The following is a 56101-nucleotide window of genomic DNA, read 5'->3' as shown; positions in this document are numbered from 1 at the left end:
CGTCCCGACGCCGGGGAAGCCGCCCTGGCGCAGCACGAGATCGAGCGCTGCGGCGAAGCCGAGGGTCACGATGGCGAACTCGACGCCGCGGATGCGGGCGGTCGCGAGGCCGATCGCGAGGCCGGCGGGCGCCGCCGCGGCCCCGCCCGCGAGCACGAGGAGCGGAAAGGGCGCCGCGGGCCAGGCGAGGGCCAGGGCGGAGACGGTCCAGCCGCCGATCGCCGCGAAAGACATCTGGCACAGGGTGATGAGACCGAGCCGCCCGGTGACGAGCCCGATGCTCCGGGCGATGATCCCCGTGACGGCGACGCTCGCGAGCAGGTACACCCAGTAGACGGGCAGCAGCCATCCGAGCACCGGCAGGGCGACCGCGAGGAGCGCCCAGCCGCCGAGTTCAACGGACCGCATCCCACACCTCCCGCCGCCGCATCCAGACGAGCGCGACGATGACGACGACGAAGGGCAGGGCGCCGCGGTAGTCGGCGAGCCACGGGACGCGCGCACCCGCGCCCTCGATCGCGCCGATGCCGAGACCGGCGGCGGCGGCGAGCCACACGTTCGAGAGCGCGCCGACGAGCGCCGCGGCGAGCGCGGGCACCACGAGGAGCGCCATCGATTCGAAGGTGGGGTTGCGCGTCGGCGCCACGAAGAGGAGCGCGAGGGCGGACAGGGCGCCCGCCGCGGCCCAGACGCCGACCGACAGGGCGCGCGCGTTCACGCCGAGCAGCTGGGCGCTCGTGGGGCGCTCCGCGACGGCCTGCAGACGGATGCCAACGCGCGTGCGCCGGAGCAGGAGGGTGAGCCCGGCGGCGAGCGCGAGGGTCGCCGCGAGCGCGAGCAGCGTCGTGAGCGACACCCGCACGCCCGCGAGGGGGAAGGAGACGTCGGGGACGAGGCTCGGCATCACCCGCGGCGCGTCGCCGAAAAGGCGGTAGCCGGCGGTGAGGATCACGACGAGCAGCACGACCGTGACGACCGCGCCGACGACGGGGCCGGCCTCGCCGAACCAGCGGGCCATCACCCAGCCGGCGACGGCGGCGATGGCGGCGGAGACGGCGATCCCCGCGAGCGCGGCGAGCGGGAGCGAGAGCCCCGTCCCCGCGAGCGCGTAGACCGTGTACGCCCCGAAGCCGCCGATCGCCGCCTGCCCGAGGTTGAGCACCCCGACGAGCCGGAAGAGCACGACGAGGCACACCGCGAGGATCGCGTACGCGGAGCCGGTCACGAGGCCGGAGACGATCAGCCCGTCGAGCATGGCTGCCTCCTCCGCACGGTCCGGTCCGCGAGCGGGGGCGCTACGGCACCTCCACCCAGTCGCCGACCGGGACCCAGCCGTCCGCGGTCGCCTGCACCATCATGCTCGCACGGTTGGGGTTGTGCGCGTCGCCGTCGTCGAAGACGTAGGGCATGCCCATGAGCGGGTGCTCGATCTCCCCGGCGGCGTGCAGCGCCGCCGCCACCGACTCGCGCGTGATCTCGCCGTCGATGCCCTCGAGCACCTCGACGATGATGCGCGCGCTCACGTAGCCGCCCTCGGAGAGCGAGGTGATCGGCACATCGGCGGCGTCCAGGGTGCCGCGCCAGGCCGCGACCTCGGGGTCGTCGCTCGTGAACGGCAGGAACTCGGAGTTCGCGTAGACGTTGCCGATGGTGCCCTGGGCCCCGAGCGCCTCGATGGCGGCTTCCGTGTAGACGTTGGTGAGCATGAGCCAGTCGGCCTGCTCCAGGATGCCCTGCTGCTGGACAGCCTTCATGAAGGCGACGCCCTCCGGCTCGGTGGGGTTGAGCACGACCGCGTCGCAGGCGGCGTCCTTCACGGCGAGGATGGCCGGGGTCGGGTCGTCGCCGAGGTTCACCGAGGTGTCGATGTGCGCGAACTCCATGCCCGTCGTCTGCTGCCACTCGTCCAGCAGCGCGAGGTAGGGCTCGGTGAGGCCCTCGCTCTTGAGGATCACGGGGCAGATCCGCTCGGCCTCCAGCTGGTCCTTCGCGAAGTAGAGGAGGCTCTCGTAGCCGTTGAAGGTGCCCGCGTTCACGGGAGCGATGCTCGGCGAGGTGAAGCACGAGGCCTCGATCCCGGTGCCCATGACCGAGAGCACGCCGCGCTGGGCGTAGAGCGCCGCGTTCGCGCTGCACTCGACGAGGCTCGCGGAGCCGACCATGGCGACGACGCCCTCCTCGTCGACGAGGCGGCGGCCGGCCTGGGCGGCCTGCGCGGGATCGGCGCCGTCGTCCTCGGAGATGAACTCGATCGGCCGCCCGCCGATGCCGCCCGCGGCGTTCACCTCGTCGAACACGGCCTGGGCGGCGCCGGGCACCTCGGGGAAGGGCGCGGGTCCGGTGAGGGAGCTCACGGCGCCGATCCGGATAGGCTCGCCCGGGGCGCCGCTCCCCTCCGATGCGGCGCCCCCCGGGGCGCACCCGGTGAGGACGAGCCCGACGAGGGCGGTGAGCGCGACGGTGCGCGCGAGGGCGGGGCGGGGGTGGGCGATCATGCTGCGGGGGTCGCTTTCTCTGCGGGCTCGGGGGCGTCCACCGGCTGGAGCCGGCGGACGGGCGGGGCGTCGGCGGCCTGCGGTCCGGCCTGCATGGTCGCGCCGCCTGCGGGGGCGGAGCGCGCGGGCCAGCTCGGGATCCGCACGCGCGGGGTCACGACGTTCGGGACGCGCTTGCGGATCGCATTGCGGATCACGCCGGAGCCGTAGGAGGCGTCGTCGACGAGCCGCAGAGCGAGGCTCTTGAACGGGCCGAGCCGGGTGGGCCGCAGCAGATGATCCCGCACCGGTTCCCAGATCATCGCGGCGGCGACGCCCCGCGCGAGGCGGGAGAACGGCGTGAGCACGAGCACGCCCCAGCCCACCGGCCACCAGTCGCGGCGCAGCAGGTGCCCCATCCAGAACGCGTCCGACCACAGCGAGCGCCCCGTCATCTCGACCGCGATCGAGAGCGGCATGCGCGGGCCGAGCAGGCGGCGCTGGCGGGCGAACTCGTAGCCGGCGATCGGCAGCGCGAGCAGCCGCACCCACGAGCGCCGGTTCGCGAGCACGGCGACCATCGCGAGGCCGGAGAGCGAGGGCCGGGCAGGGATGAGCCGCCCCGGATGCCGCAGTTCGAGCTCCGCGGCGGACGAGCCGTACATGGCCCGCCGCTGGCTGAAGTCCGTCAGCGCGGTGCGCACCTCGTGGTGGTGCACGACGTCGGGGACGTAGCGCACGGTCCAGCCGGCCTCGTGCATGCGCCAGAAGAGGTCGACGTCCTCGCCGACCCGCATCCCCGGTTCGAACGGCGGATCGGTGACGGCGCTGCGCCGCACGATCACGGAGGCGCTCGGCAGCCAGCCGACCGGCACGCCGTAGACGACGCGACTGGGGTCGGGGCCCATGTCGAGCTCGGAGCGCGTCTCCTCGTAGAGCTCGATCGCGGATCCCCCCTCGATGCGCGGCCGCACGCGGGGGCCGAGCGCGCCGACGAGCGGATCGTCGAACAGCGGCCGGAGCCGCGCCGCGAAGCCGGGGGACGCGGTCACATCGGCGTCGAGGAACGCCACGAACGGCGCGGTGCTCGCGCGGAATCCGTCGTTGCGCGCTTCCCCGGGGCCGCCGTTCGTCTTCCGCACGATGAGGCGGGCGCCGTGCGCGCGAGCGGCCTTCCGGATCCGCGCGGCGTCGGGTCGCGGCGAGGCGTCGTCCACCACGATCACCGGGAGCCCCTCCTCGCGCAGCGAGGCGAGGCAGCGCTCGAGCTCCTCGACGTGGCGGTAGACGGGGACGACCACCTCGACGTCGTCGGGACGGCTCGCCGCCGCGGCCGTCGGGGGCAGCGGATCGGCGATGCCCAGGTCGAGGAGGAACAGCGCCGCGTCCGTCTCCTCCGGGGTCGCTGGCAGGACCCCGCGCCGGTTCGCCGCGAAGAGCCGTCGCGCGAAGACGCGGAAGCGCTCCGGGATGAGGGTCACGGTCCACGGCGAACCGCCGATCGTCACCCGGCCCGCGCGGAGCGCGACCCCGGAGGTCCAGGCGAGGGGGGTGCGCGCGACGGCCTCAGCGCGCGCGGCGCGGTCCGTCGGCGGCTGCGGGTACGGCGGCGGCCCCCAGGGCGCGACGGCATCGCGGGCGGTCATGCGGATCGGTGCTCCTTCGAACGTCACGGGTCGACGGGGATGCCGCCGGCCGGCGGCGCGGCCGACGCGCGTCGGCCGGCGGCGTCAGCCTACTGAATGGTCTTCTCGACGGGCCGCTCTGCGGCGGGCTTGCGCGGCGTCCGGCGCTTCTCGGCCGCGGAGTCCGGTGCCGGCTCCCCGGTGTCGCCGAGCACGCGCTCGAAGCCCTCGGGGATGTGGAAGTCGTCTCGGCTGAGCTCGGAGATCGACTTGTGCCCCAGGCCGATGAGGGCGGAGTCGAGCCCCATGCGCAGCAGGTCGAGCACGTTCTCGACCCCGGTCTGGCCGTTCGCGCCGAGGCCCCAGAGGTAGGCGCGACCGATCATGACGGCGCGGGCGCCGAGGGCGAGCGCCTTCGCGACATCGCCGCCCCGGCGCACACCGCCGTCGAGGAGCACCTCGAGCTGATCGCCGACCGCATCGGCGATCGGTCCGAGGCAGCGGATGGCGGCCGGCGTCGTGTCGAGGTTGTTGCCGCCGTGGTTGGAGACGGAGATCGCGTCGGCTCCGATGTCGACGGCGCGCTTGGCGTCGTCGATGCGCGTGATGCCCTTGACCATGAAGGGCCCGCCCCACGCCTCGCGCAGCCACTCCAGGTCCTCCCAGCTCGGCGGCGGGGTCTGCGACCACTCGCCGTAGGCTCCGAAGAACGTCGGGGCGGGGCCGCTCGGGGGCTTCAGGTTCGGCGCCGTGAGGTCGGGCAGTCCGGCCTTCAGCCAGGTGAGGGTCCAGCTCGGGCGGAGCACCCCCTCGGGGGCCATCTTGTAGAGGGCCGCGAAATCCATGCGCTCCGGAATGGCGGGGCTGCCCCAGTCGCGGCCGATCGAGAAGGACCAGTCGGTCGTGGTGATGAGCGCCTTGGCGCCCGCGGCCCGGGCGCGCTCCATGCGCTGCAGCATGGCGTCGCGGGTGCCGGTCCAGTACATCTGGAAGAAGGTGTTCTCATTGGCGGCGGCCACCTCCTCGACGGGCTTGGAGGCGAAGGAGCTGAGCCCCATGATCGTGCCGCGATTGGCCGCGGCACGGGCGACGGCCACCTCGCCTTCGGGGCGGATCGCCTGCACGCCGGTCGGGGAGATCATGACCGGCATCGACACGGGGATCCCGAGGATGGTGGTCGAGAGCTCGCGCTCGGGCTGGTGGCCGGCGACGTGCGGGGCGAACTCGAGCTCGGCAAAGGCGTCGAGATTGTCCTGCGGGGTGCGGCCGCGCTCGGATCCCGCGACGAGGGCGGCGTACACGGAGGGCGGCAGGAACGCCTTCGACCGCCGCTGCGCCTCGAGGACGGTCTCGAACCAGGGGTTCTTCACCCAGGGCCAGATCTTGCTCATCAGGGTCTCGCTTTCGTCGTTGAAAAGCCGCTCGTCGATCGTACCGGCACGATGCTCCGATTATATTGACACCCGGTGTCAAAAGGAACCCCTTGCGTCGGAGCCCGCCCTGTGGGCGCGCCGTGCGTCGGGGATGCGCGTTCCGTGAGCCGCAAATCCGCCATCTCGTCTCACCGAAGCCGCATCTCCGACCGAAGTGACGGAGCGGTCGCCGAGCAACATGGCGGAGCTGTCGCCGAACAACGTCGCGCAGCGGTCGCCGAGCAACGTCGCGAAGCGGTCGCCGAACAACATGGCGGAGCGAACGCCGAGCGATGCCGCGCAGCGGCCGCGAGCGGGAGCGGACGGATCCCTCACCGGCCGAAGATCGCGCTGAGCGCCGGGGCGACGTCGCGGTGCGAGCGCAGCACGTGGCAGGTGCCGCGGCCGCGGGAGGCGATCTCGCGGCCCAGCTCGATGTCCTTCTCGCCGCTCGCGTCGAGCAGCACGTCGACGCGCGGCAGCCTCGCGGCGAAGACGCGCGGATCGGGCCCCGCGTTGTGCACGCAGTCGGAGAGCAGGATCACCCGCGCCTCGCGCGCCGGCACGCGGGCGAGCTGCTGCGCCGCGACCTCGAGGGGGAAGGCGACGTTGGTGAGCCCGCGCGCCGGGATCCGGAGGATCCGCTCGAGCAGCTCCATCGGCCGCACGGGACCGCCGAGTTCGAGGAGCACGGCCGCGTCGGACCAGAAGGCGACGACCGCGAGCGCGTCGTGGGAGAGCTCCGCCGTGAGGGCGCCGACCGTCGCGGCCGCGGTCCGGATCCGCTCCCCCTTCATCGAGCCCGAGACGTCGACGAGCAGCACCACCGAGCGCGTCGTGCGCAGGCGCTCCCGCACGAGGATGTCCTCGTCGTCTGGCACCGGCCGCTCGGCGAGCACCTCGAGCGTCGCATCGAGGTCGATCTCGTCGGAGGCCCCCCGATAGGGCACCGTCTCGAGCGCGCCGATGCCGCGCACGGCCGAGGCGTCCCGCCGGGGTCGGCGCACCGCGAGGCGCGCGGCGATCTGACGCGCGAGCGCGCGCACGGCGGGATCGACCGGCGCCTCCTCCTCGGGGCTCGCGATGAGCTCGGCCGGCTCATCCGTCTCCCCCGGCGCGACCACCCCGGGCAGCGCCCGCGCGCCCGGCTCGCGCGAGCCCCCGCCCTGCAGCACGGGGCCGTGCCTGCCCGGTCGCGCTCGGGCGTCGTGCAGCGTCGGCGCCTCGTCGAGCTGCTTCGGCCGTCGCTTCAGCGGCTTGCCGCGAGCGCCGTCCCGCTCACGCGCCTCGCGGGTGAGCGGCGAGTCCGCCGCGACGGCTCTTCAGCCCGGTGCCGCGGCGTGCGGCTCGAGGATGAAGCGGTCCTCCCAGATCTCGCGCAGCACCCGCTCCGGCGTCGTCTCCGCCGCCTCGTCGACGTGGATGCGGCCGGAGAGCGCCACCGTCATCGCGTCGAAGCAGAGCTCCGGGTAGCGCTCGTCTTCCGCCTCCGAGACGCCGCGGAGCCCGGCGAGCTGCGCGGCGATCATCGCGGCGTCGATCGCGCCGCGCACGCTCGACCCCTGCCGCACGTCGGGGTGGACCCGGGTGGCGCGGGTCACGGCGACCGCGTCCTGCACGATCCGTTCGGGGAGCGAGGCGCCCGGGTCGGCGCCCGCCTCCCCGAGCCCGGCCCGCAGCCGCACGATGCGCGTCTCGGCCTCCGCGTCCTGGTAGCCGATGACGATGCGGTTCAGCCGGTCGTGGATGCTCTGCGAGAGACGCGCCGTGCCGATGTTGTCGTAGGGGTTCATGGAGGCGACGACCCGGAAGGTCGGCAGCGCCGCGACCCGGCCGACGCGCGGCACGCTGATCGCGCGGTCCCCCATCGCCATGAGCAGCGTGTTCATCGTGTCCTCGGGGGCGCGGTTGAGCTCCTCGATGTAGAGGAACCCGCCCTGCTGCATGGCCTCCACGAGCGGGCCGGGGACGAAGTTGTCGGCGGAGTAGTCCTCGCGGAGCACGCGCGCGGGGTTGTGGTGGCCCACGAGCTTCGCGGGAGTGAGGTCGGCGTTCCCCTCGATGAAGAACAGGGGGATCCCCCACTCCTCGGTGATCGCGGAGAGGATGGTCGTCTTGCTCGTGCCCGGGGGCCCCTCCAGCAGGAGGTCCCGGCCCGCGGAGACGGCCGCGAGCGCGAGTTCGAGCTCGCGCTCGCGGCCGACGACGCGGGCGCCGATGCGCCCGCTCGCCTCCGCGGTCGCCCCGGCGGGGCGCTGCTGATCCAGCATGCGCGCCTACTTCACCGGGGCGGGGTTGTAGCCGGGCTGCAGCAGGTGCCCGGCGTCGACCGGCACCGAGATCCCGGTGACGCGGGCCGCGAGCTCCGAGTTCAGCCACAGCGCGGCGTCCGCGATCCGCTGCGGTTCGAGGAACCCGGCGCCCTTGAGCGCGTGGAAGGAGTACCCGGCCTCGAGCATGTCAGCCTCGGTCCCCTCGCCGGCGGGCTTGCCCGACATCATGTCCCACGCGCCCTGCCAGCTCGTCATCGGGGTGAGGATCGCCCCCGGATGCACGGCGTTCACGCGGATGCCGTGCTTCGCGTACTCGAGGGCGAGCGTCTTCATGAGGCCGACCACGCCGAACTTCGCCGAGCAGTAGTGCGCGTAGTTCTCGCCGGGCTCGAGGCCGTTGATCGAGGAGGTCATGACGATCGAACCGCCGCCCGCCTCCATCATGTGCGGCAGCACCGCCTTCGCCGACTTCCAGACCCCCGTGAGATTCACGGCGATCATGTCGTCCCACGCCTCCTCCGACAGCTCGTGCGAGGGGGCCAGCGAGAAGATGCCGGCGTTCGCGATGAGGATGTCGATGCGCCCGAACTCCGCGAGCCCCTGCGCCACCGCCCCGTCGAGGTCCGCCTGCTTCCGCACGTCGCCGTTCACCGCGACGATGCGCCGGTCGAGGGCCTCGACCTGGCGCACCGTCTCGTCGAAGTCGGCCTGCTGCGCCATCGGGTACGCGACCGACCCGATCTGCTCCAGCGTGTCGATGATGACGACGTCCGCGCCCTCCCTCGCGCAGGTGATCGCGTGCGCCCGTCCCTGTCCGCGCGAGCCGCCCGTGATGAGGGCGACCTTGCCTTCGAGCATTCCCATGATCCTCGTCCCTTCCCGCTACTTGATCGTGTACCCGGCGTCGACCTTGAGCTCGGTGCCGGTGACGTACCGCGCCTCGTCGGAGGCGAGGAAGAGCACGGCGTTCGAGATGTCGATCGGCTCCACCCAGGGCACCGGCAGCGCGTTCGTCGACTGGAAGATCGGCGCCGCCTGCTCGCGGGTCGGGTGCTCGACATCGGGCATGAACAGGCGGAAGGTCGCCTCGTTCTGGATCATGTCGGTGTCGACGCCCGTCGGGTGCACGGTGTTCACGCGCACGCGGTGCGGCGCGAGCTCCAGCGCGAGGGTGCGCATGATGCCGACGACCGCGTGCTTGGAGGCCGTGTACGCGGCGACGTTCGGCGTGCCCTTGATCCCCGCGGTGGAGCTGGTGATGATGATCGAGCCGCCCGTGCCCTGCTCGATGAGGTGCGGGATGACCGCCTTGGCCGTGTGCCAGACGCCCGTCTGGTTGATGTCGATCACGTCCTGCCAGTCGGCGTCGGTGACGTCCTGCGTCTTGTCGCCGAAGGAGAACACGCCCGCGTTCGCCGCGACGATGTCGACGTGGCCGAGTTCGGCGACGCCCGCGTCGAGCGCGCCCTTGAGCGCGTCGTAGTCGCGCACATCGGCCTTCGAGGCGATGATCCGGCGGTCGAGCGCCTCGACCTGCCGCACGGTCTCGGCGAGATCCTCCTCGGTGGCGCCCGGATAGAACCGGCTGATGCTCGGCACCGCCTCGCAGAGGTCGATCGCGATGATGTCGGCACCCTCCTGCGCCATCCGGAGCGCGTGCGAGCGCCCCTGCCCGCGGGCGGCCCCGGTGATGAACGCCACTTTGCCTTCGAGTCTTCCGGTCATGGTGTCTTCCCTTTCTCTCGTGGTGCGGTTCGTCGTCGGTCGTCAGAGCTGTCCGCCCGCGTCCACGACATGGGTCGTGCCGGTGACGTAGCGGCCGTCGTCGGAGACGAGGTAGAGGATGGCGTTCGAGATGTCCACCGGCTCCATGGCCGCGATGGGCAGCCGGTTGAGCGTGCGCGCGGCGACCTCGAAATCCTCGCGCGTCGGGTGCTCGAGGTCGGGACGGAACAGCCGGTAGGTCGGCTCGTTGAGGATCATGTCGGTCGCGACCGTCGTGGGGTGCACCGTGTTGACCCGGATCGACTCCGGCGCCAGCTCCTTCGCCAGCACCTTCGCGAGCATGACGAGGCCGGCTTTCGCCGCCGAGTAGTGCGCCGTCCCCGGGTTCGCGTAGATGGCCGCGAGCGAACTCGTGATGACGACGGAACCGCCGCGGCCGCCCGCCTGGATGTGGGGCACCGCGGCCTTGATCGTCTTCCAGACCCCGGTGAGATTGATGTCGATCATCGTCTGCCACGTCTCCTCGTCCATGTCGAGGGACGAGGCGGGGGTCGAGATCCCGGCGTTCGCGAGCACGATGTCGAGCCGGCCGAGCTCGGCGACCGCGTCATCGACGACGGCGGTGAGCGCGGCGAGGTCGCGGACGTCGGCCTCGCGGGCGACGATGCGGCGGTCGAGCGCCTCGACCTGCCGCACGGTCTCGGCGAGATCCTCGGCGCGGGCGGTCGGGTAGGGGACGGTCTCGATCTGCTGCGAGACGTCCACGGCGATGATGTCGGCGCCCTCCTGCGCGAGCCGGATCGCGTGGGAGCGCCCCTGTCCTCGCGCCGCCCCCGTGATGAACGCCACCTTGCCTGCGAGTCTTCCGGTCATGATTCCTGCCACTCCTTCGTGTTCGGGTTCGCGCCGCATCTGGGGTGGTACGGGCGGCTCGCCTGCGGCGCGAGACCGGGCGAGCCGCCCTCGGGGCGCCCGCGGGCGCCCCGATCGCGCTCAGTACTGGGTCATGCCGCCGTCGACCGCGAGCGCGTGGCCGGTGACCCACGCGGCGTCGTCCGAGGCCAGGAAGAGCACCGCGTTGGAGATCTCCCGCGGCGGCATCATGCCGGGGATCCACTGGGTGAGCATGCCCATGAGCAGCGGGTTCTCCTCGTTGCCCCGGGTGAAGCCGGAATCCTCGACGCCCATGATGCCCTGCGCCATGGGAGTGTCCACCCCGCCGGGGTGCACGCTGTTGACGCGGATGCCGTCCTTCGCGAGCTCCTGCGCGAAGGACTTCGCCATGCCCGTCACGCCGTACTTCGACATGTTGTAGGCCATGTTCCACGGCCCGGCCTTCAGGCCGTTCGCGGAGCTCGTGAGGATGATGGATCCGCCGTTGCCCGCCTCGATGATGGCGGGGACGGCGGCCATGACGGTGTTCCAGACGCCGATGAGGTTGATGTCGATCGTGGTGCGCACGATCTCGGGGGTCATCGAGTGCCACGGGCCGACGATGTCGACGCCGGCGTTGCCCGCGACGATGTCGAGCCGGCCGAGCTCGGCGACGCCCTGCGCGACGACCTGCCGCAGCCGATCCGGATCCCGCACATCGCAGGTCTCCGCGACGATCCGCCGGTCGAGCGCCTCCACCTGCCGCACCGTCTCCTGCAGGTCCTCCGCGCGAGCGGTGGCGTAGGGCACGCCCTCCACCTGGGTGTCGATGTCGATCGCGATGATGTCGGCGCCCTCCTCGGCGAGGCGCAGCGCGTGCGCGCGGCCCTGCCCGCGCGCGGCCCCCGTGATGAACGCGACCTTGCCCTCGACTCTTCCAGCCATGACCATTCCTCTTCTCGTCGTTGAGATGTGCAGCGGTGTGTTGCGCAGCGGATGACCCGTGTCGTGTCGCGCCGGTCCGGTGGGCCCGGGCGACGGCATCGGCGGGTCCTGCCCGCAGTCCTCACCCTAGTGGCACTGAGTGCCGGTGGGAAGGGATGGCCGGCACTTCGCCGTCGGCGGGCTCCCGCACGCGGCCATCCGGCCGCCCGCCCGGCCTCCGCCGTGCACCGGGACGCGCCGGGGTAAGCTGCACGGCAGAGGAAACGGAGCAGCACATGGATCCCGAACCGGCCGGAACCGCGGCGACGGCGCCGCGCATCGGCCGCGCCCCGGCGACGACGCACGGGGAGCTCAGCCACATCGCGCTGAACCTGTTCATCGAGCGGGGCTTCGACGCGACCACGATGGACGACATCGCGCAGCGCGCGGGCATCGGCAGACGCACGCTCTTCCGCTACTTCGCCTCGAAGAACGAGCTGCCGTGGGGGGACTTCGCGCCCCTGCTGCAGGCGATGCGCGCGCGGCTCGCGGGCACCGATCCCGAGCTGCCGCTCATGCGCGCGCTCAAGGACGCCATCCTCGATTTCAACACCTTCCCCGCGGAGGAGCATGCCTACCACCGCGGCCGGATGTCGCTGCTGCTCACCGTGCCCTCGCTCACCGCCTACTCCACCTTGAAGTACGCGGACTGGCGCGCGGTCATCGCCGAGTTCGTCGCCGCGCGCACGGGCGCGGCGCCCGACGACCTCGCTCCGCAGACCATCGCGTACGCGTGCCTCGGCATGTGCATCGGATCGTACGAGCGCTGGCTCGCCGACGACGACGCCGACCTGCTCGCGCTGATCGACGAGGCCTTCGTCACGGCGGAGTCGGTGTTCGGCCTGCACGCATCGTGAGCGCCACACCGGGGCGCCCGCGGCGCACCGTGATCGTGGGCGCGGGCGGCGCGGGAGCGCCGCTCGCCGCCCGGCTCGCCGCGGATCCGGGCCGGGCGGTCGTCCTCCTGGAGGCCGGGGACTCCGCCCCTCCCCCGCCCGAACTCCTCGACGGCGGAGCGCTCCGCGGCGCGCTGCCCGGCCGGCCGGACGGCTGGCGCTACGAGGTGGAGCTCGGGCGCGGGCGGCCCGACGTCATCGCGCGGGGGAAGCGGCTCGGCGGCTCGACCGCAGTGAACGGCGGCTACTTCGTCCGCGCGACGCGGGACGATTTCGCCCGCTGGGCCGCCGCGGGCGGCCCCGAGTGGTCGTACGCGCGCGCCCTGCCGATCCTCCGCGCACTGGAGCACGAGCTCGATCCGGTCCGCGATACCGCCCTGCACGGCGCCGACGGCCCGGTCCGCGTCGCGCGGCCCCCGCAGGACGGACCCGTCGCCGCGGCGTTCACCGCGGCGGCGCGCGAGCTCGGCTTCCCCGTCGAGGCCGACAAGAACGCGGGCGGCGCCCCCGGCGTCGGCCCGGTCCCGTCGAACATCATCGACGGCGTGCGGCGGAGCACCGCGACGGCCTACCTGGAGGGGGCGGCGCTCGAGGCGGCCGCGCGCGGGCGACTCGAGATCCGCGGCGGCACGCGCGTGCTGCGGGTGATCATCGAGGGCGCCGCGGAGGGCCCGCGCGCCGTCGGCGTCGAGACCGAGCGCGGCCCCGTCGCCGCGGACGAGGTCGTGCTCTCGGCCGGCGCGATCGCGACGCCGCAGCTGCTCCTGCTGAGCGGCATCGGACCGCGCGCGCACCTCGCCGAGCACGGGATCGGGGTCGTCGCGGCGCTCCCCGTCGGCACCGCCCTCGCGGATCACCCGAATCTCGCGCTCGCCTGGGAGCCGCGCCGCCCCGTGGTCGATTGGGAGGCGGGGTACGGCTTCCCGACCGCGCTGAACCTCGACGCCGCCGCGGTCGATCCCGCGCTCGTTCCCTGCCCCGAGGGCGACCTCGAGATCCTGCTCGGCGCGAAACCGCTCGAGTTCCTGCTCGCGGGCGGGCGGCGGGAGGCCGAGACGCTGCAGTTCCTCGTGGCGCTGCAGGAGCACCGCGGCCGCGGACGGCTCTCGCTCACGAGCGCCGACCCGCTGGATCCGCCGCGGATCAAGTACGACTACTTCGCGGGAGCGGAGGACCGCAGGCGGATGCGCGCCGGCGTTCGGGCCGCCGTCGCCCTGCTGCGCGCGCCGGCCTTCTCCGAGGTGTTCGGCCGGCTGATCGACCTCGACGGCGCCGTGCTCGACGACGACGCGGCGCTCGACGACTGGATCCTCGCCCGCCACGGCACCGCGCTCCACACGTGCGCGACGGCGCCGATGGGCGCGGTCGTCGACGGTGCGGGGCGGGTGCGCGGCGTCGCCGGGCTGCGCGTCGCCGACACCTCGATCCTCCCCTCCGCCCCGCATCGGGGCCCGGCGAACACCGCCGTCTTCATCGGGGAGTTCCTGGCGCGCGCGATGCTCGTCGGGCGGTAGCGCGCAGGGGTTTCAGGGCCGATGCGCGCCGGCATCCGGCGTGCTCCGACGCGCGTCCGGCGGCTCAGCCGTGGGCGCGCGCCGGGATCTCGCGGGCGAGGAGGAGCGCCCCGGCGCCGAGCAGGCTGCCGGTGATCCGGCGCTGCCACGTCTCCCACGCCGGGCGGGCCGCGAGCCTCGGCGCCAGTGAGCCCGCGGCGAGGACGATGAGCGCGTTGACCGCGACGCTCACGAGGATCTGCAGCGCGCCGAGCGTCACGCCCTGGAGCAGCGCGTGACCGCGCGCGGGATCCACGTACTGCGGGATGAGCGTGAGGTACATGATCGCCGACTTGGGGTTGAGCAGGTTGGTCGTCAGGCCCATGCGGAACAGGCGGACCGCGCTGTGGCGCGGGGCGCCGCGCAGCTCGAACGGATCCCGGCGCCCCGGCCGGAGCGCCCGCCAGGCGAGGTGCGCGAGATAGAGGGCCCCCGCGGCCTTAAGGCCGATGAACAGCCACGGCACGGCGACGAGCACGACGGCGAGGCCGAGGTTGGCAAGGAGCATGTAGCAGACGAAGCCGAGCGCGGTACCGCCCAAGGACACGAGCCCCGCACGACGCCCCTGAGCGATGCTGCGGGAGAGCAGGTAGATCATGTTCGGGCCGGGGACGAGCACCATCGCCAGGGCGGTCGCGATCATCGCCGCGGCCGCGGCGGCGGAGACGGGGAGCAGAGCGGCGTTCGACAGCATGTGGTCCATGCTGATGTAATGCCTTTATGCATCTCAACCCTTACGGCGAGTACGCGGTGCTGCTGGCCCGCTCGCTCGCCGACGACTGGCCCGACGATCGGGCCGGCGTCGTGGCGCGCACGCGCGAGTACGGCATGACCATGCGGTTCCGCGAGCAGGCGGACGATCACGACCGCTGCCGCGCCGTGGTCGACGCGTGGCTCCGCGTCGTGGACGCGCCGAGCGCCGATGCGCGCGCGGTGCTCCTCAACGACGCGATGGCGGCGGCCGCGGCCTACCCGCGGCTCACGGACCACGACGGGGAGGGCTGGCACCTGCACTACCGGGGCACCGAGGACGAGCTGCCGCGCGTGCTCCACGCCGTGTTCGGCGTCGGAACGGCGCTCCATCTCACCACCCGGGGCATGTCGCGGCTCGGACGCTGCGCGGCCGACGGCTGCGACCGCGTCGTCGTCGACGTCTCCCGCAACGGCCGGCAGCGGTTCTGCTCCCCGAGGTGCGGCAGCCGGGAGGCCGTCCGGCGCCACCGCGCCCGCCGGAGGGACGGCGGGGCGGGGGTGCTTGACGGGGGCCGCGACCTCCGGTAGACCTGAGAGCGCAGGATAACGGCACTGAGTGCCTATACTCGGTGCACTGCTCGATCAAAGGAGATCATCCATGCGCACGCGCGTCGCCGTCCTCAGGGAAGCACCAGGGAAATGGAACGTCGAGGAGGTCGAGCTCGACGAGCCGGGCTACGGGGAGGTGCTGGTCGAGATGGTCGCGACGGGCCTCTGCCACAGCGACGACCACATCTCGGCCGGGGACGCGCAGGTGGCGCACCTCCCGGTCATCGGCGGGCACGAGGGCTCCGGCATCGTGCGCAAGCTCGGACCGGGAGTCACCGACTTCGCCGAGGGAGACCACGTGCTCACCTCCTTCATCCCCGCCTGCGGCAAGTGCCGCTGGTGCGCCAACGGGAAGCAGAACCTCTGCGACAACGGCGCGAAGATCATGGTCGGCGACCAGCTCGACGGCACGTTCCGCATCCACACCGACGACGGCCTCGACGTCGCGACCGCCGCGCTCCTCGGCACCTTCGCCGAATGGCAGGTGTACGACCAGCTCTCGCTCATCAAGATCGATCCGAGCATCCCGCTCGAAGTCGCCTGCCTCGTCGCCTGCGGCGTGCAGACCGGCTTCGGCTCCGCGGCCTACGCCGGGGACATCCAGCCCGGCGACGTCGTGCTGGTCGCCGGCGTCGGCGGCGTCGGCATGAACGCCGTGCAGGGCGCGCGGGAATCCGGGGCGTCGCACATCATCGTCGCCGATCCGGTGCCCGACAAGCAGCGGTGGTCGCTCGACTTCGGCGCCACGGAGGCCTTCGCCTCGATCGAGGAGGCGATGCCGCGCATCCGCGAGCTGACGAACGGCCAGGGCGCCGACGTCGCCGTGCTCACCCCGAGCCTCATGACGAATCAGATCATCGGCGAGGGCCTGCTCGCGATCCGCAAGGCCGGCACCGTCGTGGTGACGGCGGTGAGCAACGACCGAGAGGAGGGCACCGTCCCCGGCCTCAACGGCTTCCACCTCGCCATGATGCAGAAGCGGATCCAGGGCGCCCTCTACGGCATGAAGTCGCCGCGCGAGGCCATGCCGCAGCTGCTCGCGATGTACCGGGCCGGCAACCTCAAGCTCGACGAACTGGTCACGAAGACCTATTCGCTCGACGAGATCAACGACGCCTACGACGACATGCGCGCGGGGAAGAACATCCGCGGCGTGATCCGCTTCGGCTAGACGCCTGAAGGAGCGTCGCCGGGAGCGGGCTGGGTACTTCGGGCACCCGCTCCCGGCGACGCGGTCGTTCAAGCTGAGGCCGGACTCGTCATGCGCAGCGCGACGGTCAACGGCTCCGCACTGCCGAACCGCTCCGCCGTCACCGCGACGCGCTGCTTCAGCGCGTTCTTCACGGCGTTGAAGTCCGCCGGCGCCCCGAGGCAATCCGCGGCCAGGAGCGCGTCGTCTTTGAAGTAGCCGACCGTGATCGCTCCGTCCGCCCCTTCGCGCACGACCTCCCGGTCAAAGCCCGTCAGAATGCCGGCCGTCTGCAGCCTGAGCTCGTACTGGTGGGACCAGAACCATGGCACGGCGCGCTCGACCGGCGCCGCGCCGACGATCGAGGCGGCGACGACCTTCGCCTGGTCGGCCGCGTTCGGCACGGATTCGAGCCGCGCGACCGCGCCGCCGGCGAACGCGTTCTGCTGCGCGGCGATATCGCCCACCGCGTACACGTGCGGCAGCGTCGTCCGCCCCTCAGCATCGACGATGACGCCGTTGCCGATCTCCGCTCCGGCCTCCGCGAGCAGTGCGATCTCCGGGATCACGCCCACCCCGACGACGATCACATCGGCGGGGAGCCGCTCGCCATCGGCGAGGTGGACGGCCACCGCGCGATCCCCGTCGGTCTCGATGCGCTCCACGCCGACGCCGAGCAGGACCCGCACGCCGTGTTCCTCATGCACCCGCTGCAACCGAGCCGCGATCGTCGGTCCGGCGACGCGGGCGAGCAGGCGCTCCTGAGCTTCGAGCACCGTCACCCGATGGCCGAGCTTCACGAGCGTCGACGCGGTCTCCAGCCCGATGTAGCCGCCGCCGATGATCACCGAGTGCGCGGTTCCCCGGGCGAGCGTCGAGAGCCGCCTGGCATCGTCCAGGGTCCGCACCGAGACGACGTTGGCCGAGTCGGCGCCGTCGAGCGGGAGCTCGCGGGCCGAGGCGCCGGTCGCCCAGACGAGCGTTCCGTAGCCGATCGTCTCACCGGCGGCCGTCGTCACCGTCTGCGAGGCGGCGTCCAACGACACGACCTCCGTGGAGGTGCGCAACTCGACCGCGGCGTCGTCCCAGTACTGCGGCTGTCGAAGCAGCAGCTCGGTCTCTGAGACGTCGCCGGTCATGTATCCCTTGGACAGCGGCGGGCGCTCGTAGGGCAGGTGGTCCTGCTTCTCGAACACGCCGATACGGCCGGCGTAACCCGATTTCCGCAGCTGTGCGTAGAGCGAGACGGCGGCATGCCCGGCGCCGACGATGACCGTATCGAAGGTGTCCATCTCGATCAGTCCTCCCCGGTGGCCACGGTGACCACCAGTCCGGCGTGCGCCCGCTGGAGCTTGAGCTGGCACCCCAGACGACTGCCGGGCTCGCGTTCCACGATGTCGAGCATCACGTCCTCGTCCCAGCTCGGCGCCTCGAAACGCTCCCGCCACGACGCGTCGACCAGCACATGACAGGTGCCGCAGTTCATCTCGCCGCCGCACTCGCCTTCGATGCCGGGGACATCGCTGTTCACCGCCGCCTGCATCACGCTCTCGCCCTCCGCGAAGGATACGGGGCGCTCCGCTCCGTCGCTCGGCGTGATGAATGTGATCTCCGTCATGATTCTCTCCTCAGATTCTTGTGAGCCGACGATTCAGACGCCGACCGCGACGCGCGGCTCGAATGCGAGCGGCAGCGACGTCAAACCGGACGTGTTGGTGGAGTGCACCCATTCGGGTGCGCTCGACAGGTGCAGGTCGGGGAAGCGCTCGAACAGCTTCTGAATGAGCATCCGCAGCTCGAGCCGGGCGACGTTGCGTCCGAGACAGATGTGCTCGCCGTCGCCGAACCCCAGATGCGGGTTCGGCGATCGCGTGATGTCGAACTCCGTCGCGGTCGGGCCGAACACCGACTCGTCCCGGTTCGCGGAAACGATCCAGCCGACGACCCAGTCGCCCTTCTTGATCTGTTTGCCGCCGATCTCGAGATCCTTCGTCGCGACCCGGAGGCGGTTCTTCGACGGGGTCACCCAGCGGATGATCTCCTCCACAGCGGACTTCGCGATCTTCGGATCCTGCAGCAGAGCAGCTTGCTCGGGGCGACGGGCGAGTTCCATGATCGCGATCGCGGCGGCGTTGCGGGTGGTCTCGAGGCCGCCGGCGACGACGGTGAAGCCCATGACGCCCGCATCGCGCTCCGGAAGGAGCGTGCCGCGGTAGTCCTTGTTCGCGATCAGGGTCGCGAAGTCGGAGCCTTCCTTCCCGCGGCGGGAGAGCACATGGGAGGCCATGTACTCGTTCAGGTCGCCCATCGCGTCGGCGATCAGGGCGTTGTGGTCCGACGCGTGCGGATCCCCCCAGTGGGGATCGTCCGGGTGGAGCATGCGCAGGGTGATGTTGCGCACCATCTCCCAATCCTCCTCCGGTACGGCCATCAGGTTCAGGAAGAGGCGCACCGGGAGGAGCGCCGAGATCTCCGTCACGCCCTCCGCCGTCCCCTTCTCGGCGATGTCGTCGAGGATCCCGTCGATGATCGCGTCGCAGTCTTCGTGGAACTTGTTGACGGCAGGAACGCTGAAGTGCGGGTTGAACGGGGCGCGGCGCTCCTGGTGCTCCGGCGGGTCGGAAGTGACGAGGTTCACGTCGAAGCCCATCTTGTAGCGCTCCTCCTCGGTGAGCTCGCGCCCGTTCGGCGGAATGTGCGTGCCGGCGGCGCTGGAGAAGTTCTCCGGCTCCTGCAGCAGGCGCAGGCAGTCCTCGTAGCGCGTCAACGACCAGAAGCCCCGCGAGTAGCCGGGAGCATCGGTCCAATGCACGGGATCCTCCTCGCGCAGGGCTTTCAGAACGGCGTGGAACTCGGTGCCGGCGAAGAACGCGGGGTCGACGAGCTTCGCATCGATGTCGGCTGGAATGGTCATGGGTACTCTCGCTTCTCTGCGGTCGGGGACGGGTGTTCAGTGGCCGCGGTAGCCGCGGGCGAGGAGGCGTCCGCGCTCCTCGATCTGATCCGTGGGGGCGGGATGGGTGATGCAGTACGGGTCGTTCTGCCGGATCGCCTCGACGACCTGCTTGCCGACGTTCTCCGGGGACTTCGGAGCGTTGTGCGGGAAGTCGAAGGTGCGCACCTGCTCGTAGGCGATGGCATCGGAGAGATCGTCGCCGGTCTCCTGCTGCCGCACGGCCTTGCTCGTCTCGCCGATGTTCGTGGTGATGAGCCCGGGGTAGAGCACGGTGACGCCGAAGTCGTCCCGGTGGTCGACGAGCTCCTCGCGGAGCACGTCGCTGAGGCCGTCGACCGCGTGCTTCGATGCCGTGTAGGGCGCGTGTCCCGGGTTCGTGGAGTGCACGGCCAGGGAGGAGGTGTTCACGATGTGCTTGCGGCCCGACTGCTCCCGCATGCGCGGCAGAAAGGTCTGCACACCGTTGAGCACGCCGAAGAAGTTGACCTCCATCATCCACCGCCAGTCCGAGATCTTCGCGTTCCACACCGCCCGGAACGGGCGCCAGGTGACGCCCGCGTTGTTGCAGAGGATGTCGACGCGGCCGAACTCGCCGAAGGCGTCGTCGGCGAGCGCTTCGACGCTCGCGAGGTCGGTGACATCGACGCCGCGCGAGATCGCGGTGCCGCCGGCGGCGGTGATCTCCGCCGCGACCGCCGCCGCCGCCTCGCCGTTGATGTCGGCGACGAGCACCTGCGTTCCCAGTCGTGCGAGTTCGAGCGCGATCGAGCGGCCGATGCCGCTGCCGGCGCCGGTCACCACTGCGTTCGCGCTGGCGAAATCCAATTCGGCGTTCACGTTGCCACCCAGTTCTCCAGATGCGCCGCGTCTTCGTCGACGCGCTTTACGCGATCGGGCTTGCCCCGTACTCTATGAAGACAGACCGATTCTTATCCAGCAATTAGATGCACTATTTAATGCGATTCTCGAATAACAAAGGGGTCTTTCGTGAAACTGATCTGGCCGATCCGCCACAGCTTCGTCCGCTACGTCCGCACCGTGGGCGGAGAGATCCACCTCTCCGACGGGGCGCGGGAGGGCTCCGACGGCTTCGTCTTCCCGCAAGCGGTCGACTGCAGCCCCGTCGGCAGTGGCACCGGCACCCGGTTCGCCGGGGCGATCCGCTTCGTCGCGCACGGCGGCTTGCTCGATGTCACCGTCGCGAACCCGTCGGTGCGCCTCATCGATGGCTCCGGCGCGATCGACATCGACCAGGGCGACGGGGTCCGCTTCGAGTTCGGGCGCTTGAACGAGGGCGAGGGCTCGGACGTCGCCACTGCGACGATCCGAATGACCGTCACCGGCGCCCGGCTGCTCGGCGACGTGTACTCCCCCGGCGACTTCCTCGACCCGATGCGCGTCGATGGGCAGCCCGATGCTTGACCTGCAGCGGCTCGAGCACTTCCGCGTGCTCGCGAGCCACCAGAGTTACACCGCGGCCGCGGCCGCACTCCATGTCTCGCAGCCGACGCTCACCCGCAGCATCCAAGGGCTCGAGAAGTCGCTGAACGCACGGCTGCTCGATCGCGGCCGCAACGGCGTCGAACTCACCGACGTCGGCCTCGAGCTGCTGCATCACGCGCACTCGTTGGCGCAGCACGTCACGAGCATCGAGGCCGACATCTCGATGCGCTCGCAGGGCATGCGCGGGCACGTCAACATCGGGCTCGGACCGAACATCGGCGGGATGATCCTGCCGAGCGTCATCTCCGAGATCGTCGATTCGGAGCACGACATCACCCTCCGGGCGACGCTGAGTCCGGCGACCGAGATGTACGCCATGACGTTGAACGGCGAGCTCGACTTCTTCGTCTCGCGGATGCCGAACCCCTCGTGGCTCGAGAAGCTGGACGTCCTGCCCATCGGCATGGCTCGGACGGAGTTCTTCGTACGCCCCGCACATCCGCTCGCGGCGAAGAAGCGCGTCAAGCTGGCGGACGTGCTGGAGTACCAGCGCATCTGCGGCACGGCGTGGAACGAGGTCCTGGCATCGTCCTCCGCCGATCAAGATATCCCTCCGCTCGAGGCGTCCATCGAGGTCGACGACTCGGGCGTCCTCGCACGCGCCGTCCACGATGCGGATCTCATCCTGGTCGGCATGAACCAGGAGCCGGCTGCATCAGGGCTGGTCCGCCTCGCGATCTCCGATCGGAAGCAGCTGTTCCCCGGCGCGCCCGTGACGCTGAACCGGCCGACGCACCGGAGCCTCTCCCCCGCCGGACGCTTCGTGCTCCGCATCGTGCTCGCCCACGCCTATGCGATCTTCGGCGGCCCCGGGACCGCCCCGCCCCCGGAACTCGACTAGGCGGCGGCCGGCGAGCACCCCGCTCTCGGGATCAGCAGGGCGATCACCACGGCGGCGAACGCCGCACCGGCCGAGACCAGGAACGCGAGGAGGAAGCCCCGCTCGGCGCTCCAGCCCGCCGTCGCGGTCGCCGCGAGGATCGCTCCGATGAGCGCTGCGCCCCAGGCCGTGCCGAAGGTGCGGATCTGGGTGTTCAGCCCGTTCGCCGCGGCGACTTGGTGCGGCGGCACCGCGGCCATGACCAGCTGGGGCACCGCGCCGAAGGCGAGCGCGAACCCGAAGCCGAGCACGGCCACGCAGCCCACGAGGAACCAGAGCGGCCCGGGCCACAGCGCGGGTGCCCCCAGCGCGACCACGACGGCGGCACTGCCGACGGCGAGCACGACGCGCGGCCCGGAGCGCCGGCTCCAGCGCGCGATGACCGGCGTCGCGGCGACCTGCGCCGCCGACGTCACCATCATGACGAACGAGGCGGCGAGCGGGCTCAGGCCGTAGCCGATGCCCGTGCCGAGCACGAGCAGTTGCGGGATCGCGACATTCGCCCCCATCATCGCGAAGTTCAGCGCCAGCGCGGCCGCATTGGTGCGCACCACCTGCGGGCGCCAGGCGACGCGGACGTCGATCAGCGGCGAGGCCGCACGCAGCATCCAGAGATTCGTCGCCACGAGGACGAGCAGCGCGGCTCCGCCGACGCCCCAGAGGGCGAAGGATGCGGCGCCCCAGCTCAGGCTCTGCGAGAGCGCGATGAGCAGCGCGCTCGAGCCGAGCATCAGCCCGAGCGCGCCGAGCAGATCGAAGCGGGCCCCGCGCTCGGCGGGGGCCGTGCGCGGCACCGCCCGGTGCATCCAGACGACGCTGACGAAGCCGAGCACCGCGCAGACCCAGAACATCGCCTGCCATCCGGCGACACGCGTGACGGCCGCGCCGAGCGGCATCCCGATCGCCGCCCCGGCGCCGAGCATGCCGGACGCGAGCGCGACGCCCGTGGCGACCCGATGGACCGGCATGATCTCCTGCAGGATCGACATGCTCAGCGGGATCACCGTGATCGCGACGCCCTGCAGCGCGCGCCCGGCGACGAGCACCTCCACCTGCGCGCTCGCCGCGGCGATGATCGATCCCGCGGAGAAGACGAGCATCAGGATCACCGCGACGCGCGTGCGGCCGAAGAGATCGCCGAGCTTCCCGCCGATGGGCGAGAAGGCGCAGGCGCTGAGAGTATTGGCGGTGACGATCCAGGCCGTCGCACTCGGCTCCGCATCCAGCAGGCGGGGGAACTCCCCCTGCAACGGGATGACCATCGTCTGCATCATGCCGGCGACGAGGCAGGCGAACACCAGGGCTGCGACGCTGGAGCGGTACACAGCACTGGACGGCCCGCCCGCCTGCGCGGTCACGAGGCGGCGCCGAACTCGAGGTCGAGGTTGGCGGCGTCCTTCCCCGCATAGAGCTGCGCCCCGTTGCGATGCGCACGGATACTCACGAGCCCGGCGAGCAGCGTGAGTACGGCGCCCACGAAGAAGGCGAAGGAGATGACGATCGACACCCCGGAGTACGAGCCGGTCAGATCCTTCACGATCGCGAAGGTGATGCCGCCGGCGAACGTGGAGACCCCGACGAGCATGAGCAGGATCCCGTTGACGACGGTGAAGTTCTTCGCCCCGAACTCCCGCAGGCTGAAGAAGGTGATGTAGTCCCCCTCCGCGCCCTGCGACAGCCCGATCGTGGCCGCCACGATCCACATCAGCATGATCGGCGTCGTGTTCGGCAACGTGCCCAGCAGCACGGCGCCGACCCCGGAGACGGTGAAAACGAGGATCGGACCCGCGTAGCTCCAGATCCGATCCACGAGCACGCCGCCGACGACGCGGCCGAGGAGGACCCCGACGAGCATCGCCATCGAGAGGCCGGTGGCGAAGCGGGCGTCGAAGCCGCGATCCTGCGCCACGACCGCGATGTTCGCGAGGAAGCCGCCGACGGCGGTGTTCGTGATGCCGAAACCGATGGCCAGCGTCCAGAAGCGGGAGTCGCGCAGGATGTCGCGCAGCTCCATGCCGGCGGCCTCGGGCGCTTTCCCCGCCCCCGTCGATTCCAGCGCGGCGTCGTCGGCGAACAGCGGCTCCTTCGGCTTCCGGAACAGCCAGATCACCATCGGCAGCGTCACGACCACGACGTAGACGAAGAGCGTCCAGTACCCCGCGCGCCAGCCCCCGCCGTTGTAGATGAACGAGGTCATCACGGGCAGCGCGATCAACGGCAGCAACGACGCCGCACCGCCGACGATGCCCACGGCGAGCCCGAGGTTCTTCCGGTACCAGAACGAGAGCATCCGCGAGATCGCCGTGAAGTACCCGAGCGACCCGAAGATGCCGACGGCGAAGGCGATTCCCCAGAACATCGGCCAGCTGGGCGGCAGCGTCGCGAAGGCGAGCAGGGCGAGCGCGTTCACCACGACGGTTGTGATGAGGAAGGGACGCGGCGAGTAGCGCTTGAGCAGCCACCCGGCGACGGGCTGCAGCAGCCCGAGGAAGAGGATGATCCACGGGCTGATCGTCACCGCGGTCGCGGGGAGTCCCGTCGCCTCCATCGTCGGACCGATCATGATGCTCTGCGTCTGCGCGATGATGATCGGACTGCCCGCGTAGAAGAACACACCCCCGATCAGCGCCCGCGAACCCCGCCGGAATTCACTCACCGGCGCCGGCGCCGGGCCTCCCGGAATCCGGTCCGATGCCACCGTTGCGTCAGTCATGGCAGGTCAGTCGTTCACATTCGGGTTGTTGACGTAGTCGCGCTGCATCGAGGCGGGGAGGTATTTCTCCTCCATCTCGCGCACCTGCTGGTAGCTCGGCTTCACCCAGTTGTCGCCGACGCCGCCGTAGAGCTCGGTGCCGCGGCGCTCGAGCTCGGCCGTCATGTAGTCGTTGAGCGGCTTCGAACTGTTCGCCTCGCGTACTTGCAGCAGCATGCGCCAGGTCTCGCCGACGGCCGGGTAGATGAAAGGGGTGACGTCGATCGACTGCCCCATCGCGCTGAGCTCCTCCATCGACGGGCGCGAGGTGAGCGTGAACGACGGGATGACGTACGCCGGCTTCGGCGTCTCGGCGAGCGCGGTGCGGATCTGCTCCCAGGTGTGCAGGCCCTCGTAGAAGATGACGTCGGCGTCCGTCTCCTCGGCGTAGAGCTTGCCGCGCCGGATCGCCTCCTCCAGGCTGCCGCCGCCGGCGCCGTAGCCGTCCGTGCGGGCGACGATCACGAAGTCCTCATCGAGCTCGTCGCGCGCATCGCACGCGGCGTTCAAGCGGCCGATGGCCTCCTCATCGGAGACGAGCGCGATCCCGGTCTGCCCGCCGGCCTTCTTCGGATCGGCCTGATCCTCGATGTGGATGCCGGCGACGCCGGCGTCGATGAACTCGTGGACGGTGCGCCGCACGCTCGCGGGGCCGGGGCCGAACCCCGTATCCGCATCGCAGAACACCGGGATATCGACGGATCGAGCCACACGACGGCAGTGGTCGACGAACTCCGTCATGGTGAGGATGCCGACATCGGGGACGCCGTACCAGAACGCGCTGATCCCGCCCGAGACCTCGAACGCCTCGAAGCCGGCCGCCTCGGCCATCTGCGCGTGGATCGGCATCACGCCGAAGGGCATGATCACCGTCTCGGGCCGCTTGAAGAGCGCCTTCAACCGCGTGGTCTTCTTCTGAGTCATCGCCATCGGCAACTCCATTCCTCGAGTTCGCAGGGCAGTCAGCGCCGTGCCACTGTCCAAGCTATGCATCCCTCTTCCATGACGCCAATGCAATGTTTCTCGCAATTCGATGCGGCAAGTGAATCTTTGCTCGCCATCCCCCCTCGGCCACCCGCGCACCCGGACCCCTCAATTTCGGCACGGAGTGCCAATGATTCACAATCTGCATAGATTCGCAACGCATGTTGCGCTTGACGCACACTCCGCGGCCGCACAGGATGATGCACAGCCGATGTCCTCCCAGCCCGGGCAGCACCGCCCCGGCGGGACATCGACGGGATTCAACGAGGAGTCACATCTTGGACGCACGTGCTGCCCTGATCTACGAACAGCCTGGCGAGTGGAAGATCACCGACGTCACGCTCGACCCGCCGAAGTCCGGGGAGGTCCTCGTCGAGATGGTCGCCAGCGGGCTCTGCCACTCCGACGACCACATCTCGGTGGGCGACGTGCCTGTCGGCCACCTGCCGTTCTGCGGCGGCCACGAGGGCGCCGGCATCATCCGCGAGGTCGGCCCGGGCGTCATCGGCCTCGAGGTCGGCGATCACATCGTCACCTCGTTCATCCCCGCCTGCGGCCACTGCCGCTGGTGCGCGACCGGGTACCAGAACCTCTGCGACAACGGCGCGCTCATCCTGCAGGGCAACCAGCTCGACGGCACCTTCCGCATGCGCGCCGACGGCCGCGATGTCGCCACCGCTTCGATGCTCGGCACCTTCGCGAACTGGCAGGTCTTCGACCAGCTCTCCGTCGTCAAGGTGCGCGACGACGTTCCGCTGAACGTCGCCTGCCTCGTCGCCTGCGGCGTGCCGACGGGATTCGGATCCGCCGTGCACGGCGCCGAGGTCCGCCCCGGCGACGTCGTCATCGTGATGGGCACCGGCGGCGTCGGGATCAACGCGGTGCAGGGCGCCGCGGTCGCCGGCGCCGGGCACGTGATCGCCGTCGATCCGGTCGCGTTCAAGCGCGAGGTCGCGCTCTCCGTCGGCGCCACCGAGGCGTTCGCCACCATCGAGGAGGCTACTGAGTTCGCGCGGAGCATCACGAACGGCCAGGGCGCGGACTCCGCGATCGTGACGGTCGGGATCGTCCACGGCGACCGCATCGCCGAGGCGTTCTCCGCCATCCGGAAGGCCGGCACCGTGGTCGTCACCTCCCAGGGGGCGCTCGACGAGTTCAACATTCCCGTGAATCTCTTCGAGATCTCGATGTACCAGAAGCGCATCCAGGGCGTGCTCTACGGCGTCGAATCGCCGCGCCGCCAGATCCCGAAGCTGCTCGATCTCTACGACGACGGGATCCTCAAGCTCGATGAGCTCGTGACCCAGCGCTACCCCCTCGAGCGGATCAACGAGGCCTACGCCGACATGCACGCCGGACGGAACATCCGCGGCGTCATCGACTTCACGCTGTGACCGCTGCACTCAGAAAGGAATGATCATGACCCCCAATGTGGACACCGACGTCCGTAGCTACGGCATCTTCATCGACGGCCGCTGGACCGACGGCGCCTCCGGGCGGTACTCCGACGTGCTGAACCCCGCGACGGAGGAGGTCGTGGCACGCGTCACGGTCGCCACGGCAGACGACACCGTCGCCGCCATTCGCTCCGCACGCGAGGCCTTCGATCACGGCCCCTGGCCACGCATGAGCGTGGAGGAGCGCCGCAGCGTGATGCATCGGATGCTCGCGATCCTGGAGCGCCGTCGCGACGAGCTCGTCGACATCAACGTGACCTCCGGCGGTGCGACCCGACCCATTGCGGCCGCGATCCAGATCGACGCCGCCATCGCGCACTTCCGCGACATGGTCGACCGGGTCATGGTCCGCTTCGACTGGGAGCGGCCGAGCCCGGCGCACGTGGGTGCCGGCATCGGCCAGGGCAACATCCTCCGGGAGCCCTTCGGCGTGGCCGCGTTGATCTCGGCGTACAACTTCCCGCTGCTGCTGAACATCGTCAAGCTGGCACCCGCGCTCGCCTCCGGGTGCACGAGTGTGCTCAAGCCCGCCTCCACGACCCCGATCGAGGCGATCGTCCTCGGCGAGATCGCAGAGGAGGCCGGGCTCCCCGCCGGCGTGCTCAACGTCATCACCGGCGACCGCGAGGTGAGCTACGAGATGTCGACGAATCCGATGGTCGATCTCGTCAGCTTCACCGGCTCCGACAACGTCGGCAAGCTCATCTACGCCCAGGCGGCGACGTCGCTGAAGAAGGTCGTGCTGGAGCTCGGCGGGAAGTCCCCGCTCATCGTCACCGAGGATGCGGACATCGACGCCGCGGCGCAGGACATCATCTTGAACACGACGCTGCACGCGGGGCAGGGCTGCTCCCTCCTCACCCGCGCCGTGGTGCACCGCTCCCGAGCGGACGAGCTGACGGAGGCGGTACGCGCCGGCTTCGCGCAGATGACGCTCGGCGATCCCGCGGATCCCGCCACTGCCATGGGCCCGCTGATCTCCGCTGCCCAGCGCGACAAGGTGCTCGGCATGATCGCGGACGGTGTACGCGAAGGCGCCAAGATCGCCTACGGCGGCACCGATGGCGGGCAGGATCGCGGATTCTTCGTCGAACCGACCCTCTTCACCGATGTCCACAACAGCATGTCGATCGCGCAAAAGGAGTTCTTCGGCCCGGTGAACGTCGTGATCCCCTTCGACACGGACGAGGAGGCCGTGCGGATCGCCAACGACAGCGAGTTCGGGCTCTGGGCGGCGGTGCGCTCCGCCGACCCGGTGCGCGCGTACGGAATCGCCAAGCGACTCCGGGCCGGCACCGTGTCGTTGAACGGCGGCGGCGGCGCCTTCCCGAACACGCTCCTGCCCTACGGCGGCTACAAGAGCAGCGGCCTCGGCCGCGAATACGGCGAAGCCGGTCTCGACGAGTACCTCGAGACCAAGAGCGTCGTCTGGGGCGTCGCCGGCGGATAGTCCGGCTCTCGATCGACGTCCCGCCTGCGCCGCAGGCCCGCCCCGGCACCGCGTCGAGCGTGCCGGGGACGGGCCTCGCCGTGCCTTCGCATTCCGCATTCTGCGCCCCGCGCGCCGTCCCCCGATCCCCAGACGCATCGAACAATGAGGTTCACCATGTCTCCATCGCTCACCGTTGCGAGCTTCATCGACGAAGCCGCACTGTCCACGTACCAGAAGCGCGTCGTCGCGCTCTGCCTCGGCCTCGGGTTGGCCGAGGGCATCAATGCCCTCTCGCTCGGCTACGTCATCCCCGCGCTCTCCGAACTCTACGACGTCCCGCCCGCGGCCTTCGCTTTCATCTTCATCACCGCGCTCATCGGCGAGATCATCGGCAACTTCGTCCTCGCCCCGCTCGGCGACAAGTTCGGCCGCCGCACCATGATCCGCGTCGGCATCCTGATCTTCGGCACTGCTGCCGTCGTCTCCGCGTTCGTCGGCTCCGTCGAGGCACTCGCCGTCTGCCGATTCTTCGCGGGTTTCGGAATCGGGGCGGCGGTGCCGAGCGTCTTCACCCTCGCCAGCGATTTCTCCCCGAACCGGACGAAGGGGCGAGTGATCTCGATCCTGTCGATGTCGATCTCCGCGGGCGGCTTCCTCATCGGGCTCGTCGCGTCCGAATTCATCCCGAATTACGGTGGTGCGGCGTTCCTCGCGCTGGGCGGGGTCCTGCCGCTCGTCCTCCTCGCTGCGACGTGGTGGGCGTTGCCCGAATCGGTCGCCTACCTTGCGGATCAGAATCGGCAGGAAGCGGTCAGGCGGACCCTGCGACGCATCGCTCCCGAGTCGCTGGATCGCCTCGGGGACGACGCCGTGTTCGCGCCCGCGGAACGCGCGCAGGGCGCGCGCGTCGTCCTGCTCTTCAAGAACGGGCGGCTCCCGCAGACCGTGCTCATCTGGGTGCTCTCGTTCCTCGGCCTGTTCAACTCGTACTTCATCTTCAGCTTCCTGGCGACGATCCTCATCATCGACGGCGTCCCCGAGCCGGCATCGTTGCTCAGCGTCTCACTCGCCACCTTCGGTGGCATGGTGGGCGGAGTCGCACTGGGGCTTCTGATGGATCGCACCTCGCTGGGCGTCGCAGCAGGATCGCTCGGAACGCTCCTCGCCATTGTCGGGTTCCTTGTTCTCATGGTCGTGCCAGCCGATTCCGGTGCACTCGTGTTCGCGATCCTGGGAGCCGCTCTCGGGGCGGGCGCCATCGGTGCGAACTCCTGCAGCCAGGTGCTGGCCACGCAGATCTACCCCGCGACCATCCGTTCGACGGGCCTCGGCTGGTACTCCGCGATGGGTCGACTCGGCGGACTCGTCGCCCCGAGCCTCATCGGCGCGCTGCTCGCCGCGAACGTCTCACCGAACGCGCTGTACGGGACCGCGATCGTTCCCTTGGCGCTGACCGGCGGGGTGCTGGTGTTCTTCGCCATTCGGTACCGCTCCCGATTGCGCGAAACGGAGCCCCGCGAGGAGACGACGGAAACGCTGGGCGCTGCACTGGCGTCGTCCTCTCCGAGCGGTGCACGCACCTCGGCGTGAGTCGTCGACAGACCCGCGTAGCGCCTGGACGGGCCGAACCTTCGGCGCTCCCCGTCCAGGCGTTGCGTGCCGCCCCCCCTACTGCCCCTCCCGCCAGGCCGCGAACGCGATCGGATCGTCCGTGATGACGAGGTCGATCCCGCGCTCGGCGGCCTGCATCCACTGGGGCGAGCTGTTGAGGGTGTAGACGAGGGTGCCGATGCCGAGCGCCTGCACCTCGGCGATGAGCTCGGGGCGCGCGTCGAAGAGCTTCGCCCTCGCCCCGACGGCCGACACCTGGAGGAGGACGGCGAGCTCGGCCGTGCGCCGGTCCCACTCCCGCGTAAGCATGACGCGCGCGCACTCGGGGGCCACCTCGCCGAGGATCTCGAGGGTGGGCACCTCGAAGGACTGCAGCGCGACCCGATTGACGAGGTGGCGCTCCCTGAGCAGTTCGACGACCTGCTCGACCTGCTCGGCGTCCCAGGGCCCCTTGAGCTCGACGAGCGCGCGCGAGGTCGTCGGCGCGAGCTCGTCGACGAACTCCTCGAAGGTGGGCACCCGCTCGCCCGCGAAGTCGGCGGAGAACCAGCCGCCGGCGTCGAGGGTCCGCAGTTCGGCGAGCGTCCAGCGCGCCACGGCTCCGCCGCCGCTGGTCGTCCGATCGACCGTCTCGTCGTGCATGAGCACGGGCACGCCGTCGGCGGTGAGCTGCACGTCCGTCTCCACGAAGTCGACGCCCTGCTCGAAAGCGATGCGCATCGCCGCGAGCGTGTTCTCGGGGGCGATCGCTGCGGCGCCGCGGTGAGAGATGATCCCGATGCCGTCCCGCTGCAGCGCGCCGTGCTCGGCCCGGCGCGCGTCGTCCTGCACGAGGGCGCCGTGCCGCTGCAGCGTGCTCGCGTGCGCGACGTCGGGGTTCATGCCGAGGAGGGCGAGCAGAGCGCTCACCAGCACCCAGGACAGCAGCAGGATCCGGCGCGTCGCGTACCTCGCCCCGAACGCCTCCCGGCTGCCCATGCCCGGCCTCCTCGCCCCGCGCTGCCCCGCGCGGTGCCCCCAGCCTAGCGAATCCCGTTACCGTTTCGTGATCTTTTTCCCTCTCGCGATCCGGATCAGGCGAGCAGTTCGGCGCAGTCGAGCTCGATCCAATCGCCCGCGCAGGGCGGCCCGGCCGTGTACTCGATGCGCCGCGCGCCGGGGAAGAGGAGCACCGAGGCCAGGGTCTTCCAGCGCGCCGGGGCCTCGGCCGCCGGGTCCGGGTGGCAGCAGACCGCGTTCGGAAAGCCCACGTGGTCCCGCAGGGGCGCCCGCAGCTCCTCACGCCCGAACTCCCCGGGCACGGCCGCGAGGCGCCTCCGCATCCGGCCGAGCCGCGCGTAGCTGTCGGCCATCGCGAGCGGCGCGAGATCGTGGCCTCCGGCGACGGGCCCGACGAAGTGGTTCGCGTGCGCGAGCGTCCCATCCGCGGATCCGGTCACGGTGAGGGCCTCCGGGCCGCCGGGGGCGGACTCGACGTTCAGCACCGCACCGCTCGCATCGGCGAGCACGAAATTGCCGGAAGCGGCGCGAGGCATCCCGGCGAGGATCTCGAGCGCGCCCGCGGCGTGCGGCGCATCGGCCACCGAGCGGATCTGCAGGTGGTAGGGCACGCCAGGGGTCACGCCGTCGAGGGAGCTGACGAGGGTATTCATCCCGAGCGCGAGCCCCGCCTCCGTCAGCACCATCTTCCCCAGCAGCCCGGCCTCGACGAGCGTCACGTAGTCAGGCCCGTCCGGGCGCTCGACCTCGAGGACGATGACGCCGCCCTCCAGCGCCTCGAGCCAATCCCAGTTCTGCCCGACCACGGCGCCGCCGTCCGCCCGGCGATCGGCCTCGACGGCGAAGGCGGTGCACTCGCCGAACTCCGCGCGGATCGCCGCCCCGGTCGCCCGCGACGCGCCGTTGAGCACCTCGGTGCGGCAGTTGATCGTCAGGATCTCGTCGAAGCCGAGACCGCTCCCCTCGGCGATCCCGCGGAGCTCCGCGAGCAGCTCCGGCGTGTACCGCTCGATGGCGGGGAGATGTCGTCGGGCGATCCGCACCGCCTCCGCCCAGGCGATCCCCTTCGCCGCGAACGCCCGCTCGTACCCCGCCCGGATGACCGCGATCCGCTCGCGCGCGAGCTCCCCGTACTGCCGTGAGCGCTCGGCGGGCGGGCCGCTGACGCGGATCCTCGGGTACCCGGCCGGCGACGGCGCGCTCATCCGCGGGCCTCCGGCCCCGCGCCGCCCGCGGGGCCGGTCCACGCGTCCAGGTCGAGCGCGAGCGGACCGTTCGCGCGGGCGTGGGCGGCGACCTCGCGGGTCGTGGCGATCCACGCCCCGGTGTCCTGCAGGTGGCCGATGACCGTGTCGAGCATCTGGAGCCGGGAGGGCCGGCCGGACAGCATGGGATGCGTCGTGACCATCACATGGCCGCCGAGCCCGGCGATGCCGTCGATCTCGGGCAGCCAGACGTCCAGCACCTCCCCCGGCGAGCGGATGGTCTTCTCCCAGGTGTCGTTCGCGAACCAGAAGTGCGGGGCGTCGTCGAGGATCCAGGAGATCGGCACCTCCATGATGTCGTGCGCGGGGTGCCGGTACGGCACGAGATCGTCGAGCAGGTTCGAGCTGTACGCGAATCCGGCCTCGACGAGCAGGTCGAGCGTCCGCGCGCTGAACTCCCACGACGGCGAACGGTAGCCGACCACCTCGGCGCCGAGGGCTCGGAGCGCCTCGAGGCCGGCCTCGAGCTCGTCCCGCTCCTGCTGCGCGGTGAGCGCGGTCGGCGAGGTGTGCGAGTGCCCGTGATGCGCGACCTCGTGACCGGCGTCGATGATCGCGCGCACCGCATCGGGGTGCCGCAGCGCGTCCTTGCCGCAGATGTAGAAGCTCGCGGCGATCCCGCGCCGCGCGAGCAGACGGAGGATCAGCGGCAGCCCCACCTTCGGTCCGTAGGCGCCCTGCGAGAGCACTCCGGGCGCCGCGGCGTTGGCGGGGTTCTCGCCGATCCAGACCTCCTCGGCGTCGAAGTCGAAGCTGAGGGTCGCTCCGTAGCGATGCCCCCCTGGCCACTGCGTCATCTCGTCTCCTCCTCTGCGTTGACGGCGCCGAGCCGTCCTTCGCGCGCATCCCGCTCGCGCAGCTCCTCCGGGCGTTCGGCGGCATCGCCGTAGCCCCCGCCGCCCGCGCTCTCCACCCGCACGATCGTGCCGGGCGCGAGCACCCGAGAGGTCTTCGTGGGGCGATCGATCACGGCACCGTCCGGCCCGATGACCGTGATGACCGTCGGCAGCGCCCCGGTGCCGCCCGCGGCGCCCGCCGGGGCGAATCGGGCGTCGGTCTGCTCCGCGTAGAAGGTCGCGTGCTGCGGATGTTCGAGGATCTCGTACTCGCGCACGAGGCCGAGCCCGCCGTGGAACCGGCCGAGCCCCTGCGACCCCGGCCGGAACTCGGTCCGCCGGATCCGCACGTTGTAGTTCGTCTCCACCACCTCCGTCGGCATGACCCCCACGTTGGCCATGTAGGTGTCCACGCCGTCGAGTCCGTCGCCGTGCGGCGTCGCGCCCGTGCCGCCGCCCACGACATCCGCCATCACGGACGCGGCGCCCGTGCGCGGGTGGGTCGAGCCGATGTTGAAGCTGAAGAAGCTGACCTGGCTCGAGGCGACCGCCCGATCCGGCCAGATCGCGTGCATGGCCCGGATCAGCGTGTCCGCGAGCCGCTGGCACGAGTTGTGCCTGATCGACACGGCGGCCGGCGGGAGCGGATTCACGACGCTGCCCTGGGGTGCGGTGATGTCGAGCACGCGCAGCACTCCATCGTTCGCCCGCATCTCCGAGGCCACGACGGCGCGGACGGCGTACACGAGCGCCGCTCGCGCGCTCGCCCACGGGATATTCATCGCGCCCGCCGTCTGCGGGTCGCAGCCGGAGAGGTCGATCGCCAGCCGGTCCCCGCGCTTCTCGATGCGCGCGTGGATGCGGGTCGGATCGCCGCCGCGGCCGTCGTCGTCGAGCGACCCCTCCGCCTCGCCGACGCCGTCCGGCAGCTCCGCGAACAGGCGGCCGATCGTCGCCTCCACGCTCGTGAGCATGCGTCGCATCACCTCGAGCAGCGGCTCGGTCCCGTACAGCTCGGCGAGCTCCGCGACCCGTTCGGCCCCGAGATGGCACGCGGCGCGCTGCGCGCGGAGGTCGCTCAGCGTGGAGAGCGGATCGCGGAAGTTCTCGGTCAGCAGCGCCACGAGATCCTCGTTCTCCTCGCCGGCGATCGACAGCCGTATCGGCGGCATGACGACCCCCTCGCCGTACAGCTCGCCGAGCTCCGGCCCCTCGCTGCCCGGGTTCACGCCGCCGACGTCGATGTGGTGCGCGGCCGTTCCGGCCCAGGCGACGAGCGCGCCGCCCACGAAGATCGGGGTGACGATGTTGACGTCCGGGAGGTGCATGGCGCCCTGGTACGGATGGTTGCAGATGTAGGCGTCCCCCTCCCGGATCCTGCCGTCCCAGCGGCGGAGGATCGACTGGACGACGAGCGACATGGCCCCGAGCTGCGCCGGGATGTAGTCGGCCTGCGCCGCGAGGTCGCCCTCGGCGGTGAAGAGCGCGCAGGAGAAGTCGTCCATGTCGCGGATGATGGGGCTGTAGCTCGATCGCTTCAGCACGCTGCCCATCTCCTCGGCCGCCGATTGCAGGGCGGCGGAGGCGACTTCGAAGGTGACGGTGTCCACGGTGGCGCTCATCGCGACTCCTCTGCTCGTGCGTCCTCGGTGACGATGAGATCGAGCGTGCTGGTGACGCGCACCAGCTGGCCCGGAAGGATCACCGTCGTGGCATCCATCTGCTGGATGATGGCGGGGCCGTGGAACGCGGCCCCCGCAGGCAGGAGCCCGCGGTCGACGATCGGCGCGACGACACGGCCGCAGCCCGGGAGGAGCACCTCGCGCTCGGCGACGACGGCGTCCGCGGGCAGTCGCCGCTCCGGCGCCGGGACGCGGCGCTCGGCGGCGCGCTCGATCCCGCCCGTCGTCGTGAGCCGCACCGTGACGATCTCGACCGGCTCGCCCGCGTTGCTGTGCCCGTAGCGCTCGTGATGCGCCGCGTGGAACCGCGCGGGGATGTCCGCGAGCTCGGCCTCGCCCCAGCCGTCGAGCGCCACGTTGAGCTCGAAGCCCTGGCCCCGGTACCGGCAGTCCACCGTCGCCGCGTACTCGACGCGCTCGGCGCCGACCCCGTCACGGGCGAGCTGGTCTGCGGCCTCGCGCGCGCTGGCCGCGAACCAGTCCCGGATCTCCGGGATGCGCTCGGGCCCCGCTTCGCACAGCAGGGTCTGCGACCGGTCGAGCTTCAGGCCGGCGACGAGCAGACCGTCCGCGGCGAAGAGGCCGGGACGCACGGGGATGATGGCCTGCTTGAGCGCCAGGTGCCGCAGGATCAGGCCGGCATGGAGCGGACCCGCCCCTCCGAAGGGCACGAGCGAGAACTCCCTGGCGTCGAGCCCGCGCTCGACGCTCACCTTGCGGACGGCGCGGACCATGTGGGCGAGGCCGATCGCGAGGATCGCCTCCGCGCCCTCCTCGACCGTCATGCCGAGCGGTCCGGCGACGCGGGAGACCGCGGCCGCGGCGAGATCGCGGTCGATCACGAGGCCGCCGGCGAGCTCGCCCGCCCCCAGCGTGCCGAGGACGACGTGGGCGTCGCTGATCGTGGGCTCGACGCCGCCGCGCCCGTAGCAGGCGGGCCCGGGCACGGCCTTCGCCGACGCCGGGCCGACCTTGAGGCTCCCGGCCCGGTCGATCCAGGCGATGCTGCCGCCGCCGGCGCCGATCGTGTGGATGTCGACCGTCGGCGCGAGCAGGGTGTGGTCCTGGATCTCCTGCACGGTCGTGAACGGGATCGCCCCGCCCCGCAGCAGGCAGACGTCGGTCGAGGTGCCTCCCATGTCGAGGCTGATGAGGTTCGGCTCGTCGAGCGACTCCGCGAGCGCCCGCAGCCCGGCGACGCCGCCGGCCGGCCCGGAGAGCACGAGCCGGTGCGCGTCGGCCCCCGCGCGCGACGCGGGGGCGCTGCCGCCGTTCGACTGCATCACCAGCAGCGGGGAGGCGACGCCGCTCGCGGCGAGCGCCCCGCTCGCGCGGCCGAGGTACGCCTCGACGAGGGGGCGCAGTGCGGCGTTGATGGCGGTCGTCGCCGTGCGCGGGTACTCGCGGAACTCGCGCGCCACCTCGGAGGAGAGGGTCACCGGCGTATCGGGGAACGCGGCGCGGAGGGCGGCGCCGACCTGGCGCTCGTGGGCGTCGTCGAGGTAGCTGAACAGCAGCGAGACCGCGATGGCCTCGGGGGCCGCCTCGCGCAGCCGCGCGATGACGGATTCGAGGCTCGCGGGGTCCACCGGGGCGAGCACGCGCCCCGCGGAATCGAGGCGCTCCTCGATCTCGAAGCGCAGCTCCCGCGGCACGAGCTCCGCCGGGCGGCTCGGGGTCAGGCTGTAGACGTCGGGGCGATGCTGCTGCCGGTATCCGAGCACGTCGCGGAATCCCGCCGTCGTGACGAGCGCGGCCCGGCCGAGCGCCCCCGTGAGCGTCGCGTTGGTGGCGACGGTGGTGCCGTGGCAGACGAGGGACACGTCGGGGAGCTGCACGCCCTGCCCCTCGAGCGCGGCGACCGCGTTGCGCAGTCCCAGCGACGGATCCTCCGGTGTGGAGGCGACTTTGGCCTCCCGGATGGCTCCGCCGCTGCTGCGCGCGACCGCATCGGTGAACGTGCCTCCCGCATCGATGCTGATCGTCCATCGCGGCGTCGTCATCGCCGACTCCCCTCGTCCGTCGGGGCGACGGACGCCGCCCCGGTCCTCCTCATTGTGCTGACGGCGGCGCACGGTGCGCATGGGTCATTCGACGTACCCCCGGGCCCGCCGCGCATACGTCAATCGCCGGATTGCCGGGTCGCGGCATTCGCGCCAGAGTGGACGCGAACGCGTCCGACCGGGTGAGAGGGAACACATGTCGACAGCAGCACCGCGCGCGGGGTCGGCCCGCGCGGGCGACGGACCCGTCGCGATCGTCACGGGCGCGGCATCCGGCATCGGCCTCGCGAGCGCCGCGCGGCTGCTCGCCGACGGCTTCCGATTGGGCGTGTGCGACGTCTCCTCGCGACTGCGCGAGCGCTTCGCCGCGGAGATCGCGGACCGCAGGGTCGTCGCGGTCGCGGGCGACCTCGCCGACCCCGCCGTGCGGCAGGAGCTCGTCGATGCGACGGCGGCGGCCTTCGGCGGCATCGACGCGCTCGTCAACAACGCGGCCAGCGGCGGCGAGGCCGCAGAGGTCGCGCGACTCGACCTCGACGGGCTGCGTCGCACCCTCGAGGTGAACGTGATCGCCGTCGTCGCGCTCACCCAGCTCGCGATCCCGCATCTCGAACGCTCCCGGCGCGGGCGCGTCGTGAACATGGGGTCGCTGTTCGGGGACGAGCCGGTGGTCGGCGGCGCTCCCTACTGCGCCAGCAAAGGGGCGATCCACACGCTCACCCGCGTGCTGGCGGTCGAGCTCGGACCGGCCGGGATCACCTGCAACACGGTCGCGCCGGGGTTCATCCTCACGCCGATGCACGCGGAGGAGGTCGAGTTCCAGGCCCGCGAGCGCGGCGTCACGGCCGAGCAGCGCTATGCGGAGCTGCGCGCCCAGGTGCCCCTCGGTCGCCACGGCACCCCCGAGGACATCGCCGATACGGTCGCCTGGCTGCTCGCGGACGACAGCCGCTACGTGACCGGGCAGCGCATCGCCGTCAACGGCGGTGTGCAGTTCGGGTGACTCCCCGGCGCACCCGGCTTGTTAGGATCGCCCTACCCGCTCGGCGGGCGATCGGATGGAGAGGTGCTCGTGCTGCAGGGAGTCGTTGAGCGCACCATCGCCGCCGACACGCCCGCGGAGTCGCTGCCGAAGCAGGTGCCGCCGGAGCTGTGGGGCTACGCGAAGGCGTTCCTCCTCATCCGGCGCCCCGCCCTGCGCTTCGTCTGGCGGGACGAGACCCAGTGGATCGACGTGCAGCTGACCCTCGCGCACGCGCTCGGCGACCGCACCCCGGGCACGGCGCGGGTCTTCGTGCGCCTCCGCCCGAGCGAGATGCCCCGTGGGCTCACCGTGCGCGAACTCGACGTGCTCACGCTCGTCGCCCTCGGCCGCACCAACGGCGGCATCGCCGAACGGCTCGGCACCTCCGCCCGCACGGTGTCGACGCAGCTCGAGCGCCTGCTCGAGAAGCTCGCGCAGAGCTCGCGCGGCGGCCTCGCCGCGCTCGCGGTCGACCTCGGCCTGCTGCGCCTGCCGCTGCCCGGCGGCCCGCCCGAGAGCGGCGGGCTCGGCGTCGCGGAGCTCGAACTCGCCTACCGGCGCCGGCTCGGCACCGGGTACCGGCCGATCCGCGACGACATCTCCTCGCGGGTGCCGATCAGGATCGGCATCGTGAGCCCCGGCTCCTCGGTCTCCGACGGGGCGCAAGTCCTCGGCGGCGCGCTGCTCGCGATCGACGAGCTCAACCAGCACGGCGGCGCCGGCGGGCGCAGCATCGAGGCCGTGCCGGTGGAGGTCGACATCTTCGACTGGGCGAGCGTGAGCGCGGGTCTCGACGAGCTCTTCGAAGCCGACGTCGACGCGATCGTGACGAGCTACGTGAGCGCCGAGCAGCCGGAGGCCCTCGATCGCATCGCCGCGTACGGCAAGCCCTTCCTGCACACCGCCACCTTCGAGGCGGATGTGCGGCGCGCCGAGCGCGAGCCGTGGAAGTACGGCACGATCTTCCAGACGTGCGCGTCGGAGCACCACTACGCGCCCGGTATGCTCCGCCTGCTCGACGAGCTGGAGCGGGCGGGTTCCTGGACGCCCCCGAACCGCCGGATCGTCTCGCTCGAACTCCCCTCGCAGAGCATGCGGCTCGCCACCCCCGCGCTGCGCGCGCTCGCGGCCGAGGGCGGATGGGAGGTCGCGGAGCCGATCCTCACCCCGCCGGGCGAGACCGACTGGGAGGCGATCGTGACGGATCTCGCGCGGACGCGGCCCGCCGCGGTGCTCTTCGCCAGCTACCTCGACCAGGAGCTCGCGGCCTTCCTGCGCGCTTTCCTGCACCGACCCGTCCCCGCGCTCATCCACGGCATCTACGCGCCCTCGAATCCCGCATTCATCGACGCCCTCGGTCGGGCGGCGGACGGCGTCGTCTGGTCGACGACCACGGGCACCTACGACGACGAGTTCGGCAGCCGGTTCCGCAGGCAGTACCGCGCGAAGTACCGCGAGGATCCCGGGTGGTCGATCGGCGGAGCGCTCTACGACCAGGTGCGGATGCTCGCCTCCGCCTGGTCCTCCGTCGACCCCGGCGACGTGTCCGAGGTCGTCGCGCACCTGCGCCGCTGGCCCTACCGGGGCGTGAACGGCGTGTACTACTTCGGCGACACGGGTCAGTCGCCACAGCTCTACCCCGACACGACCGCCGACGCGGCGCTGAGCCAGGCGCACCAGATCTACCAGATCCAGGACGGCGAGCACGTGCTCATCAGTCCGGAGCCTTTCGGCAGCGCGGCCGCGTTCCGCGCCCCCCACTGGCTCGGCTGAGCCGCCGCACCGGTCGCGGATCCGTCAAATGACGCATGCCGCCGCCCCGACCCGTGACCTAGCGTATGAATCTGACGCGGCCCGGGTTCTGCCGGCGACGACGGTCGTTCGCACGAAGGAGTGGACAAGATGAGCGAGCAGCAGCCCCCGCACGGGGGCAAGAGGAAACGGATCACGCGGCGCGATCTCGTGCGCACGGCCGGTCTCACCGGTCTGATCGGCATCGCCGCGGGCGGCGCCGGCGGCTACTTCGCCGCGCCCCGCGGCGGCGCGAGCGCGACCGCGGGAGGCGGCGGCACCATCAAGTTCGGCCTCGTCGCGCCCGTGACGGGACCGTACTCCGGCGACGGGCAGGAGATGGAGCGCGGCGCGAAGCTGGCGATCGAGGACATCAACGCGGCCGGCGGCGTGCTCGGCCGCGAGGTCGAGCTCGTCGTGGGCGATGTGGGCGACCAGGCGCCGGAGAACTTCATCCAGGTCGCCGAGCGCCTCGTCTCCCGCGAGAAGGTCGCCGCGGCCTCCGGCGGATACACGACGACCACCTCCGTCGAGTTCCCCACCTACGCCGAGGGCGGGGTGCCCCTGTTCCACACCAACACGCTGCAGGCCAACTCCGACTACGTCGCGGAGCACGGCATCACCAACATCTTCCAGTGCTGCCCCACGGAGCCCTGGTACGCGAGCGGCTTCCTGCAGCTGATGACGGACTGGATCGATTCGGGGGCCTGGACCCCGTCGTCGCAGACCGCCGCGGTGATCGCGAGCAACGACTCCTACTCGATCTCCATCGCGACGGTGATGATGGACGGGCTCAAGGAACTGGGCTGGGACATCACCATGTACGAGGAGGTCTCGGTGCCCTACGCCGATTGGGGACCGCAGCTCTCGAAGATCCGCAACGATCCCCCCGGGCTCATCTTCGTCACGGACTACCTCGCCGGCGACCTCGCGAGCTTCGCGAAGCAGTTCGCCACCGCGCCCACGCCCTCCCTGCTCTACCAGCAGTACGGGCCGAGCGTGCCCGAGTACCTCGAGCTCGCGGGCGACGCCGCCGACGGGGTGATCTGGTCGACCACGATCGGCACGCTGCCCGACGACATCGGCACCCGGTTCCGCGAGCGCTACCTCGACGCCTTCGGCACCGAGGCGGGCCTCAGCCAGTCCGGGGCGCAGTACGACATCCTGCGCATGTGGGCCCAGGCCGCCTCGCGCGCCGGCGACCCCTACGACTCCGACAAGGTCTCGGCGGCCATGAAGGGCCTCACCTTCCGCGGGGTCGTGGGCACGTACCGCTTCGCGGAGGAGGACCTCACCGCGATCCCCTACCCGGACGCCGTGAACGATCCGAGCCTGGGCATGCCGCACCTGACCTACCAGATCCAGCAGCAGGAGCAGGTGCTCATCTCCCCCGAGCCGTACATCAACGGCGCGTTCGAGCTGCCGGGCTGGCTGCGATGACCGGGGACGGCGACGCGCTCCTCGAGGTGCGGGGCGCGACCAAGCGCTACGGCGGGCTCATCGCCGTCAACGACGTCAGCTTCAGCGTGCAGCGCGGCGAGATCTTCGGCATCGCCGGGCCGAACGGCGCGGGCAAGACCACGCTCTTCGACGTCGTCACCGGCATGGTGCGCGCCACGAGCGGCGAGATCGCGTTCGAGGGCGTCTCGATCGCGAGGTCCTCGGTGCACGCGATCTGCCACCGCGGCATCACGCGGACCTTCCAGAAGCCCTCGGTGTTCGACAGCGAAACCGTCATGGGCAACGTGGTCGTCGGCGCGCACTTCGGCTCGGGGAAGCCCTGGTGGAAGAGCCTCGCCCGGGATCCGGGGGTCTGGGACCGCTCGGCGGAGGCGCTCGCGCTCGTGGGGCTCTCGGACCGCGCCGACGAGCGCTCGGGCGAGCTGCCGGTCTTCGACAAGAAGCGCCTCATGATCGCCTCCGCGCTCGCCAGCTCGCCGAAGATGCTCTTCCTCGACGAGCCCTTCGGCGGGCTCAACGACGCCGAGATCGACGCGCTGCTCGCACTGCTGCAGCGCATCAACCGCGAGCAGGGGATCACGATCGTGCTCATCGAGCACGTCATGCGGGCGCTCATGACGCTCGCCGATCGCGTGCTCATCATGGACCAGGGGCGCACCCTCCGCCAGGGGGATCCGCACACCGTCATGACCGATCCAGAGGTCGTGCGCGTCTATCTCGGCTCCGCCGCCGAGGAGACCGCATCGACCGCCGCGATCAAGGTCGCCAGAGAGGAGGGACGGGATGCTTGAGCTCACCGAGGTGGTCGCGGGCTACGGCACCACCACCGTCGTGCATGGGATCTCCCTCGACGTGGGGGAGGGCGAGTGCTCCGTGCTCGTCGGCCCGAACGGGCACGGCAAGACCACGCTGCTGCGGGCGATCAGCGGACTGATCCGGGTGACGTCGGGGAGCATCCGCTTCGACGGCGCCGAGATCACCCGCGAGAAGGCCGAGAAGCTCGTGGAGCGCGGACTCATCCATATGCCGCAGGGGGACCTCGTCTTCCCCGACATGACCGTGGAGGAGAACCTCGTCCTCGGCGCCTTCGCGAAGCGGGCGTCGCGGAGCGCCAGGCGGCGCATGGAGGAGGTCTACGACATCTTCCCGCGCCTCCTCGAGCGGAGATCGCAGCGGGCGCGCACCCTCTCCGGCGGCGAGCGCCGCATGCTCGCCATCGGCCGCGCGCTGATGGGCGACGGCAGGCTCATCATGGTCGACGAGCCGAGCCTCGGACTCGCCCCGGTGATCGTCGACGAGGTGTACGCGCAGCTGCGGCGGATCGTCGCCACCGGGATGACGGTGCTGCTGGTCGAGGAGAACGTCTCACGGGCCCAGACGCTCGCGGACCGCATCCACCTCGTCGAGAACGGCGCCGTCGTGCGGTCGGCGGCGGGCTCCGAGCTGCTCGACGAACAGGCCCTCCGCGAGACCTATCTGGGGGTGTCCGAATGAATCTCGTCCTGCAGACGCTCGTGAGCACCCTCGTGCAGGGTTCGATGCTCGCGCTCATCACCATCGGCATGAACCTCGTCTACGGCACCCTCCGCGTGCTGAACATGGCGCAGGGCGTGATGGTGATGGTCGGCGGCGTGGCCGCGTGGACCTTCGTCGCCAACTTCGGCCTCTCCCCCTGGCTCGGGCTCGTCATCGGAGTGATCGTCTCTGCGCTGCTCGGGATGCTGAGCTACGGCGTGGGCATCAGCCGGCTCATCGGCCGCGCGGGCGTGGACTTCGAGATGACGGCGTTCATCTCGACCTTCGCCATCGCCTCGATCGTGCAGAATCTCGTGCAGCTGTTCTACGGGCCGCGCCAGAAGGACTTCCCCACGCTCGTGCCGGGGCGCCTGGAGCTGACCCCGGGGGTCTCGATCACCTGGCACCAGGTGCTCACCGCGGCGATCGCGATCGCCGCGCTCTCGGCGCTGGGACTGTTCCTCGCGAAGTCGCGCTACGGCCTCGCCATCGTCGCCGTGGCGCAGAACCTCGACGCCGCGCGGCTCATGGGGATCCCCGCGCGACGCGCGTACGTGCTCACCATGGGCCTCGCCGCCGGTCTCGCGGGGCTCGCGGGCGTGCTGCTCGCCCCGGTGTACTTCGTGTCGCCGAACATGGGCGATCTGCCCATGCTGCAGGCCCTCATCGTCGCGATCTTCGCGGGTCTCGGCAGCACGAAGGGCACCATCATCGCCGCGTACATCATCGGTTTCGTGCAGGCGGCGGTCTCCATCTTCTGGACCTCGACGTACGCGATGCCGGTGCTCTACGCGCTGATCGTGGTCGTGCTCATCGCGCGACCGTTCGGCATCGCGGGCAAGCCGCAGGAGGCAAGGCTATGACTTCGGATCACACGCAGCCGACCGGGAGCCGCTGGGACGCGGTCCGCATGGGCTGGCCGCGCCCGAGACCCGCGCTCGCGGGGGCGGCGCTGCTCGTCGCGATCGTCTTCCCGTTCATCGCACCCGACCGCAGCTGGCTGAGCACCGCGGCGCTCGCGATGATCACGATCACGCTCGCGCAGAGCTGGAACCTCGTGCTCGGCTACGGCGGCGTGTGGAACTTCGGCCAGCTCGCCTTCTACGCCCTCGGCGCCTACGCGGCCGCCGTGCTCGCGACCTACCTGCCCCTGCCGCCCTGGGTCGCCATCCCGCTCGCCGGTCTCGTCTCCGCCGCCATCGCGCTGCTGCTGTCGATCCCCGCCCTGAGGCTGCGCGGCATCTACGTCTCGCTGCTCACCTTCGGCTTCGCCGAGGTGGTGCGCCTGCTCATCGTCGCGGATCAGAGCGGCGTGACCGGCGGCAGCTACGGCATGTCCGGCTTCGGCGGCTTCGGCTTCTCCGGGCCGCACGCGCTGAGCGCCAACTACTGGATCGGCCTCGGGATGGCCGTGCTGACGACGCTCATCCTGTTCGCGCTCATCCGCTCGCCGCTCGGCAACGGCATGATCGCGATGCGCGACAACCCGGCGCTCGCCGCGGCGCGCGGCATCGGGCAGCGCACCTACCAGATGCTCGTCTTCGCGATCTCGGGCTTCCTCGCCGGAGCGGCCGGGGCGGTGTACGCGAACGTGTTCGAGATCGCGTCGCCCACGCTCATGGGCCTCGGCCCCATGACGCTCGTCGTCACCATGATGGTGGTGGGCGGTCTCGGCACCGTCACGGGGCCGATCATCGGGACGCTGCTGATCTCCTTCGTGCAGATGCAGCTGCAGGACGTGCCCGAGGTGCGGTTCATCGCGCTGGGCATCGTGCTGCTCGTCGTGATCCTCGTCATGCCGCGCGGCCTCGTGCCGTTCATCAGCGGCCTCTGGGCGCGCTTCCGCTTCTGGATGGACGAGGATCAGGACTGGACCGACGAGGACTACGCGGACGAGCCGGAACCCAACGCCGCGCGTCAGCTCGCGAGGTAGCCGCCGTCGACGTGGAGGGTCTCGCCGGTGATGTAGCCGGCGGCGCCGCTCGCGAGGAAGAGGCACGCCGCGGCGACGTCGTCGACGGTGCCGAGGCGGCGGGCCGGCAGCCGCGCGGTCAGCGCTTCGACGGCCCCCGGGGTCGCGTCGAGCGTGAGCATCGGCGTCGAGATCATGCCGGGTGCGACGGCGTTCACGCGGATGCCGCGTCCGCCGAGCTCGACCGCGAGCTGACGGGCGAGGCTGACGATCGCGCCCTTGCTCGCGGCGTAGGCCGCGCCGGGCTCGGTCTCGTCGCCGCGGCCGTAGGCGACCGAGCTCAGCAGCACGATCGCACCGCCGTCCATGGCCCGCGCGGCCTCGCGGGAGACCACGAAGGACCCGCGGCCGTTGATGCGCATCGAGGCGTCCCACTCGTCGGCCGTGGTGTCGGCGAGCGGTTTCCAGCGGTAGACGCCGGCGCAGTGCACGACGGCGTCGGGCGCGCCGCCGAGCAGTCCGGGCGCCTCGGCGAAGATCTCCGAGATCCTGGCCTCGTCCGCGACGTCCCCCGCGCGCTGCACGAGCCCGTCCGCCGTCCAGCCCGCGTCGGCGCGCAGGTCGATGGCGAGGGCGCGCCCGCCCGCGGCGAGCACGCCCTCGGCGACGGCACGGCCGATACCCGAGGAGGCGCCGGTGACGACGACGCGTCGCGGCAGTGTGCGGGTGAGATCCATACGGGGTCCTTCCGTCGTGCGATCCCCCCATCAGATCACGAGCGCGCGGATCCGCGCGTCCGTGATTCGACGGATGCCGCGGGGACGGACGCGCGCCGTCCCCGCGGCGATCCCGCTACAGCGCCACGGAGGCCAGCGCGAGCCCGTCGCCGCCCTCGGCCACTTCGACCCGCACCGCATCGCCGTCGCGCACCTCGCCGGCGAGGATCGCCCGCGCGAGGCGGTCGTCGATCTCCTTCTGCATGAGGCGGCGCAGGGGCCGCGCACCGTAGATCGGGTCGTAGCCGCGCGAGGCGAGCCACGCCCGCGCGTCCGGGGTGACGCCGACGGTGAGCCTGCGGTCCCGCAGCCGCAGCTGCAGGCGGTCGATGGAGAGCTCGACGATCTGCGCGAGATCGGCCTCGCTGAGCGGATGGAAGATCACCATCTCGTCGAGACGGTTGATGAACTCCGGCTTGAACGCGCGGCGCACGGTCTCCCGCACCGCGTCCTCCTTCTCGCGCCACGGCATCTCGGGGTCGATGAGGTACTGGCTCCCGAGGTTCGAGGTGAGGATGAGGATGACGTTGCGGAAGTCCACGGTGCGCCCCTGGCCGTCGGTGAGCCGACCGTCGTCGAGCACCTGCAGCAGCACGTCGAACACCTCGGGGTGCGCCTTCTCGACCTCGTCGAGCAGCACGACGGAGTACGGCCTGCGACGCACCGCCTCGGTGAGCTGGCCGCCCTGCTCGTAGCCGACGTACCCGGGCGGGGCGCCGACGAGCCGGGAGACCGAGTGCTTCTCGCCGTACTCGGACATGTCGATGCGGACCATCGCGTGCTCGTCGTCGAAGAGGAACTCGGCGAGGGCCTTCGCGAGCTCGGTCTTGCCGACGCCCGTGGGCCCGAGGAAGAGGAACGAGCCCGTCGGACGGTTCGGATCCGCGATGCCGGCCCGCGTGCGGCGCACGGCGTCCGCCACGGCGCGCACCGCGTCGCCCTGGCCGATGAGCCGCCTGCCGAGCTCGTGCTCGAGGGCGAGGAGCTTCTCCGTCTCCCCCTGCATGAGCCGGCCGACCGGGATCCCGGTCCAGGCCGCGACCACGCCCGCGATGTCCTCGTCGGTGACCTGCTCGTTCACCATGCGCGGCTCGTCGCCGCCGCCGGCCTCCTCCGCGTGCTCCGCCTCGGTGAGCTGCTTCTGGATCACCGGGATCTCGCCGTAGAGTAGCTTCGAGGCGGTCTCGAGCTTGCCCTCGCGCTGAGCGACCTCAGCCGCCATGCGCAACTGGTCGAGCTTCTCGCGCAGTTCGCCCACGCGGTTCAGCGAGGAGCGCTCGCGCTCCCAGCGCGCCTCGAGCCCGTCGAGCTCCGCCTGCTTCTCCGCGAGGTCCTCGCGCAGCTTGGCGAGCCGCTCCTTCGAGGCGTCGTCCTTCTCCTTCTTGAGCGCGAGCTCCTCGAGCTTGAGGCGGTCGACGGCGCGGCGCAGCTCGTCGATCTCGACCGGCGCGGAGTCGATCTCCATGCGCAGCCGGCTGGCCGCCTCGTCGATGAGATCGATCGCCTTGTCCGGCAGCTGGCGCGCGGAGATGTAGCGATCGCTCAGGGACGCGGCGGCGATGAGCGCGGAGTCGGCGATGGTGACCTTGTGGTGCGCCTCGTAGCGCTCCTTGAGGCCGCGGAGGATCGCGACGGTGTCCTCGACGGAGGGCTCCCCCACGTACACCTGCTGGAAGCGGCGCTCGAGCGCGGCATCCTTCTCGATGTACTCGCGGTACTCGTCGAGGGTCGTGGCGCCGATGAGCCGCAGCTCGCCGCGCGCGAGCATCGGCTTGAGCATCTGGGATGCCGCGACGGAGGATTCGCCTCCGCCGGCGCCCATGAGCGTGTGCAGCTCGTCGATGAAGGTGATGATCTTGCCGTCGGACTCCTTGATCTCGGCGAGGACGGCCTTCATCCGCTCCTCGAAATCGCCCCGGTACTTCGCACCCGCGATGAGGGCGGAGATGTCCAGGGAGATGAGCTCCTTGTCCTTCAGCGATTCGGCGACGTCTCCCGCGACGATGCGCTGGGCGAGCCCCTCGACGACGGCGGTCTTGCCGACGCCCGGCTCGCCGATGAGCACCGGGTTGTTCTTGGTGCGCCGGGTGAGCACCTGGCTCACGCGGCGGATCTCCGCGTCGCGCCCGATGACGGGATCGAGCGTGCCGGAGCGGGCGACCTCGGTGAGGTTGACGCCGAACTGCTCGAGGGCGCTCTGCCCCTCGTCACCGCCGGCGGCGGGCTGCCAATTGGCCTGCATACGGTTCCTTCCCGTTCGGTGGGGTTCGCGGCGGCGGGCCGGATGCCCGCCCTCGCCACAAACTTGAGTTGTGATGACTCAAGTTTACCCCGCGCTCGGCGATTCCGCCAGCGGTCCGGGCCGTTCGCCATCGATCCGGGTACGGCTCGCGGCGTGGCGGCGGGCCTCCGCCCGCGGGCGGTACGCTGAATGCTCCACGGCTCAGGAAGGAGGCGGCGCCGATGCCCCGAACAGTCTTCCCGCGCGCCGCCCGCGAAGCCCCGATGGGCGCGCGCGGCACCGCGCTCATCACCGGTGCCTCGGCGGGGCTCGGTCGCGAGTTCGCGAGGCGTCTCGCCGCGGCGCGCGTCGATCTCGTGCTCGTCGCGCGCGACGAAAACCGGCTCGCGGCGCTTGCGGCCGAACTGCGCGCGGCTCATGGCATCACGGCGGAGACGCTCCCGGCCGATCTCACGGACCCCGACGATCTGGAACGGGTCGCCCGGCGACTGAGCTCCGAGGATGCGCCCGTCGACCTGCTCGTGAACAACGCCGGATTCGGCGTCCGCGCCGGCTTCGAGCGCAGCACCCTCGCCGAGGAGCGGCGTCTGCACGAGCTGCTCTCGTGGGTGCCCCTGCGCCTCGCGCACGCTGCCGTCCCCGGCATGCTCGCCCGCGGCCGGGGCTGGATCCTGAATGTCGCGAGCGTCGCCGCGTTCACTCCGACCGGCACCTACGGCGCGGCGAAGGCGGCCGTCGTCTCGCTGTCCCGGGCGCTGAACGCCCGCTACCGCGGGCGCGGGCTCCGCGTCACCGCGCTCTGCCCCGGACTGCTCGCGACGGAGTTCCACGAGCGGATGGGCGCCGACCACCTGCCCCGGCTGCCCCGGATCGCCTGGGCAGACACCGAGAGAGCCGCCCGCGACGGACTCCGCGCAGTCCGTCGCGGGCGCAGCGTCGTCATCACCGACGGACGCTACCGCATCGCCCGCGGCCTCGCCGCGCTCCTCCCCGACCGGCTCCTCGAGCGGATCTCGACGACCGGCGGCTGAGGCGCGGTTACTGGTTGCTGAAGGCGGCGTCGAAGGCCGCCGCGGGCTTCGGCCAGAGCAGCGAGCGGACGAACCCGATCGCTTCGGCCGCCCCGTGCAGGCGGTCCATGCCGGCGTCCTCCCACTCCACGGAGATGGGCCCGGCGTAGCCGATCGCCTCGAGGGCGCGGAAGGCGTCCTCCCACGGCACGTCGCCCCGGCCCGTGGAGACGAAGTCCCAGCCGCGCCGCGGGTCGGCCCAGGGCAGATGCGAGCCGAGCACGCCGGCGCGGCCGTTCTGCCGGCGCAACCGCGTGTCCTTGCAGTCGACGTGGTAGATCCGATCCTGGAAGTCCCAGATGAAGCCGACCGGGTCGATGTTCTGCCACATCATGTGCGAGGGATCCCAGTTGAAGCCGAAGGCCTCGCGGTGCTCGACCGCCTCGAGCGCGCGCACGCTGCTCCAGTAGTCGTAGGCGATCTCGCTCGGATGCACCTCGTGCGCGAACCTCACCCCCTCCGAGTCGAAGACGTCGAGGATGGGGGTCCACCGCCGCGCGAAGTCCTCGTAGCCGGCCTCGATCGCGGAGGCGGGCACCGGCGGGAACATCGCGACGTAGTGCCAGATCGAGGATCCGGTGAAGCCGACGACCGTGTCGACGCCGAGCTTGCGCGCGACGCGCGCCGTCGCCTGCATGTCCTCGGCGGCGCGGCGCCGCACGCCCTCGGCCTCGCCGTCGCCCCACACGGCCTCGCGCAGGATCGCCCGATGGCGGAAGTCGATCGGATCGTCACAGACGGCCTGGCCGCTGAAGTGGTTCGAGATCGCGTAGACCTCGAGTCCGTGGCGGTCGAGGATCTCGCGGCGGGAGGCGAGATAGGCGGCGTCCTCGTCCGCGCGACGCACGTCGAGGTGATCGCCGCTCGTCGCGATCTCGAGGCCGTCGTAGCCCCAGGATGCGGCGAGGCGGGCGACCTCCTCGAACGGGAGATCGGCCCACTGGCCGGTGAAGAGGGTGACGGGATGAGTCATGGTCGCTGCGCTCCTTCGCGTGCGTCGGTGTCGGGAACGGCCCGCACCGCGGTGCTGGCCTGGTGTGGTCTGCGGGATCCGCGACCCCGCCGTGCGGCTTCGGTCGCGCGCGTGGCGCTCACTCGCGCTCCACCGCGACCCATGCGGAGCCGCGCGCGGCGCTCGTCTCGACGGCGGCGAGCACGCGCTGCACCGCGAGGCCCTCGGCAAAGCTCGGGTGCACGACGGCCTCCGGCTCGATGGGGGCGCCGGGTCCGTGCGCCGCGGAGCTCGCGATGCCGCGGACGAGGTCCACGACCTGATGGGAGAATCCGTGCTCGTACCCGAGCATGTGGCCGTCCGGCCACCACGCGCCGACGTAGGGGTGCTCGGGCGAGGTCACGATCACCTGCGTGAAGCCCTGCCGCCCGGCGGGGGCCGTCGCGTCGTAGACGCGCAGGCGGTTGAGGTCCTCGAGGTCGAAGGCGATCGCGCCCGCGTCGCCGAAGACCTCGAGCGTGAGCGCGTTCTTCTTCCCCGTCGCGAAGCGCGTCGCCTCGAAGGAGGCGAGCGCGCCGCCCGAGAGCCTGGCCGTGAAGTACGCGGAGTCGTCCACGGTCACGCGACCCATCGGCGCCTCCTCGCCCGCGGGGCCCGCACCGGCCCCCAGGCCGTGGCCCGTGCCGGAGCCGGGCAGCGGCCGCTCCGCGACGATGGTCTCGAGCGTGCCAGAGACCTCCGTCAGCTCCTGCCCCGTGACGAAGCGGGTCATGTCGATGATGTGGGCGCCGATGTCGCCGAGGGCGCCGGAGCCCGCATGCTCCTTCTGCAGTCGCCACGCGAGGGGCGCGCGGGCATCGACGAGCCAGTCCTGCTGATAGGCGGCCCTGACCTGGCGGATGCGGCCGACCGCGCCCTCGGCGATGAGCTGCCGCATGAAGGTGACCGCCGGCACGCGGCGGTAGGTGAACCCGACCATGGCGTGCACGCCGCGCGCCGCGGCCTCCTGCGCCGCGGACGCCATCTCGGCGGCCTCGTCGAGGGAGTTGGCGAGCGGCTTCTCGCACAGCACGTGCTTGCCCGCGGCGAGCGCGGCGAGCGCGACCTCCGCGTGCGAGCCCCCCGGCGTGACGATGTCGACGACGTCGATGTCATCCCGGGCGACGACCTCGCGCCAGTCCGTCGCCGACTCCGCCCAGCCCCAGTGCGCGGCGTCCGCGGCGACGCGCTCGGCATCGCGCCCGACGACGACGGCCATCTCGACCGCCGCGGGCAGCTCGAACACGGCCGGCGCCTGCCGCCAGCCGACCGAGTGCGCGGCCCCCATGAAGCCGTGTCCGATCATCGCGACGCGCAGCGTCGGGCGGTCCGTATCCGTCACGGTGGTGTCCTCTCGATAGTGGTGTGCGCGGGGCGGGGCCGACGCCGGATTGCCCGGGCGCCGGCCCGCCCGCTCAGGACTCGAAGGCGAGGTCGATGAACTCCGCGACGTTGTCCTTCGTCACGACGGGTGCGTCGAGCACGACGCGGTTCGGCACGCTCGGCGTGATGAGATCGCTCATGGTCTTCCCCTGCACGATGAGCCGCGCGAGCGCGATGCCGTCGGCGGCCTGCGTCGAGGGGTAGACGATCGTGGCCTTGATGACGCTGTCGTCGGCTTCGATCCGATCCATCATGTTCTTCGAACCGGCGCCGCCGACCATGAAGAACTCGTCGCGGCCCGCGGACTCGATGGCGGCGAGCACGCCGACGCCCTGGTCGTCGTCGTGGTTCCACAGCGCGTCGATCTCGGGGTTCGCCGAGAGCAGCTGCGATGCCGCCGCCTCTCCGCCCGCCACGGTGAAGTCGGCCGCGACGCGCGGTCCGACCTCGAGCCCGCAGTCCTCGAGGGCGTCCGAGAAGCCCTGCGAGCGGTCCTGCGTCAGCGGCAGCGAGTCGATCCCGGCGATCTCGGCGACGACGGCGTCGGGGGTGTCCTCGAGCTGCTCGCAGATGTAGGTGCCCGCCGAGACGCCCATGCCGTAGTTGTCGCCGAGCACGGTGGTACGTGCGGCGAAGGGGCTCGAGAACTCGCGGTCGACGTTGACGACGGGGATGCCGGCCTGCATCGCCTTGATCGCGACCTCCGTGAGCGCCGCGCCGTCGGTGGGCTGGAGCACGATCGCGTCGACGCCCTCGTTGATGAAGGTCTCGACCGCGGCGATCTGCGCGTTCGGATCGTTCGTGCCCTCGGCCTTCTTCAGCTCGATGTCGTCGAACTTCTCGGCCGCGGCATCGGCGCCCGAGTTGATCGCGCCGAGCCAGCCGTGGTCGGCGGCGGGCCCCGAGAAGCCGATGACCACCGTGTCGCCGCTCGCCGCGTTCTCCTCGCTGTTCGTGCCCTTGTCGGCGACGCTCTCCTCCGCGCCGCCGCCGCTGCACGCGGTGAGGAGCCCGATCGAGGCGATCGCGGTGACTCCGATGACCAGGCCCCGGATGCGGGCCGCCCGTGCTGAACGCATGTCTTCCTCCTTGAATGTGATGCGGCAGCGCGGTCGGCACCGCCTCATCGCGGCATGCGATCCTCGCTGACGCGACCAAGCTAACAGACGAGCGGTGCACATTGGCATCTTTTGCCGAATGTTATACAAAAGTCACCTCTGCCGATATTCCGCATACACCTGCATGATGACGCGGCCACGGGCGCTCTGCACCGGAGTGGTTTCGGCCTGGTGCACGGTTTCCTGCCGTGTTATGTTTGCCGCGTGATCAAAGATGACCATCCTCAGGCATTACTCGAGGTCCGCGGCGCCGCCAAGCGCTTCGCGGGCGTCGCCGCGCTGTCCGGCGTCGACCTGAGCATCCTGCCCGGCGAGGTGCACTGCGTGCTCGGCCAGAACGGTGCGGGCAAGTCGACGCTCATCAAGATGCTCGCGGGGGTGCATCAGCCGGACGAGGGCGAGATCCTGTGGCACGGCCGCGACGTCGCGCTGCCCGACCCGCAGTCCGCCATCCGCCTCGGCATCGCCACGATGCACCAGGAGCTCGACGTCGTCGAGGGCCTGACGGTCGCCGAGAACGTCTTCCTCGGCCACGAGATCGCGCAGGGGGGCTTCACGCGCCGCCGCGAGGCCGCCAGGCGCACCCGCGAACTGCTCGCGAGGCTCGGCCACGCGGGCCTGTCGCCGCATCAGGAGGTCGGGGAGCTCAGCGCGGCCAACCAGCAGATCGTGAGCATGGCCCGCGCGCTGTCCCACGACATCGAGCTCATGATCATGGACGAGCCCTCGGCCGTGCTCGACACCGAGGAGGTGAAGAACCTGTTCCGCGTCGTCCGCGAACTCACCTCGGCCGGCATCGCCGTCGTCTACATCACGCACCGCCTCGAGGAGATCCGCGAGATCGGCGATCGCATCACCGTCCTCAAGGACGGACGGAGCATGGCGAGCGGCCTGCCGGTCTCCGAGACCCCGACGCACGAGCTGATCCGTCTGATGACCGGGCGCGCGGTCGAGAACGTCTTCCCCGAGGCCACGCCCGTTCCCGCGGACGCTCCGGTGATGCTCGAGGTCACCGATCTCGCCCTCGACGGCGTCTTCTCCGAGGTGTCCTTCACCGTGCGGGCCGGGGAGGTCGTCGGCTTCGCCGGCCTCGTCGGCTCCGGCCGCTCGGAGATCCTCGAGACCGTCTACGGTGCGCGCCGCGCCTCGGCCGGCGCGGTCGCCGTCGGCGGGGCCGAGCTCCCCCGGGGATCCGTGCGCGCCGCCGTGGCGGCGGGCGTTGGCCTGTCCCCCGAAGAGCGCAAGAGCCAGGGCCTCGTCATCGAGGAGTCCGTCTTCCTCAACATGACGCTCCCGAGCTTCGGCAGGTACGCCAAGGCCGGCTTTCTCGGGATCGCCGAGGAGCGGGAGGCGGCGAGCCGCCAGATGGCCGCCCTGGAGCTGCGCCCCGCGGATCCGGACCGCCCCGCCGTCACGCTCTCGGGAGGCAACCAGCAGAAGATCCTGCTCGGCCGGTGGCTGCTCCACGGCACGCGCGTGCTGCTGCTCGACGAGCCCACCCGCGGCGTCGACGTCGGCGCGCGCGCCGAGATCTACGCCCTGATCCGGGAGCTCGCGGCGGCCGGCAACGCCGTGGTCGTCGTCTCGAGCGAGATCGAGGAGGTCCTCGGACTCGCCGACACGGTCCTCGTCATCGCGGAGGGCGAGGTGCTGCGCACCGCGCCGGCCGCATCACTCACGGAGCACGACGTGCTCGACCTCGTCATGGAAGGAACCGCCGCATGAGCGAGCCGACCCCCGCATCGACCGCGCCTCCAGCGCCTCCCGCAGCCCCGGCGCCCCCGCTGGCGAAGCGGCTCCTCTCGGGGCCGGGCGCGCGCACCCTGGGACTCGTCGTGGCGCTGATCCTCATCGTCGCGATCGGCGCCGTCACCTCGCCGAGCGACTTCCCCACGCTGAGCAATGCCCTCACGATCCTCCGCCAGGCGTCCATCATCGGCGTCATCAGCATCGGCATGACCTTCGTCATCACCGCGGGCGGCATCGATCTCTCCGTCGGCTCGGTGATGGGACTCGCCTCCGTCGTCGCGACGATCGAGGTGTCGCAGCAGCTCGGCGAGCAGACGCACTGGATCGTCATCGTGATCATCGCCCTCGCCGTCGGCGCGCTCGCCGGTCTCGTCAACGGCATCGTGATCGCCTACGGCAACGTGGTCGCCTTCATGGCCACGCTCGCAATGCTCGTCGGCGCGCGCGGTCTCGCCGAGATCATCGGCGAGAAGCGCACGCTCGTGCTCTCCGAGCGCGACTTCGTCGCCTTCTTCAACGCCGACATCCTCGGCATCGACGTGCTGATCTGGATCTTCGTCCTCGTCGCCGTCGCCGGCTGGGTGCTGCTCAACCGGACCACCTTCGGCCGCCGCACCGTCGCGATCGGCGGCAACCGCGAGGCGTCGCGGCTCGCCGGCATCGATGTGAAGCGGCACACCATGTGGCTGTACACGATCGCGGGGCTGACCGCCGGCATCGCCGCGGTGATGATCCTCGCACGGACCACGGCGGGGACCTCGACGCACGGGCAGCTCTACGAGCTCGACGCGATCGCCGCCGTCGTGGTCGGCGGCACGCTGCTCGTCGGCGGTCGCGGTACAATCGTCGGCACGGTACTCGGCGTGCTGATCTTCTCGACGCTGTCGAACGTCTTCGTGCAGCTGAACCTCACCTCTTCGGTGCAGGCGGTCGCGAAGGGCGTCATCATCGTCGTCGCCGTGCTGCTGCAGCAGCGCTTCGCGAAGCAGAACCGACGAGGAGAGTGACGTTTGGCAGCCACGCGCCCGGAGCCGGCACCGGCCGCGACCGGCATCGGCGAGCTCTTCGAGCTGCTCCGAGACGGGACCCCGCGCACCCGGGCGCAGCTCGCGAAGACGACGGGTCTCGCGCGTTCGACGGTGGCGGCGCGGGTCGATGAGCTCATGCGCCTCGGCCTCATCGCCCCGGTCTCCGAGGCCGCGTCGACCGGCGGGCGCCCGCCGGCGCAGTTCGCGCTGAACCCGGCGGCCCGCGTCGTCATCGCGGTCGACATCGGGGCCTCCCATGCGACGGTCGCGGTGATGGATCTCGCGGCGACCGTGCTCGCCGAGCGCACCGAGGAGCTCGCCGTGGCGCTCGGACCCGAGACGGTGCTGGCGCACGTCGTTGAGGTCGCACGGGAGCTGCTGCGGACCACCGGGCACGCGGAGCACGAGGCGATCGCGATCGGCATCGGCGTGCCGGGGCCCGTCGAGTTCTCGAGCGGACGACCCGTCAACCCCCCGATCATGCCGGGCTGGGACCGCTTCGACGTGCCCGGCTGGGTGCGCCGCCATCTCGACGTCCCCGTGCTCGTCGACAACGACGTCAACATCATGGCCTGGGGCGAGCGGGCGCTCGCCTGGCCGGGCACGGACCACCTGGTCTTCGTGAAGGTCGCGACCGGCATCGGGCTCGGCGTGATCTCGGGCGGCCGCCTCGTCCGCGGCGCGCAGGGCGTCGCCGGCGACATCGGGCACGTCAGGGTCGCGCGCGGCGCCGACATCCCCTGCAGCTGCGGCAACCGCGGCTGCCTCGAGGCGCTCGCCTCGGGTCCGGCGATCGCCCGCGAGCTCCGCTCGCGCGGGATCGACGCGGCCGACGGGAACGCGGTCGTGGAGCTCGTGAAGCGCGGCAACATCGAGGCGATCCAGGCCGTGCGGCAGGCCGGCCGGGACATCGGCGAGGTGCTCACGACCTGCGTGAGCCTCATGAACCCGTCCGTGATCGCGATCGGCGGATCGATGGCCCGGGTGGGCGAGCACATCATCGCCGGGGTGCGCGAGGTCGTGTACACCCGCTCGATCCCGATCGCGACCGAACGGCTCTCGATCGTGCACTCGAGCGCCGCCGACCGGGCCGGCGTGCTGGGCGCCGGCATGCTCGCCATCGACCACACCCTCTCCCGCGAGGCGCTCCGCGCCCTGACGCGGGGCTAGGGTCGGTTCGCGTCTCCGCCCGTCGGGCGTGAGATGGTCGAGACCGCGAGGTCGCCTGCGAGCCGGCGGTAGTGCTCGTGCCGAGCGGGCTCGAGGAGATCACGGCCGAAGAGCGTGCGGAAGGTGTACCGGTTCGCGACGTGGAAGACGGCGTACGAGCTGATGATCATGTGCAGGTCGAGCGCGTCGACGTCGTCCCGGAATA

Annotated in this window: 50 protein-coding genes (2 of these 50 cut by a window edge); 20 read left to right on the top strand and 30 right to left on the bottom strand. The window is 71.3% G+C overall.

The features are described 5' to 3' along the window. The 11 genes from MUN78_RS01480 to MUN78_RS01430 form a co-directional block, all read right to left on the bottom strand. Window positions 1–408, bottom strand: the beginning of a protein-coding gene (locus tag MUN78_RS01480; RefSeq protein WP_244728310.1) for a branched-chain amino acid ABC transporter ATP-binding protein/permease. The gene continues 1425 nt to the left of window position 1, outside the view; only the first 408 of its 1833 coding nucleotides appear in the window; it begins with the start codon at window positions 406–408; the stop codon falls past the left edge of the window. After that, window positions 395–1255 carry an ABC transporter permease subunit gene (locus MUN78_RS01475; RefSeq protein WP_244728309.1) on the bottom strand — a complete coding sequence of 287 codons (861 nt, stop codon included), beginning with the start codon at window positions 1253–1255 and terminating at the stop codon, window positions 395–397. Before MUN78_RS01475 ends, MUN78_RS01480 begins: the two co-directional genes overlap by 14 nt. A 40-nt stretch (window positions 1256–1295) precedes the next feature. Beyond that, the gene (locus tag MUN78_RS01470) at window positions 1296–2495 is read right to left on the bottom strand and encodes an ABC transporter substrate-binding protein (protein ID WP_244728307.1); all 1200 of its coding nucleotides are present in this window, start codon (window positions 2493–2495) and stop codon (window positions 1296–1298) included. Beyond that, window positions 2492–4120, bottom strand: coding sequence for a mycofactocin biosynthesis glycosyltransferase MftF (gene mftF / locus MUN78_RS01465; RefSeq protein WP_244728305.1), 1629 nt, complete (start codon window positions 4118–4120; stop codon window positions 2492–2494). The genes MUN78_RS01470 and mftF overlap by 4 nt, the downstream gene beginning before the upstream one ends. Before the next feature lie 89 nt (window positions 4121–4209). Continuing rightward, window positions 4210–5490 (bottom strand): pre-mycofactocin synthase MftD, encoded by a 1281-nt coding sequence (mftD, locus tag MUN78_RS01460; RefSeq protein WP_244692582.1) that lies wholly within the window; start codon window positions 5488–5490, stop codon window positions 4210–4212. A 353-nt stretch (window positions 5491–5843) separates the two neighbouring features. Next, window positions 5844–6686, bottom strand: a complete 843-nt coding sequence (locus MUN78_RS01455) for a vWA domain-containing protein (RefSeq protein WP_244728303.1) — start codon at window positions 6684–6686, stop codon at window positions 5844–5846. A 147-nt stretch (window positions 6687–6833) separates the two neighbouring features. Continuing rightward, window positions 6834–7781 carry an AAA family ATPase gene (locus tag MUN78_RS01450; protein WP_244692580.1) on the bottom strand — a complete coding sequence of 316 codons (948 nt, stop codon included), beginning with the start codon at window positions 7779–7781 and terminating at the stop codon, window positions 6834–6836. A gap of 6 nt (window positions 7782–7787) precedes the next feature. Next, window positions 7788–8648 carry a mycofactocin-coupled SDR family oxidoreductase gene (locus tag MUN78_RS01445; protein ID WP_244692579.1) on the bottom strand — a complete coding sequence of 287 codons (861 nt, stop codon included), beginning with the start codon at window positions 8646–8648 and terminating at the stop codon, window positions 7788–7790. An 18-nt stretch (window positions 8649–8666) separates the two neighbouring features. Continuing rightward, entirely contained in the window at window positions 8667–9509 is an 843-nt protein-coding gene (locus tag MUN78_RS01440) for a mycofactocin-coupled SDR family oxidoreductase (RefSeq protein ID WP_244692578.1), read from the bottom strand. Between the two features lie 42 nt (window positions 9510–9551). Further along, window positions 9552–10382 carry a mycofactocin-coupled SDR family oxidoreductase gene (locus tag MUN78_RS01435; RefSeq protein ID WP_244728301.1) on the bottom strand — a complete coding sequence of 277 codons (831 nt, stop codon included), beginning with the start codon at window positions 10380–10382 and terminating at the stop codon, window positions 9552–9554. A 120-nt stretch (window positions 10383–10502) separates the two neighbouring features. After that, window positions 10503–11327, bottom strand: a complete 825-nt coding sequence (locus MUN78_RS01430) for a mycofactocin-coupled SDR family oxidoreductase (RefSeq protein ID WP_244692576.1) — start codon at window positions 11325–11327, stop codon at window positions 10503–10505. A 275-nt stretch (window positions 11328–11602) separates the two neighbouring features. Between MUN78_RS01430 and mftR the strand changes: the two genes are divergently transcribed. Together mftR and MUN78_RS01420 are read left to right on the top strand one after the other, a co-directional pair. Continuing rightward, entirely contained in the window at window positions 11603–12223 is a 621-nt protein-coding gene (gene mftR, locus MUN78_RS01425) for a mycofactocin system transcriptional regulator MftR (protein ID WP_244692575.1), read from the top strand. Beyond that, entirely contained in the window at window positions 12220–13776 is a 1557-nt protein-coding gene (locus MUN78_RS01420; RefSeq protein WP_244728300.1) for a GMC family oxidoreductase, read from the top strand. The genes mftR and MUN78_RS01420 overlap by 4 nt, the downstream gene beginning before the upstream one ends. 64 nt (window positions 13777–13840) lie before the next feature. Here MUN78_RS01420 and MUN78_RS01415 read toward each other — a convergent pair whose 3' ends face one another. Next, window positions 13841–14518 (bottom strand): LysE family translocator, encoded by a 678-nt coding sequence (locus tag MUN78_RS01415; RefSeq protein WP_244728299.1) that lies wholly within the window; start codon window positions 14516–14518, stop codon window positions 13841–13843. 17 nt (window positions 14519–14535) lie between these two features. On the opposite strand from MUN78_RS01415, the gene MUN78_RS01410 reads away from it, so the two are divergent. Together MUN78_RS01410 and MUN78_RS01405 are read left to right on the top strand one after the other, a co-directional pair. Beyond that, on the top strand, window positions 14536–15096 hold the full coding sequence (locus tag MUN78_RS01410) for a CGNR zinc finger domain-containing protein (protein WP_244728298.1): 561 nt from the start codon (window positions 14536–14538) through the stop codon (window positions 15094–15096). Between the two features lie 70 nt (window positions 15097–15166). Continuing rightward, window positions 15167–16288, top strand: coding sequence for an NDMA-dependent alcohol dehydrogenase (locus MUN78_RS01405; protein ID WP_244728296.1), 1122 nt, complete (start codon window positions 15167–15169; stop codon window positions 16286–16288). A 68-nt stretch (window positions 16289–16356) separates the two neighbouring features. On the opposite strand, the gene MUN78_RS01400 is transcribed toward MUN78_RS01405, so the two are convergent. The 4 genes from MUN78_RS01400 to MUN78_RS01385 are packed head-to-tail and all read right to left on the bottom strand — an operon-like array spanning window position 16357 to window position 20099. Next, entirely contained in the window at window positions 16357–17598 is a 1242-nt protein-coding gene (locus MUN78_RS01400) for an NAD(P)/FAD-dependent oxidoreductase (protein WP_244728294.1), read from the bottom strand. Window positions 17599–17603: 5 nt separating this feature from the next. Further along, window positions 17604–17924, bottom strand: a complete 321-nt coding sequence (locus MUN78_RS01395; protein WP_244728292.1) for a 2Fe-2S iron-sulfur cluster-binding protein — start codon at window positions 17922–17924, stop codon at window positions 17604–17606. A gap of 33 nt (window positions 17925–17957) precedes the next feature. Then, window positions 17958–19220 (bottom strand): cytochrome P450, encoded by a 1263-nt coding sequence (locus MUN78_RS01390; protein WP_244728290.1) that lies wholly within the window; start codon window positions 19218–19220, stop codon window positions 17958–17960. 36 nt (window positions 19221–19256) lie between these two features. Continuing rightward, window positions 19257–20099: an SDR family oxidoreductase gene (locus MUN78_RS01385; protein ID WP_244728288.1), complete on the bottom strand. Its 843-nt coding sequence runs from the start codon at window positions 20097–20099 to the stop codon at window positions 19257–19259. 150 nt (window positions 20100–20249) lie between these two features. On the opposite strand from MUN78_RS01385, the gene MUN78_RS01380 reads away from it, so the two are divergent. Next, entirely contained in the window at window positions 20250–20684 is a 435-nt protein-coding gene (locus MUN78_RS01380) for an HtaA domain-containing protein (RefSeq protein ID WP_244728286.1), read from the top strand. Then, window positions 20677–21606 carry a LysR family transcriptional regulator gene (locus MUN78_RS01375; protein ID WP_244728284.1) on the top strand — a complete coding sequence of 310 codons (930 nt, stop codon included), beginning with the start codon at window positions 20677–20679 and terminating at the stop codon, window positions 21604–21606. Before MUN78_RS01380 ends, MUN78_RS01375 begins: the two co-directional genes overlap by 8 nt. Here the strand turns inward: MUN78_RS01375 and MUN78_RS01370 are convergent. From MUN78_RS01370 to MUN78_RS01360, 3 genes are all read right to left on the bottom strand, one after another. Continuing rightward, window positions 21603–23003 carry an MFS transporter gene (locus MUN78_RS01370; RefSeq protein WP_244728282.1) on the bottom strand — a complete coding sequence of 467 codons (1401 nt, stop codon included), beginning with the start codon at window positions 23001–23003 and terminating at the stop codon, window positions 21603–21605. The two genes, MUN78_RS01375 and MUN78_RS01370, sit on opposite strands and share 4 nt — an antisense overlap. After that, window positions 23000–24259: an MFS transporter gene (locus MUN78_RS01365; protein ID WP_244728281.1), complete on the bottom strand. Its 1260-nt coding sequence runs from the start codon at window positions 24257–24259 to the stop codon at window positions 23000–23002. The genes MUN78_RS01370 and MUN78_RS01365 overlap by 4 nt, the downstream gene beginning before the upstream one ends. A gap of 105 nt (window positions 24260–24364) precedes the next feature. Further along, window positions 24365–25327, bottom strand: coding sequence for an isocitrate lyase/PEP mutase family protein (locus MUN78_RS01360; RefSeq protein ID WP_244728279.1), 963 nt, complete (start codon window positions 25325–25327; stop codon window positions 24365–24367). Window positions 25328–25659: 332 nt separating this feature from the next. Between MUN78_RS01360 and MUN78_RS01355 the strand changes: the two genes are divergently transcribed. The 3 genes from MUN78_RS01355 to MUN78_RS01345 all read left to right on the top strand — a co-directional run bounded on the left by MUN78_RS01355 (window position 25660) and on the right by MUN78_RS01345 (window position 29860). Continuing rightward, on the top strand, window positions 25660–26775 hold the full coding sequence (locus MUN78_RS01355; RefSeq protein WP_244728278.1) for an NDMA-dependent alcohol dehydrogenase: 1116 nt from the start codon (window positions 25660–25662) through the stop codon (window positions 26773–26775). Window positions 26776–26800: 25 nt separating this feature from the next. Next, window positions 26801–28288: an aldehyde dehydrogenase family protein gene (locus MUN78_RS01350; RefSeq protein ID WP_244728277.1), complete on the top strand. Its 1488-nt coding sequence runs from the start codon at window positions 26801–26803 to the stop codon at window positions 28286–28288. A 156-nt stretch (window positions 28289–28444) separates the two neighbouring features. Then, complete coding sequence (locus MUN78_RS01345; RefSeq protein ID WP_244728276.1) at window positions 28445–29860, top strand: MFS transporter; 1416 nt, start codon at window positions 28445–28447, stop codon at window positions 29858–29860. Window positions 29861–29938: 78 nt separating this feature from the next. Here MUN78_RS01345 and MUN78_RS01340 read toward each other — a convergent pair whose 3' ends face one another. From MUN78_RS01340 to MUN78_RS01320, 5 genes are all read right to left on the bottom strand, one after another. Further along, complete coding sequence (locus MUN78_RS01340) at window positions 29939–30859, bottom strand: glycerophosphodiester phosphodiesterase (RefSeq protein ID WP_244692570.1); 921 nt, start codon at window positions 30857–30859, stop codon at window positions 29939–29941. Window positions 30860–30954: 95 nt separating this feature from the next. Further along, the gene (locus MUN78_RS01335) at window positions 30955–32085 is read right to left on the bottom strand and encodes a C45 family autoproteolytic acyltransferase/hydrolase (protein WP_244728275.1); all 1131 of its coding nucleotides are present in this window, start codon (window positions 32083–32085) and stop codon (window positions 30955–30957) included. After that, window positions 32082–32942 carry a polysaccharide deacetylase family protein gene (locus MUN78_RS01330; RefSeq protein WP_244728274.1) on the bottom strand — a complete coding sequence of 287 codons (861 nt, stop codon included), beginning with the start codon at window positions 32940–32942 and terminating at the stop codon, window positions 32082–32084. The genes MUN78_RS01335 and MUN78_RS01330 overlap by 4 nt, the downstream gene beginning before the upstream one ends. Then, window positions 32939–34603 (bottom strand): hydantoinase B/oxoprolinase family protein, encoded by a 1665-nt coding sequence (locus tag MUN78_RS01325; RefSeq protein WP_244728273.1) that lies wholly within the window; start codon window positions 34601–34603, stop codon window positions 32939–32941. Before MUN78_RS01325 ends, MUN78_RS01330 begins: the two co-directional genes overlap by 4 nt. After that, window positions 34600–36666, bottom strand: coding sequence for a hydantoinase/oxoprolinase family protein (locus MUN78_RS01320; RefSeq protein WP_244728271.1), 2067 nt, complete (start codon window positions 36664–36666; stop codon window positions 34600–34602). The genes MUN78_RS01325 and MUN78_RS01320 overlap by 4 nt, the downstream gene beginning before the upstream one ends. Window positions 36667–36862: 196 nt before the next feature. Between MUN78_RS01320 and MUN78_RS01315 the strand changes: the two genes are divergently transcribed. The 7 genes from MUN78_RS01315 to MUN78_RS01285 all read left to right on the top strand — a co-directional run bounded on the left by MUN78_RS01315 (window position 36863) and on the right by MUN78_RS01285 (window position 44390). Next, window positions 36863–37669, top strand: coding sequence for an SDR family NAD(P)-dependent oxidoreductase (locus MUN78_RS01315; RefSeq protein ID WP_244728270.1), 807 nt, complete (start codon window positions 36863–36865; stop codon window positions 37667–37669). A gap of 69 nt (window positions 37670–37738) precedes the next feature. Further along, entirely contained in the window at window positions 37739–39463 is a 1725-nt protein-coding gene (locus MUN78_RS01310) for an ABC transporter substrate-binding protein (RefSeq protein WP_244728268.1), read from the top strand. 129 nt (window positions 39464–39592) lie between these two features. Further along, window positions 39593–40921 (top strand): ABC transporter substrate-binding protein, encoded by a 1329-nt coding sequence (locus MUN78_RS01305; protein WP_244728266.1) that lies wholly within the window; start codon window positions 39593–39595, stop codon window positions 40919–40921. Beyond that, complete coding sequence (locus tag MUN78_RS01300; protein ID WP_244692562.1) at window positions 40918–41733, top strand: ABC transporter ATP-binding protein; 816 nt, start codon at window positions 40918–40920, stop codon at window positions 41731–41733. The genes MUN78_RS01305 and MUN78_RS01300 overlap by 4 nt, the downstream gene beginning before the upstream one ends. Beyond that, a complete protein-coding gene (locus MUN78_RS01295) occupies window positions 41726–42436 on the top strand; it encodes an ABC transporter ATP-binding protein (RefSeq protein ID WP_244728264.1) in 711 nt (236 codons plus the stop codon). Before MUN78_RS01300 ends, MUN78_RS01295 begins: the two co-directional genes overlap by 8 nt. Then, complete coding sequence (locus MUN78_RS01290; protein ID WP_244692560.1) at window positions 42433–43320, top strand: branched-chain amino acid ABC transporter permease; 888 nt, start codon at window positions 42433–42435, stop codon at window positions 43318–43320. The genes MUN78_RS01295 and MUN78_RS01290 overlap by 4 nt, the downstream gene beginning before the upstream one ends. Continuing rightward, window positions 43317–44390 (top strand): branched-chain amino acid ABC transporter permease, encoded by a 1074-nt coding sequence (locus tag MUN78_RS01285; protein ID WP_244728262.1) that lies wholly within the window; start codon window positions 43317–43319, stop codon window positions 44388–44390. Before MUN78_RS01290 ends, MUN78_RS01285 begins: the two co-directional genes overlap by 4 nt. Here the strand turns inward: MUN78_RS01285 and MUN78_RS01280 are convergent. Together MUN78_RS01280 and MUN78_RS01275 are read right to left on the bottom strand one after the other, a co-directional pair. Then, entirely contained in the window at window positions 44375–45106 is a 732-nt protein-coding gene (locus MUN78_RS01280; RefSeq protein WP_244728260.1) for an SDR family NAD(P)-dependent oxidoreductase, read from the bottom strand. The two genes, MUN78_RS01285 and MUN78_RS01280, sit on opposite strands and share 16 nt — an antisense overlap. 115 nt (window positions 45107–45221) lie before the next feature. Next, window positions 45222–47387 (bottom strand): ATP-dependent Clp protease ATP-binding subunit, encoded by a 2166-nt coding sequence (locus MUN78_RS01275; RefSeq protein ID WP_244692557.1) that lies wholly within the window; start codon window positions 47385–47387, stop codon window positions 45222–45224. 221 nt (window positions 47388–47608) lie between these two features. Between MUN78_RS01275 and MUN78_RS01270 the strand changes: the two genes are divergently transcribed. Then, window positions 47609–48418 (top strand): SDR family NAD(P)-dependent oxidoreductase, encoded by an 810-nt coding sequence (locus tag MUN78_RS01270; RefSeq protein ID WP_244728258.1) that lies wholly within the window; start codon window positions 47609–47611, stop codon window positions 48416–48418. Window positions 48419–48425: 7 nt separating this feature from the next. Here MUN78_RS01270 and MUN78_RS01265 read toward each other — a convergent pair whose 3' ends face one another. From MUN78_RS01265 to MUN78_RS01255, 3 genes are all read right to left on the bottom strand, one after another. Then, complete coding sequence (locus tag MUN78_RS01265; RefSeq protein WP_244692555.1) at window positions 48426–49430, bottom strand: sugar phosphate isomerase/epimerase family protein; 1005 nt, start codon at window positions 49428–49430, stop codon at window positions 48426–48428. Between the two features lie 118 nt (window positions 49431–49548). Continuing rightward, the gene (locus tag MUN78_RS01260) at window positions 49549–50754 is read right to left on the bottom strand and encodes a Gfo/Idh/MocA family protein (RefSeq protein ID WP_244729969.1); all 1206 of its coding nucleotides are present in this window, start codon (window positions 50752–50754) and stop codon (window positions 49549–49551) included. A 109-nt stretch (window positions 50755–50863) separates the two neighbouring features. Continuing rightward, complete coding sequence (locus MUN78_RS01255) at window positions 50864–51910, bottom strand: substrate-binding domain-containing protein (protein WP_244692554.1); 1047 nt, start codon at window positions 51908–51910, stop codon at window positions 50864–50866. 243 nt (window positions 51911–52153) lie between these two features. Between MUN78_RS01255 and MUN78_RS01250 the strand changes: the two genes are divergently transcribed. The 3 genes from MUN78_RS01250 to MUN78_RS01240 are packed head-to-tail and all read left to right on the top strand — an operon-like array spanning window position 52154 to window position 55896. Continuing rightward, entirely contained in the window at window positions 52154–53674 is a 1521-nt protein-coding gene (locus tag MUN78_RS01250) for a sugar ABC transporter ATP-binding protein (RefSeq protein WP_244692553.1), read from the top strand. After that, a complete protein-coding gene (locus tag MUN78_RS01245) occupies window positions 53671–54705 on the top strand; it encodes an ABC transporter permease (protein ID WP_244728256.1) in 1035 nt (344 codons plus the stop codon). The genes MUN78_RS01250 and MUN78_RS01245 overlap by 4 nt, the downstream gene beginning before the upstream one ends. A gap of 3 nt (window positions 54706–54708) precedes the next feature. Continuing rightward, window positions 54709–55896 (top strand): ROK family transcriptional regulator, encoded by a 1188-nt coding sequence (locus MUN78_RS01240; protein WP_244728254.1) that lies wholly within the window; start codon window positions 54709–54711, stop codon window positions 55894–55896. On the opposite strand, the gene MUN78_RS01235 is transcribed toward MUN78_RS01240, so the two are convergent. Further along, on the bottom strand, window positions 55893–56101 hold the end of the coding sequence (locus tag MUN78_RS01235) for a TetR/AcrR family transcriptional regulator (RefSeq protein ID WP_244692550.1). The gene runs 487 nt beyond the window's last position; the window shows 209 of its 696 coding nt (coding positions 488–696); its start codon lies off the right edge, out of view; its stop codon occupies window positions 55893–55895. The genes MUN78_RS01240 and MUN78_RS01235 overlap by 4 nt on opposite strands.

The sequence above is a fragment of the Leucobacter allii genome, from assembly GCF_022919155.1.
Lineage (GTDB): Bacteria > Actinomycetota > Actinomycetes > Actinomycetales > Microbacteriaceae > Leucobacter > Leucobacter allii.
Note: the sequence above shows the minus strand (reverse complement) of the source record. Positions and strands in the feature narration are given on the sequence as shown.

What these genes read in the sequence shown, in the direction of transcription:
- MUN78_RS01475 (WP_244728309.1), bottom strand. Translation starts at nt 1,255, where the DNA reads ATGCTCGACGGGCTGATCGTCTCCGGCCTCGTGACCGGCTCCGCGTAC.
- MUN78_RS01470 (WP_244728307.1), bottom strand. Translation starts at nt 2,495, where the DNA reads ATGATCGCCCACCCCCGCCCCGCCCTCGCGCGCACCGTCGCGCTCACC.
- mftF (WP_244728305.1), bottom strand. Translation starts at nt 4,120, where the DNA reads ATGACCGCCCGCGATGCCGTCGCGCCCTGGGGGCCGCCGCCGTACCCG.
- mftD (WP_244692582.1), bottom strand. Translation starts at nt 5,490, where the DNA reads ATGAGCAAGATCTGGCCCTGGGTGAAGAACCCCTGGTTCGAGACCGTC.
- MUN78_RS01450 (WP_244692580.1), bottom strand. Translation starts at nt 7,781, where the DNA reads ATGCTGGATCAGCAGCGCCCCGCCGGGGCGACCGCGGAGGCGAGCGGG.
- MUN78_RS01445 (WP_244692579.1), bottom strand. Translation starts at nt 8,648, where the DNA reads ATGGGAATGCTCGAAGGCAAGGTCGCCCTCATCACGGGCGGCTCGCGC.
- MUN78_RS01440 (WP_244692578.1), bottom strand. Translation starts at nt 9,509, where the DNA reads ATGACCGGAAGACTCGAAGGCAAAGTGGCGTTCATCACCGGGGCCGCC.
- MUN78_RS01435 (WP_244728301.1), bottom strand. Translation starts at nt 10,382, where the DNA reads ATGACCGGAAGACTCGCAGGCAAGGTGGCGTTCATCACGGGGGCGGCG.
- MUN78_RS01430 (WP_244692576.1), bottom strand. Translation starts at nt 11,327, where the DNA reads ATGGCTGGAAGAGTCGAGGGCAAGGTCGCGTTCATCACGGGGGCCGCG.
- mftR (WP_244692575.1), top strand. Translation starts at nt 11,603, where the DNA reads ATGGATCCCGAACCGGCCGGAACCGCGGCGACGGCGCCGCGCATCGGC.
- MUN78_RS01415 (WP_244728299.1), bottom strand. Translation starts at nt 14,518, where the DNA reads ATGGACCACATGCTGTCGAACGCCGCTCTGCTCCCCGTCTCCGCCGCC.
- MUN78_RS01410 (WP_244728298.1), top strand. Translation starts at nt 14,536, where the DNA reads ATGCATCTCAACCCTTACGGCGAGTACGCGGTGCTGCTGGCCCGCTCG.
- MUN78_RS01405 (WP_244728296.1), top strand. Translation starts at nt 15,167, where the DNA reads ATGCGCACGCGCGTCGCCGTCCTCAGGGAAGCACCAGGGAAATGGAAC.
- MUN78_RS01400 (WP_244728294.1), bottom strand. Translation starts at nt 17,598, where the DNA reads ATGGACACCTTCGATACGGTCATCGTCGGCGCCGGGCATGCCGCCGTC.
- MUN78_RS01395 (WP_244728292.1), bottom strand. Translation starts at nt 17,924, where the DNA reads ATGACGGAGATCACATTCATCACGCCGAGCGACGGAGCGGAGCGCCCC.
- MUN78_RS01390 (WP_244728290.1), bottom strand. Translation starts at nt 19,220, where the DNA reads ATGACCATTCCAGCCGACATCGATGCGAAGCTCGTCGACCCCGCGTTC.
- MUN78_RS01375 (WP_244728284.1), top strand. Translation starts at nt 20,677, where the DNA reads ATGCTTGACCTGCAGCGGCTCGAGCACTTCCGCGTGCTCGCGAGCCAC.
- MUN78_RS01360 (WP_244728279.1), bottom strand. Translation starts at nt 25,327, where the DNA reads ATGGCGATGACTCAGAAGAAGACCACGCGGTTGAAGGCGCTCTTCAAG.
- MUN78_RS01350 (WP_244728277.1), top strand. Translation starts at nt 26,801, where the DNA reads ATGACCCCCAATGTGGACACCGACGTCCGTAGCTACGGCATCTTCATC.
- MUN78_RS01345 (WP_244728276.1), top strand. Translation starts at nt 28,445, where the DNA reads ATGTCTCCATCGCTCACCGTTGCGAGCTTCATCGACGAAGCCGCACTG.
- MUN78_RS01340 (WP_244692570.1), bottom strand. Translation starts at nt 30,859, where the DNA reads ATGGGCAGCCGGGAGGCGTTCGGGGCGAGGTACGCGACGCGCCGGATC.
- MUN78_RS01335 (WP_244728275.1), bottom strand. Translation starts at nt 32,085, where the DNA reads ATGAGCGCGCCGTCGCCGGCCGGGTACCCGAGGATCCGCGTCAGCGGC.
- MUN78_RS01330 (WP_244728274.1), bottom strand. Translation starts at nt 32,942, where the DNA reads ATGACGCAGTGGCCAGGGGGGCATCGCTACGGAGCGACCCTCAGCTTC.
- MUN78_RS01325 (WP_244728273.1), bottom strand. Translation starts at nt 34,603, where the DNA reads ATGAGCGCCACCGTGGACACCGTCACCTTCGAAGTCGCCTCCGCCGCC.
- MUN78_RS01320 (WP_244728271.1), bottom strand. Translation starts at nt 36,666, where the DNA reads ATGACGACGCCGCGATGGACGATCAGCATCGATGCGGGAGGCACGTTC.
- MUN78_RS01315 (WP_244728270.1), top strand. Translation starts at nt 36,863, where the DNA reads ATGTCGACAGCAGCACCGCGCGCGGGGTCGGCCCGCGCGGGCGACGGA.
- MUN78_RS01305 (WP_244728266.1), top strand. Translation starts at nt 39,593, where the DNA reads ATGAGCGAGCAGCAGCCCCCGCACGGGGGCAAGAGGAAACGGATCACG.
- MUN78_RS01300 (WP_244692562.1), top strand. Translation starts at nt 40,918, where the DNA reads ATGACCGGGGACGGCGACGCGCTCCTCGAGGTGCGGGGCGCGACCAAG.
- MUN78_RS01295 (WP_244728264.1), top strand. Translation starts at nt 41,726, where the DNA reads ATGCTTGAGCTCACCGAGGTGGTCGCGGGCTACGGCACCACCACCGTC.
- MUN78_RS01290 (WP_244692560.1), top strand. Translation starts at nt 42,433, where the DNA reads ATGAATCTCGTCCTGCAGACGCTCGTGAGCACCCTCGTGCAGGGTTCG.
- MUN78_RS01285 (WP_244728262.1), top strand. Translation starts at nt 43,317, where the DNA reads ATGACTTCGGATCACACGCAGCCGACCGGGAGCCGCTGGGACGCGGTC.
- MUN78_RS01280 (WP_244728260.1), bottom strand. Translation starts at nt 45,106, where the DNA reads ATGGATCTCACCCGCACACTGCCGCGACGCGTCGTCGTCACCGGCGCC.
- MUN78_RS01275 (WP_244692557.1), bottom strand. Translation starts at nt 47,387, where the DNA reads ATGCAGGCCAATTGGCAGCCCGCCGCCGGCGGTGACGAGGGGCAGAGC.
- MUN78_RS01270 (WP_244728258.1), top strand. Translation starts at nt 47,609, where the DNA reads ATGCCCCGAACAGTCTTCCCGCGCGCCGCCCGCGAAGCCCCGATGGGC.
- MUN78_RS01265 (WP_244692555.1), bottom strand. Translation starts at nt 49,430, where the DNA reads ATGACTCATCCCGTCACCCTCTTCACCGGCCAGTGGGCCGATCTCCCG.
- MUN78_RS01260 (WP_244729969.1), bottom strand. Translation starts at nt 50,754, where the DNA reads ATGATCGGACACGGCTTCATGGGGGCCGCGCACTCGGTCGGCTGGCGG.
- MUN78_RS01255 (WP_244692554.1), bottom strand. Translation starts at nt 51,910, where the DNA reads ATGCGTTCAGCACGGGCGGCCCGCATCCGGGGCCTGGTCATCGGAGTC.
- MUN78_RS01245 (WP_244728256.1), top strand. Translation starts at nt 53,671, where the DNA reads ATGAGCGAGCCGACCCCCGCATCGACCGCGCCTCCAGCGCCTCCCGCA.